At 65.2% G+C, this 56,335-nt stretch carries 53 protein-coding genes and 1 tRNA gene (2 of these 54 cut by a window edge); 29 read left to right on the plus strand and 25 right to left on the minus strand.

Annotated elements, in window-relative coordinates; all coding sequences use genetic code 11:
• The 4 genes from BM031_RS00780 to BM031_RS00795 form a co-directional block, all read left to right on the plus strand.
• Nucleotides 1–1,031: the 3' portion of a UbiA family prenyltransferase gene (locus BM031_RS00780; protein WP_091869761.1), read on the plus strand. It extends 439 nt beyond the left edge of the window; 1,031 of the gene's 1,470 nt are visible here — the last part of the coding sequence; its start codon lies beyond the left edge, outside the window; its stop codon occupies nucleotides 1,029–1,031.
• The gene (locus BM031_RS00785; protein ID WP_091869764.1) at nucleotides 1,028–1,222 is read left to right on the plus strand and encodes a DUF1289 domain-containing protein; all 195 of its coding nucleotides are present in this window, start codon (nucleotides 1,028–1,030) and stop codon (nucleotides 1,220–1,222) included. Before BM031_RS00780 ends, BM031_RS00785 begins: the two co-directional genes overlap by 4 nt.
• 1 nt (nucleotide 1,223) lies before the next feature.
• Nucleotides 1,224–2,135 (plus strand): MBL fold metallo-hydrolase, encoded by a 912-nt coding sequence (locus BM031_RS00790; protein WP_091869767.1) that lies wholly within the window; start codon nucleotides 1,224–1,226, stop codon nucleotides 2,133–2,135.
• A gap of 82 nt (nucleotides 2,136–2,217) precedes the next feature.
• The gene (locus BM031_RS00795) at nucleotides 2,218–3,174 is read left to right on the plus strand and encodes an NAD(P)H-dependent flavin oxidoreductase (protein ID WP_091869770.1); all 957 of its coding nucleotides are present in this window, start codon (nucleotides 2,218–2,220) and stop codon (nucleotides 3,172–3,174) included.
• Nucleotides 3,175–3,381: 207 nt separating this feature from the next.
• Here BM031_RS00795 and BM031_RS00800 read toward each other — a convergent pair whose 3' ends face one another.
• Both BM031_RS00800 and BM031_RS00805 read right to left on the minus strand, forming a co-directional pair.
• Nucleotides 3,382–4,008, minus strand: a complete 627-nt coding sequence (locus tag BM031_RS00800) for a hypoxanthine-guanine phosphoribosyltransferase (protein WP_091869773.1) — start codon at nucleotides 4,006–4,008, stop codon at nucleotides 3,382–3,384.
• A gap of 97 nt (nucleotides 4,009–4,105) precedes the next feature.
• Nucleotides 4,106–4,456, minus strand: a complete 351-nt coding sequence (locus tag BM031_RS00805) for an MmcQ/YjbR family DNA-binding protein (RefSeq protein WP_091869776.1) — start codon at nucleotides 4,454–4,456, stop codon at nucleotides 4,106–4,108.
• A 169-nt stretch (nucleotides 4,457–4,625) separates the two neighbouring features.
• On the opposite strand from BM031_RS00805, the gene BM031_RS00810 reads away from it, so the two are divergent.
• The 7 genes from BM031_RS00810 (at nucleotide 4,626) to BM031_RS00840 (ending at nucleotide 9,818) form a co-directional block, all read left to right on the plus strand.
• Complete coding sequence (locus BM031_RS00810) at nucleotides 4,626–6,440, plus strand: aminopeptidase P family protein (protein ID WP_091870356.1); 1,815 nt, start codon at nucleotides 4,626–4,628, stop codon at nucleotides 6,438–6,440.
• Nucleotides 6,440–6,706, plus strand: a complete 267-nt coding sequence (locus tag BM031_RS00815; protein WP_091869779.1) for a hypothetical protein — start codon at nucleotides 6,440–6,442, stop codon at nucleotides 6,704–6,706. Before BM031_RS00810 ends, BM031_RS00815 begins: the two co-directional genes overlap by 1 nt.
• A gap of 9 nt (nucleotides 6,707–6,715) precedes the next feature.
• Entirely contained in the window at nucleotides 6,716–7,459 is a 744-nt protein-coding gene (locus BM031_RS00820; RefSeq protein WP_091869782.1) for an MgtC/SapB family protein, read from the plus strand.
• Nucleotides 7,460–7,500: 41 nt separating this feature from the next.
• The gene (locus BM031_RS00825; RefSeq protein ID WP_091869785.1) at nucleotides 7,501–8,079 is read left to right on the plus strand and encodes a DUF924 family protein; all 579 of its coding nucleotides are present in this window, start codon (nucleotides 7,501–7,503) and stop codon (nucleotides 8,077–8,079) included.
• Nucleotide 8,080: 1 nt separating this feature from the next.
• Complete coding sequence (locus tag BM031_RS00830; RefSeq protein ID WP_091869788.1) at nucleotides 8,081–8,911, plus strand: Rossmann-like and DUF2520 domain-containing protein; 831 nt, start codon at nucleotides 8,081–8,083, stop codon at nucleotides 8,909–8,911.
• A 27-nt stretch (nucleotides 8,912–8,938) separates the two neighbouring features.
• Nucleotides 8,939–9,316 (plus strand): MAPEG family protein, encoded by a 378-nt coding sequence (locus BM031_RS00835; protein ID WP_091869791.1) that lies wholly within the window; start codon nucleotides 8,939–8,941, stop codon nucleotides 9,314–9,316.
• Nucleotides 9,317–9,455: 139 nt separating this feature from the next.
• On the plus strand, nucleotides 9,456–9,818 hold the full coding sequence (locus BM031_RS00840) for a hypothetical protein (protein WP_091869794.1): 363 nt from the start codon (nucleotides 9,456–9,458) through the stop codon (nucleotides 9,816–9,818).
• On the opposite strand, the gene BM031_RS00845 is transcribed toward BM031_RS00840, so the two are convergent.
• Nucleotides 9,809–10,396: a putative pterin-binding protein gene (locus BM031_RS00845; protein WP_091869797.1), complete on the minus strand. Its 588-nt coding sequence runs from the start codon at nucleotides 10,394–10,396 to the stop codon at nucleotides 9,809–9,811. The genes BM031_RS00840 and BM031_RS00845 overlap by 10 nt on opposite strands.
• A gap of 82 nt (nucleotides 10,397–10,478) precedes the next feature.
• Between BM031_RS00845 and BM031_RS00850 the strand changes: the two genes are divergently transcribed.
• Nucleotides 10,479–11,045 (plus strand): alpha-ketoglutarate-dependent dioxygenase AlkB family protein, encoded by a 567-nt coding sequence (locus BM031_RS00850; RefSeq protein WP_307185062.1) that lies wholly within the window; start codon nucleotides 10,479–10,481, stop codon nucleotides 11,043–11,045.
• A gap of 172 nt (nucleotides 11,046–11,217) precedes the next feature.
• Nucleotides 11,218–11,790 (plus strand): outer membrane beta-barrel protein, encoded by a 573-nt coding sequence (locus BM031_RS00855; protein WP_091869802.1) that lies wholly within the window; start codon nucleotides 11,218–11,220, stop codon nucleotides 11,788–11,790.
• Nucleotides 11,791–11,997: 207 nt separating this feature from the next.
• Here BM031_RS00855 and BM031_RS00860 read toward each other — a convergent pair whose 3' ends face one another.
• The 3 genes from BM031_RS00860 to rarD all read right to left on the minus strand — a co-directional run bounded on the left by BM031_RS00860 (nucleotide 11,998) and on the right by rarD (nucleotide 15,299).
• A complete protein-coding gene (locus BM031_RS00860; RefSeq protein ID WP_091869805.1) occupies nucleotides 11,998–12,531 on the minus strand; it encodes an REP-associated tyrosine transposase in 534 nt (177 codons plus the stop codon).
• Nucleotides 12,532–12,687: 156 nt separating this feature from the next.
• The gene (gene ettA / locus BM031_RS00865) at nucleotides 12,688–14,355 is read right to left on the minus strand and encodes an energy-dependent translational throttle protein EttA (RefSeq protein ID WP_091869808.1); all 1,668 of its coding nucleotides are present in this window, start codon (nucleotides 14,353–14,355) and stop codon (nucleotides 12,688–12,690) included.
• 65 nt (nucleotides 14,356–14,420) lie between these two features.
• On the minus strand, nucleotides 14,421–15,299 hold the full coding sequence (gene rarD, locus BM031_RS00870) for an EamA family transporter RarD (protein ID WP_091869811.1): 879 nt from the start codon (nucleotides 15,297–15,299) through the stop codon (nucleotides 14,421–14,423).
• Between the two features lie 179 nt (nucleotides 15,300–15,478).
• Between rarD and BM031_RS00875 the strand changes: the two genes are divergently transcribed.
• From BM031_RS00875 to BM031_RS00885, 3 genes are all read left to right on the plus strand, one after another.
• On the plus strand, nucleotides 15,479–17,356 hold the full coding sequence (locus BM031_RS00875; protein WP_091869814.1) for a potassium transporter Kup: 1,878 nt from the start codon (nucleotides 15,479–15,481) through the stop codon (nucleotides 17,354–17,356).
• 106 nt (nucleotides 17,357–17,462) lie between these two features.
• Complete coding sequence (locus BM031_RS00880; protein ID WP_091869817.1) at nucleotides 17,463–17,903, plus strand: FKBP-type peptidyl-prolyl cis-trans isomerase; 441 nt, start codon at nucleotides 17,463–17,465, stop codon at nucleotides 17,901–17,903.
• Between the two features lie 519 nt (nucleotides 17,904–18,422).
• A complete protein-coding gene (locus BM031_RS00885; protein ID WP_091869820.1) occupies nucleotides 18,423–20,486 on the plus strand; it encodes an HAF repeat/PEP-CTERM domain-containing protein in 2,064 nt (687 codons plus the stop codon).
• 7 nt (nucleotides 20,487–20,493) lie between these two features.
• Here the strand turns inward: BM031_RS00885 and BM031_RS00890 are convergent, their stop codons facing one another.
• From BM031_RS00890 to BM031_RS00930, 9 genes are all read right to left on the minus strand, one after another.
• Nucleotides 20,494–20,946, minus strand: a complete 453-nt coding sequence (locus BM031_RS00890; RefSeq protein ID WP_091869823.1) for a GNAT family N-acetyltransferase — start codon at nucleotides 20,944–20,946, stop codon at nucleotides 20,494–20,496.
• Between the two features lie 21 nt (nucleotides 20,947–20,967).
• Nucleotides 20,968–21,981 (minus strand): arginase family protein, encoded by a 1,014-nt coding sequence (locus BM031_RS00895; protein ID WP_091869826.1) that lies wholly within the window; start codon nucleotides 21,979–21,981, stop codon nucleotides 20,968–20,970.
• 13 nt (nucleotides 21,982–21,994) lie between these two features.
• On the minus strand, nucleotides 21,995–23,590 hold the full coding sequence (gene gshA, locus BM031_RS00900; RefSeq protein WP_091869829.1) for a glutamate--cysteine ligase: 1,596 nt from the start codon (nucleotides 23,588–23,590) through the stop codon (nucleotides 21,995–21,997).
• A gap of 79 nt (nucleotides 23,591–23,669) precedes the next feature.
• Nucleotides 23,670–25,475, minus strand: a complete 1,806-nt coding sequence (locus tag BM031_RS00905) for a DUF885 domain-containing protein (RefSeq protein ID WP_091869832.1) — start codon at nucleotides 25,473–25,475, stop codon at nucleotides 23,670–23,672.
• Nucleotides 25,476–25,547: 72 nt separating this feature from the next.
• A complete protein-coding gene (gene prmC, locus BM031_RS00910) occupies nucleotides 25,548–26,372 on the minus strand; it encodes a peptide chain release factor N(5)-glutamine methyltransferase (RefSeq protein ID WP_091869836.1) in 825 nt (274 codons plus the stop codon).
• Nucleotides 26,369–26,845 (minus strand): disulfide bond formation protein B, encoded by a 477-nt coding sequence (locus tag BM031_RS00915; RefSeq protein WP_091869839.1) that lies wholly within the window; start codon nucleotides 26,843–26,845, stop codon nucleotides 26,369–26,371. The genes prmC and BM031_RS00915 overlap by 4 nt, the downstream gene beginning before the upstream one ends.
• 130 nt (nucleotides 26,846–26,975) lie before the next feature.
• Entirely contained in the window at nucleotides 26,976–28,052 is a 1,077-nt protein-coding gene (prfA, locus tag BM031_RS00920; protein WP_091869842.1) for a peptide chain release factor 1, read from the minus strand.
• Nucleotides 28,053–28,138: 86 nt separating this feature from the next.
• Nucleotides 28,139–29,410, minus strand: coding sequence for a glutamyl-tRNA reductase (gene hemA, locus BM031_RS00925; RefSeq protein ID WP_091869845.1), 1,272 nt, complete (start codon nucleotides 29,408–29,410; stop codon nucleotides 28,139–28,141).
• A 105-nt stretch (nucleotides 29,411–29,515) separates the two neighbouring features.
• Nucleotides 29,516–30,205 carry a response regulator transcription factor gene (locus BM031_RS00930; protein ID WP_091869848.1) on the minus strand — a complete coding sequence of 230 codons (690 nt, stop codon included), beginning with the start codon at nucleotides 30,203–30,205 and terminating at the stop codon, nucleotides 29,516–29,518.
• A gap of 187 nt (nucleotides 30,206–30,392) precedes the next feature.
• Between BM031_RS00930 and BM031_RS00935 the strand changes: the two genes are divergently transcribed.
• Nucleotides 30,393–30,959, plus strand: coding sequence for a hypothetical protein (locus BM031_RS00935; RefSeq protein WP_229408344.1), 567 nt, complete (start codon nucleotides 30,393–30,395; stop codon nucleotides 30,957–30,959).
• Nucleotides 30,960–31,105: 146 nt separating this feature from the next.
• Here the strand turns inward: BM031_RS00935 and minE are convergent, their stop codons facing one another.
• The 3 genes from minE to minC are packed head-to-tail and all read right to left on the minus strand — an operon-like array spanning nucleotide 31,106 to nucleotide 33,003.
• Nucleotides 31,106–31,357: a cell division topological specificity factor MinE gene (minE, locus tag BM031_RS00940; protein ID WP_091869851.1), complete on the minus strand. Its 252-nt coding sequence runs from the start codon at nucleotides 31,355–31,357 to the stop codon at nucleotides 31,106–31,108.
• A gap of 1 nt (nucleotide 31,358) precedes the next feature.
• A complete protein-coding gene (gene minD / locus BM031_RS00945; RefSeq protein ID WP_091869855.1) occupies nucleotides 31,359–32,174 on the minus strand; it encodes a septum site-determining protein MinD in 816 nt (271 codons plus the stop codon).
• Nucleotides 32,175–32,214: 40 nt separating this feature from the next.
• Entirely contained in the window at nucleotides 32,215–33,003 is a 789-nt protein-coding gene (gene minC, locus BM031_RS00950) for a septum site-determining protein MinC (protein ID WP_091869858.1), read from the minus strand.
• A 282-nt stretch (nucleotides 33,004–33,285) separates the two neighbouring features.
• On the opposite strand from minC, the gene BM031_RS00955 reads away from it, so the two are divergent.
• From BM031_RS00955 to BM031_RS00985, 7 genes are all read left to right on the plus strand, one after another.
• On the plus strand, nucleotides 33,286–34,464 hold the full coding sequence (locus BM031_RS00955) for an acetyl-CoA C-acetyltransferase (protein ID WP_091869861.1): 1,179 nt from the start codon (nucleotides 33,286–33,288) through the stop codon (nucleotides 34,462–34,464).
• Between the two features lie 66 nt (nucleotides 34,465–34,530).
• On the plus strand, nucleotides 34,531–35,271 hold the full coding sequence (phbB, locus tag BM031_RS00960) for an acetoacetyl-CoA reductase (RefSeq protein WP_091869864.1): 741 nt from the start codon (nucleotides 34,531–34,533) through the stop codon (nucleotides 35,269–35,271).
• A gap of 281 nt (nucleotides 35,272–35,552) precedes the next feature.
• Nucleotides 35,553–36,872 (plus strand): amino acid deaminase, encoded by a 1,320-nt coding sequence (locus BM031_RS00965; protein ID WP_091869867.1) that lies wholly within the window; start codon nucleotides 35,553–35,555, stop codon nucleotides 36,870–36,872.
• Between the two features lie 50 nt (nucleotides 36,873–36,922).
• Complete coding sequence (pip, locus tag BM031_RS00970; RefSeq protein WP_091869870.1) at nucleotides 36,923–37,879, plus strand: prolyl aminopeptidase; 957 nt, start codon at nucleotides 36,923–36,925, stop codon at nucleotides 37,877–37,879.
• Between the two features lie 80 nt (nucleotides 37,880–37,959).
• Complete coding sequence (locus BM031_RS00975) at nucleotides 37,960–38,406, plus strand: DUF2721 domain-containing protein (protein WP_091869873.1); 447 nt, start codon at nucleotides 37,960–37,962, stop codon at nucleotides 38,404–38,406.
• A gap of 24 nt (nucleotides 38,407–38,430) precedes the next feature.
• Nucleotides 38,431–38,883, plus strand: a complete 453-nt coding sequence (locus BM031_RS00980; RefSeq protein ID WP_091869876.1) for a hypothetical protein — start codon at nucleotides 38,431–38,433, stop codon at nucleotides 38,881–38,883.
• Between the two features lie 43 nt (nucleotides 38,884–38,926).
• Entirely contained in the window at nucleotides 38,927–40,960 is a 2,034-nt protein-coding gene (locus tag BM031_RS00985) for an NADPH-dependent 2,4-dienoyl-CoA reductase (RefSeq protein WP_091869880.1), read from the plus strand.
• A gap of 155 nt (nucleotides 40,961–41,115) precedes the next feature.
• Here BM031_RS00985 and BM031_RS00990 read toward each other — a convergent pair whose 3' ends face one another.
• Nucleotides 41,116–42,237, minus strand: coding sequence for a beta-ketoacyl-ACP synthase III (locus tag BM031_RS00990; RefSeq protein WP_091869883.1), 1,122 nt, complete (start codon nucleotides 42,235–42,237; stop codon nucleotides 41,116–41,118).
• A gap of 104 nt (nucleotides 42,238–42,341) precedes the next feature.
• A complete protein-coding gene (locus tag BM031_RS00995) occupies nucleotides 42,342–43,763 on the minus strand; it encodes a S41 family peptidase (RefSeq protein ID WP_091869886.1) in 1,422 nt (473 codons plus the stop codon).
• Nucleotides 43,764–44,206: 443 nt separating this feature from the next.
• Here BM031_RS00995 and BM031_RS01000 point away from each other — a divergent pair, with 443 nt between their 5' ends.
• From BM031_RS01000 to BM031_RS01015, 4 genes are all read left to right on the plus strand, one after another.
• Nucleotides 44,207–46,438 carry a TonB-dependent receptor plug domain-containing protein gene (locus tag BM031_RS01000; RefSeq protein ID WP_091869890.1) on the plus strand — a complete coding sequence of 744 codons (2,232 nt, stop codon included), beginning with the start codon at nucleotides 44,207–44,209 and terminating at the stop codon, nucleotides 46,436–46,438.
• Nucleotides 46,439–46,510: 72 nt separating this feature from the next.
• The gene (locus BM031_RS01005; protein ID WP_091869893.1) at nucleotides 46,511–48,562 is read left to right on the plus strand and encodes a M13 family metallopeptidase; all 2,052 of its coding nucleotides are present in this window, start codon (nucleotides 46,511–46,513) and stop codon (nucleotides 48,560–48,562) included.
• Between the two features lie 86 nt (nucleotides 48,563–48,648).
• Nucleotides 48,649–50,715, plus strand: coding sequence for a M13 family metallopeptidase (locus BM031_RS01010; protein WP_091869896.1), 2,067 nt, complete (start codon nucleotides 48,649–48,651; stop codon nucleotides 50,713–50,715).
• 87 nt (nucleotides 50,716–50,802) lie between these two features.
• A complete protein-coding gene (locus BM031_RS01015; RefSeq protein ID WP_229408345.1) occupies nucleotides 50,803–52,299 on the plus strand; it encodes a right-handed parallel beta-helix repeat-containing protein in 1,497 nt (498 codons plus the stop codon).
• Between the two features lie 56 nt (nucleotides 52,300–52,355).
• Here BM031_RS01015 and BM031_RS01020 read toward each other — a convergent pair whose 3' ends face one another.
• Nucleotides 52,356–53,228 carry a c-type cytochrome gene (locus BM031_RS01020; protein ID WP_091869902.1) on the minus strand — a complete coding sequence of 291 codons (873 nt, stop codon included), beginning with the start codon at nucleotides 53,226–53,228 and terminating at the stop codon, nucleotides 52,356–52,358.
• A 202-nt stretch (nucleotides 53,229–53,430) separates the two neighbouring features.
• Between BM031_RS01020 and BM031_RS01025 the strand changes: the two genes are divergently transcribed.
• Nucleotides 53,431–53,506, plus strand: a tRNA-Arg gene (locus BM031_RS01025).
• A gap of 112 nt (nucleotides 53,507–53,618) precedes the next feature.
• Here the strand turns inward: BM031_RS01025 and rffA are convergent.
• The 4 genes in view from rffA to BM031_RS01045 are tightly spaced (each overlapping or abutting the next) and all read right to left on the minus strand, a layout consistent with a single transcriptional unit that may run on beyond the window.
• Nucleotides 53,619–54,749: a dTDP-4-amino-4,6-dideoxygalactose transaminase gene (gene rffA, locus BM031_RS01030; RefSeq protein ID WP_091869905.1), complete on the minus strand. Its 1,131-nt coding sequence runs from the start codon at nucleotides 54,747–54,749 to the stop codon at nucleotides 53,619–53,621.
• Nucleotides 54,746–55,153 carry a GtrA family protein gene (locus BM031_RS01035; RefSeq protein ID WP_091869908.1) on the minus strand — a complete coding sequence of 136 codons (408 nt, stop codon included), beginning with the start codon at nucleotides 55,151–55,153 and terminating at the stop codon, nucleotides 54,746–54,748. The genes rffA and BM031_RS01035 overlap by 4 nt, the downstream gene beginning before the upstream one ends.
• Nucleotides 55,150–55,857: a WbqC family protein gene (locus BM031_RS01040; protein ID WP_091869911.1), complete on the minus strand. Its 708-nt coding sequence runs from the start codon at nucleotides 55,855–55,857 to the stop codon at nucleotides 55,150–55,152. The genes BM031_RS01035 and BM031_RS01040 overlap by 4 nt, the downstream gene beginning before the upstream one ends.
• Nucleotides 55,854–56,335 carry the 3' portion of a PglD-related sugar-binding protein gene (locus BM031_RS01045; protein ID WP_091869914.1) on the minus strand. The gene runs 85 nt beyond the window's last position, so 482 of the gene's 567 nt are visible here — the last part of the coding sequence; the start codon falls outside the window, past its right edge; it ends in the stop codon at nucleotides 55,854–55,856. Before BM031_RS01045 ends, BM031_RS01040 begins: the two co-directional genes overlap by 4 nt.

Raw genomic sequence — 56,335 nt, forward strand, 5'->3', positions numbered from 1 at the left:
CCGGCGACAGCGTGGCCGACCTCCCGGTGTGGGAAGGCGCGCGCGCCGCCGTGCTGGTGGGCGCGTCCAGCGCCGTCGCCCGCAGCGTGCGCGGCAAACATACGGTCGAAAAGGAATTCGCCAGACCCGTTGCCGGCCTGGCCACGTGGAGGAAGGCGCTGCGCGTGCACCAGTGGGCCAAGAACCTGCTGCTGTTCGTGCCGCTGCTGACCGCGTTCTCCTTCCTGCCCGCGGACATCGCCACCATGCTGCTGGCCTTCCTGTGCTTCTCGCTGGCCGCATCGGCCACTTATATCGCCAACGACCTGTGGGACCTCGGCAACGACCGCCTGCACCCGCGCAAGCGCCAGCGGCCCTTCGCCAGCGGCGCGCTGCCGATCATCTCGGGCGTGGCGGCGGCGGCCCTGCTGCTCATTGGCGCCTTCGGCCTGGCCTTCATGGTCAACACCGGCTTCGTGGCGATGCTGCTGGCCTACGTCGTCCTGACCACCGCCTACAGCTGGTGGCTCAAGGAAAAGGTGCTGGTCGACGTGCTCGTGCTGGCCATGCTGTACACGATGCGCATCGTCACCGGCTCGGTGGCGGTGGGCATCCACACCACTTCGTGGCTGCTGGCCTTTTCGCTGTTCGTGTTCCTGAGCCTGGCGCTGGTCAAGCGCTGCTCCGAGCTGCAGCTGCTGCAGCAGCGCGGCCATGCCAGCGCCCATGGCCGCGACTACCGGGTAGTGGACCTCGCCGTGCTGTGGCCGATGGGCCTGGCCTCGGCGCTGGCCGCCGTGGTGGTGCTGGGACTGTTCATCAATGCGCCGGACACCGCGCAGCGCTATGCCAGCCCGATGCTGCTGTGGGGCCTGGCCGCGCTGATGATCTACTGGCTCGGCCGCCTGTGGATCAAGACCGCGCGCGGCGAGATGGACGACGACCCGGTGCTGTACGCCCTCAAGGACCGCGGCAGCCGGCTGGTGGTCGCCGCCATGGTGCTGGTCGCCGTCTGCGCCCATTTCATCGACCTTACTGCGCTGCTCTCATGAACCCCGAACTGCAAGACCCCGTCCCTTCGCCCTGCATCAACGTGTGCCAGATGACCATCGAGAACGGCCTGTGCAAGGGCTGCCTGCGCACCATCGACGAGATCATCGCCTGGAGCACGGCGGGCGACGACTACAAGCGCGCCGTGTGGGTCGAGATTCGCCGGCGCGAAGCCGAGATCGACTGGGGCTGACATGGACCTGCGCCTGCCGCCGTCGATGCAGGTGTTCGAGCGCGGCTGGCTGTCGTCCAACAACATCCTGTTCAGCGGCAGCAAAGGCACGGCACTGGTCGACAGCGGCTACGCGACCCACGCACCGCAAACGCTGGCGCTGGTGCGCCAGGCCCTGGCCGGCCGCCCGCTCGAACGCCTGCTCAACACCCACCTGCATTCCGACCACTGCGGCGGCAACGCGCTGCTGCAGCAAGCCTACGGCTGCCACACCGCGATTCCGGCCATGGAAGCGGCCAGGGTCGCCGCGTGGGACGAGGAGGCACTGAGCTACCGCGCCACCGGCCAGCAGTGCGCGCGCTTCGGTTTTGATGCCACGCTGGCGCCGGGCGACCTGCTGGACCTGGGCGAGCTGCGCTGGCAGGTGCTGGCGGCGCCCGGCCACGACCCGCACGCGCTGCTGTTGTTCTGCGAAGCCGAAGGCATCCTCATTTCCGGCGACGCGCTGTGGGAAAACGGCTTCGGCGTGGTGTTCCCGGAACTGGTGGGCGAACCGGGTTTCGACGAGGTGGCCGCGACCCTGGCGCTGATCGCCTCGCTCGATGCGCGCGTGGTGATCCCGGGGCATGGCGCGGTGTTCGGCGACGTGGAACAAGCCCTGGCGCGGGCCCGCACCCGGTTGGCCTGGCTGTCCGCCGACCCGCTGCGCAACGCCGAGAACGCGGTCAAGGTGCTGTTGAAATTCCTGCTGCTGGAGCGGCGCGTGCTGGCGCTGGAAGCCTTGCCCGGCCTGCTGGCAGCCATCCCGCTGGTCGAGCGGATGCGTACCGGCCTGCTCAACCGCAGCCCGGCCGAGCTGGCACAATGGGCGAGCGCCGCCCTGGTGCGCGCCGGCGCCGCCCGCATCGACGGCGCGCTGCTGGCCGACGTTTAGAGGCGAGAATCTAGCACGATCGTTCTTTTTTCACGGCATAATGTCCCGAGCTGTTTGATCAACCGACAACCGAGAGCCTTCCATGACGCTGCCACCCGCGCTGCAACACCTGTCCCTTCCCGTCATCGCCTCGCCGATGTTCATCGCCAGCGGTCCCGCGCTGGTGGCGGCCCAGTGCAAGGCCGGCATCGTCGGCTCCTTCCCCGCGCTCAATGCGCGCCCGGCCGAGCTGCTCGACACCTGGCTGACGGACCTGCAGCGCGAACTGGCCGACTATCAGGCCGCCAACCCGGGCGCCAGGGTCGGCCCGATCGCCGTCAACCAGATCGTGCACCAGTCGAACGACCGCCTGGCGCATGACGTCGAGGTGTGCGTGAAGCACCAGGTCCCGATCATCATCTCCTCGCTGCGCGCACCGCCGAAAGAGATGCTCGACGCCGTGCACGCCTACGGCGGCATCGTGCTGCACGACGTGGTCTCGATCCGCCACGCGCAGAAGGCGCTGGAAGCGGGGGTGGATGGCCTGATTTTGGTGGCGGCCGGCGCCGGCGGCCATGCCGGTGCGCTGTCGCCGTTTGCGCTGGTGGGCGAAGTGCGCAAGTTCTTCAAGGGGCCGCTGGCGCTGTCGGGCGCGATCGCCACTGGCGACGCGATCCTGGCGGCGCAGGCGATGGGGGCGGATTTTGCGTACATCGGCTCGCGCTGGCTGGCCACGAAGGAATCGAACGTCAGCGACGACTACCGCGACGCCATCGTCGAATCGAGCGCGGCGGACGTGGTGTACACCAACCTGTTCACGGGCGTGCACGGCAATTATTTGAAAAAATCGATCGTCGCGGCGGGGCTGGATCCGGAGAATTTGCCGGAATCGGACAAGAGCAAGATGAGTTTTGGCTCGGGCAGCGCGAAGGCGTGGCGCGATATCTGGGGCGCGGGGCAGGGCGTGGGCTTGATGGAGGATGTGCCGACGGTGGCGGAGATGGTGGAGCGCTTGAAGGGGGAGTATGAGGCGGCACGGGCGCGCCTGGCGCTGCGTTAGCCTGAAAACCGTCGTACCGGCGAAGGCCGGGACAATGCCACTGGCATTGCCCCGCCTAATTTTTACGCAAACCGCGAACGCATTCGCGAAGCGCCGCGTGTGCGCAACGAACTTGGGTACCGGCCTTCGCCGGTACGACGTTGGTTTAGTTTGGTGGAAATGCTGGTGGCGCGTGCGTCGTGACGTTCAACCCCGCCCCTTCGCTTCTCACTCCAGCCGCTTCGCATCCGGCGTCGGAAACTCCGGCGCCGGTTCCGCGGCGCTCAGATCCTCCTGGCTGATCGACCACAGCCCCGGCAAATTGCGCCAGTAGTTGTACACGTCCATCCCGAAGCCCACCACGAACTCGTTCGGCAGGGTCAGCCCGATCAGGTCGGCCTTGATCGGCTTGGCGCGCTTGATGTCCTTGTCGGCGAAGACCACGATCACCACTTCGGCCGCGCCCATGTCCAGCAGGCGCTGCTTCACGTGGGCCAGGGTTTCGCCTTCGTCCAGGATGTCGTCCAGGACCACGATGGTGCGGCCGGCGACGTTCTGGCGCGGGATGACCTTCCACACGATTTCGCCGCCCTGGTCGGCGTCGCCGTAGCGGCTGACGTGGATATAGTCGAACTCGAGCGGGAAGTCGAGCTGGGGCAGCAGGTTGCCGGTGAAGACGACGGCACCGCCCATCACGCCCAGCACCAGCGGGAAGGCCTTGTCGGTCGGGTTGCCGAAACGTTCGTTCAGCTGCGCGGCGACGCGCGCCACGGCGGCCTGGACTTCCGCAGGGGTGACGATCTCGGTGGCGTTGGCCAGTAGCGCGCGGGCGCGGTCATGATGGTAGTCTTGCATGTCGCTCAATTGTTCAGGTCTAAAGGAGTCGCAGGCCGATTATGCGCCATACGGGTGCGCAGCCGCGTTCCGGTTGGAATGGGACGAATCGAGTGCGTCATTCGCCGGCGATCTCGCGCTGCAGCTTGCGGGTCAGCTTGGCAAACACCAGCTCGTACGAGCGGCGCAGCAGCGCGGAAAATTCGGCGTCGTCGAGCTCGGCGTCCGGCGTCACGAACACCCACTTGGCGCGCGCCAGGTAGGGCGCCGGAATGATGCCGGGCCGGTCGGTCAGTTCGAGGAAGCGCGCGTCGTCGGCCTTCAGGCTAAAGCCCTTCGACGAGCCGTCCTTGTTGGTCACGGCGAACATCTTGGCGCCGACCGAAAAGACGGTGTCGTGGTCCCATTTGGTGTCCTCGGTGCAGCCGGGGAAGCTGCGGCACAAGGCCTTGGCGGCGTCGAAATCCATGTCTGTCTCCTGTGCCCGGCGTACATTGCGCCGGGATGCTTGTTGATCCTCGTGCGCATTGTATCGCCTTGGCAAGGGTTTGATGTCCTGGCGCAATAATGCGACGCGCCAGACGAGCGCATTGCGGCGTATCATACGTGGCTTGGATAACAACCTGAACGACCAAGCCATGTCCACTGAATTCGAACGTGCCCGCGCCGCGCGCCTGGCCTCCCTGCGCAGCGCGATGGCGCGCGCCGGCATCGATGCCTATGTCCTGCCGTCGAGCGATCCGCACCTGTCGGAATACCTGCCCGGCCACTGGAAGGGCAGGGAGTGGCTGTCCGGCTTCACGGGTTCGGTCGGCACCTTCATTGCCACCGCGGGCTTCGCCGGCGTGTGGACCGATGGCCGTTACTTCACCCAGGCCGAGACCGAACTGGCCGGCAGCGAGATCGCGCTGATGAAGATCCCGGGCGCGGCCAGCCAGATGCACATCGACTGGCTGGCGGCAAACCTGTCGCCCGGCCAGAGCGTCGCGGTGGATGCGCGCGTGCTCGGCCTGGCCGGTGCGCGCATGCTGCAGGACGCGCTGGCGGCGCGCCGCATTACGCTGCGCCTTGATGTCGACCTGCTCGACGAAGTCTGGCAGGAGCGTCCGGCGCTGCCTGGCGACGCCGTGTACGAGCACGTGGCGCCGTACGCCACCGTGAGCCGCCATGACAAGCTGGCCGCGACCCGCGCCGCCATGGAGCATGTCGGCGCAGGCTTTCACTTCATTTCCACGCTCGACGACATCGCTTACCTGTTCAACCTGCGCGGCGCGGACGTGAGCTTCAACCCGGTATTCCTGGCGCACGCACTGATCGGGCGCGCCGACGCCACCCTGTTCGTCGGCGAAGGCAAGGTGCCGCCTGAGGTGCGCGAGCGCCTGGAAGCCGACGGCGTGCACCTGGCGCCGTATGCGAACGCTGCTACCGCGCTGTCGGCGCTGCCCGATGGCGCTACCTTGCTGCTCGACCCGCGCCGCGTCACCGCCGGCATGCGCGCCGCCGTGGCCCAGGGCGTGAACGTGGTCGAAGCGATCAACCCGACCACCTTCGCCAAGTCGCGCAAGGGCGAAGCGGAAGCGGTCAATGTGCGCGCCGCGATGGAGCAGGATGGCGCGGCGCTGTGCGAATTCTTTGCGATGCTCGAACCCCTGCTGCAGGACGCCGCCCGCGCGCCGCTGGATGAAGTGGCGATCGACACCTACATCACGGCGGCGCGTGCGCGGCGCCCGCATTTCGTCAGCCCGAGCTTCTCGACCATCGCCGGCTTCAATGCCAATGGCGCGATCATGCACTACCGCGCAGCCCAGGAAAGCTGCGCCGTCATCGAAGGCGACGGCCTGCTGCTGATCGACTCCGGCGGCCAGTACCTGGGCGGCACCACCGACATCACCCGCGTGATCCCGGTCGGCGCCCCATCGAGCGCGCAGAAGCGCGACTACACGCTGGTGCTCAAGGGCCTGATCAACCTCTCCAGTACCCGCTTCCCGCGCGGCACCCGCGCGCCGATGCTCGACGCGATCGCACGCGCCCCGATCTGGGCCGCCGGCATCGACTACGGCCACGGCACCGGCCACGGCGTCGGCTACTTCCTCAACGTGCACGAAGGCCCGCAGACGATTTCGCCGAGCGTGCCGCCGGACCCGCACACCGCCATGGAGCCGGGCATGATCACCTCGATCGAGCCGGGCATCTACCGCCCCGGGCGCTGGGGCATCCGGATCGAGAACCTGGTGCTGAACCAGCTGGTCGACACCACCGAGTTCGGCGAATACCTGGGCTTCGAAACCCTGACCCTGTGCCCGATCGACACCCGCCCGATCGAACGCGCGCTGCTGCGCGAGGACGAACTGGCCTGGCTCAATGCCTACCATGCGATGGTGCGTGCGCGCCTGGAGCCCTTGGTAAGCGGCGCCGCGCGCGACTGGCTCCTGCAGCGCACGGAGGTGTTCTGATGGCCAGCGCCCGCTCCACCCGCGCCAGCGCGGCAGTCGACCGCCTGAAGCGGCGCACCGGTAACCTCGCCTACTCGATGGCGCGCACCGCCGACGGCCTGTTCTTCCTGTCGGAAGCACCCGGCGCACCGGCGCTCAACCCGCCGCTCGAACTCGATGATTTCGTCGCCTTCGTCAACGGCCTCGGCCCGCAGGAAGTGCGCCGCATCAGCAAGAACGACGAGAAGTTTGAAAAACAGCTGGTTCGCAAGAAGCCGGCGGAGTAACAGGAGCGCATGCTGCCCACCGACCTCGTTAACGCGTACTGGTCCGAACGCGAAATCTACGCCAATGCCCTGATCCTGGCGCACCTGGCCGGCGCGCTGGCGCTCGGCCTGCTGGTGGGCTACGAGCGCGCCTACCATGGCCGCGCGGCCGGCATGCGCACCTATGGCCTGGTGTGCATGGCCTCGGCCGCGCTGACCATCCTGGCCGGCTACCCGGACTTCTGGTACGGCGGCCACAACACCATCCTGGCGCCGGTCGATCCGACCCGCATCATCCAGGGCATCGTCACCGGCATCGGCTTCCTCGGCGCCGGCGTGATCATGCGCGATGGCTTCAATATCAGCGGCCTGACCACGGCAGCGTCGATCTGGGCGTCGTCCGCCATCGGCATCCTGGTCGGCGTCGGCTTCTACCTGGCGGCGATGGGCCTGGCCTTCTTCTCGGCCATGATCATGATCTACCTGAACCGGCTGGAGACCCTGCTGCCCTCGCGCCACGCGGTGGCGGTGCGCATGCGCTTCAAGCCGCAGGTGCTGCCGCGCGAAGAGCTGCTGCGCGCGGCCGCGCTGGAGCGTGGCTATGAGATCGCCGGCAGCTCGCTCACCATCAGCAGCGACGAAGGGCGCCAGGAATGGCGCTTCGTGGCGCTGGCGCTGTCGCGCAAGAGCGGGGTGTCGCTGTCCGAGCTGGCCGACGAGTTGGCCGCATTCGAGGGACTGGAAGCCTTCCAGCTCTCGCATGCACGCAACTGAATAAAAACCAAGAACACATCCAATCCACGACGGGGTTTTCCATGCAAGCACAAGACGTTCTCGATTTCTGGTTCCTGCCCGCTGGCGCCGAGGGCCACGGCCAACAGCGCATCGAATGGTTCCGCAAGGACGAGGCCTTCGACAGCATGCTGCGCGAGCGCTTCGAGGTCCTGATCGCGCAGGCGGTAGCGGGCGGGCTGCGCGAGTGGGACGAGCTAGGGCCCCGCGGCACGCTGGCGCGCCTCATCGTGCTCGACCAGTTCACCCGCAACGCCTATCGCGGCAAGCCGGAATCCTTCGCCGGCGACACGCTGGCCCTGCTCGCCGCGCAGCAGCTGGTGGAATCGGGCGAGCACGTGGCGCTGCTGCCGGTCGAGCGCCAGTTCGTCTACATGCCCTTCGAGCACGCGGAAGACGCGCGCATGCAGGAGCAGGCGGTCACGCTGTTTACCGAACTGGCCAGTGAACACGAAGGCTTCAACGAGGCCCTCGACTATGCGCACCGCCACCGCGGCGTGATCGCCCGTTTCGGCCGTTTCCCGCACCGTAACGTCATCCTCGGCCGCGCCTCCAGCCCGGAAGAACTGGCCTACCTGGCACTGCCCGGCGCCGGCTTCTGACGTGGCCGCGACGCTGAACCTGGTCGGCGCCGGCCATGTGGGCCGGGCGCTGGGACGGGTGTTCGCCGCCAGCGGCGCCTTTGCGCTGCAGGACGTCGGGGCTCGCTCGGCAGCCAGCGCGCAGGCAGCGGTCGATGTCATCGGCGCCGGCCACGCCTGCGCCGGGCTTGCCCACATGCGCCCCGCGCAGGTATGGATGCTGGCTGTGGGCGACGACCAGATCGGCCCGGTGTGCGCCGCGCTGGCCGGCGCGCAGCCGCTGGCTGGCGCCGTGGTGTTCCACTGCAGCGGCGCCAAGGCGTCCAGCGAACTGCAGCCGGCGATCGATGCCGGCGCCCTCGTCGCCAGCGTGCACCCGGTGCGCAGCTTCGCCGACCCGGCCGCGGTGGCCGCGGATTTTGCGGGCACCTTTTGCGGCATCGAAGGCGACCCCGGGGCCCTGGCGCTGCTCGAACCCGCTTTCGAGGCGGCCGGCGCGCGCCTGGTGCGCATCGATCCGGCCGCCAAGACCGTCTACCACGCGGCCGCGGTGTTCGCGTCGAACTACCTGGTGACGGTGGTGGACGCGGCGCTGCGCGCTTACCAGGCCGCCGGGGTGTCGCCGGCTGTGGCCCGCGAACTGGCGCGGCCGCTGGCCACCGAGGCGCTGGCCAATGTGTTCCGCCTCGGTCCAGAAGCGGCGCTCAGCGGCCCGGTGGCGCGCGGCGATGTCGCTACCGTCGCGCGCCAGCACGCCGCGGTCACGGGCTGGGATGCGCCCACCGGGCAGCTGTACGAAGCACTGGTAGCCCCGACCGCGGATCTCGCGCGGCGCAAGCACGGCGCATCCTGAACGTCTTTTTTTTCTCCTGGAGTTCCTATGTTCTTCACCGCCTGGGCCACGCTGGCCGCACTCGGCGTCTATTTCTGGACCGGCGTGAACGCCGGCCGCTCGCGCATCCGCCACAACATCCCGGCGCCTTCGATGGACGGCCCGCCCGCATTCCAGCGCAGCCAGCGGGTGCAGGCCAACACGCTCGAACAGTTGCCGCTGCTGCTGGTGCCGCTGTGGATGTGCGCCTGGTTCCTGGGCGACCTGTGGGCGGCGGCTGGCGGCATGCTGTGGTGCGCGGGCCGCATCGCCTATGCCCTGGGCTATTACCGCGACCCGGCGGCGCGCGAAGTTGGCTTTATTGCAGGGATGCTGGCGTGTGCGTTGTTAATTGGCGGCACTGTTTGGGGCCTGTTACTGCGCTAAAGCGAAAAAAGCGCAGACAAACATCGACAAAGTTCCCAGTCGGCAATAAGCTAGGACGTTGTACACAACCGATCCGCCCGCCGCGCACGCTGACCCAAGCTCGCGCTTGCGCGCGCGGGCAACAGGAGAAGGAGAGAACATGCTGTTCCTGAAGAGCACCAGCGTCACCAAGGCCCCGGGCATCTACGAAGTCGATGTCGCCGCAAAGCCCCCGGGCAAGACTTTCGGTGTCTTCCTCGCGACCGACCCGGACAACCAGCCGCAATCGGTGCTGGCAGGCCTGGCCGAACTTGGTTTCAAGAATACCCACCAGCAGAACTATATCCACAAGGACAAGGGCAAGGTCCTCGACCTGCACTTCCAGAAGGATGGGACCGACCTGTTCAACGGCTGGAAAGCGGAAGAGTGCACGGCCAACCTGGCCGCGATCGAATCGCTGTTCGGCAACGTTGGCATCACCGTGGCGCCACGCGTGATGAGCCTGGCAGAAGCCTACGCCTGATCCCGGCCGATCTCGATGTGATACAGCGCCCACGGGCAAGCCCCGAAGCGCTGATTGACCGGCCGCGCCGCCATGTCCGGCACGCGGTCCGCCTCGTAGATTCCCCACAGTGGTCCAAGCCCGCCCAAGGCCATCGCCTGGCCATCGAGGTGGGTCGCCACGATCAGTTTCCACGCACGCAGCTGGCCCATCGGGACGGCGGCGGCATAGCCATCCACCGCGCGCAATAGCACTGTGGCGCTGTCGGCAGGCCGCGCTCCGGCCAATCCCAGCACCTCGTCCAGCAGCGGACCGCGCAGGGTGTGCGGCTGGCTGTCGTATTCCAGCGTCGGCCGGATGCTGAGCGCCGGCAAGGCTGCGATCGTCGCGAAATCCAGTGCAAACCCGCGCGAAAATGCCAGCTTGTGCTTGAACATCATCTGGTCGCGTACCGGATCGAGGGGGCCGCGGTTGCTGCGCCCGATGGCGCCGGTAATGGTCAGCAGGGCGGGGCCACCTGGTGCGCCGGCAGGCTTTGCCGCGACGGCAGGCAAGCTGCTGGCGGCCAGCGCCGCGCCGAGGAAGTGACGTTTGTCCATGCGAAAATGCCGTGGTGACCGGAAGCCAGCATCATAGCCAGAAAATTGCACAATGGATTTATTTAGCTCAGCCCCAGCGCTCTTGCCGATCCCGATCCGTGACGGCGAGCTGGCATTTTGTGCGCAACTCGCGCTGCCCTGGCCCAACGATGTGGTGCTGTCGCGCTTGCTTAGTGAAACCAGTTGGCGCGCAGAAACCGTCGTCGTCTACGGCAAGCGCCACCTGCAGCCGCGCCTGAGCGCCTGGCATGGCGACAAGGCCTATCGCTACTCGGGCCTGAGCCTGGCGCCACTGCCGTTCACGCCCCTGCTCGATACCATCCGACTTGCCGCAGAAAAAGCCACGGGCCGGCGCTATAACAGCGTGCTCATGAACTATTACCGCGATGGCAGCGACAGCATGGGCATGCACAGCGATAACGAACCCGAGCTGGGCCCAGAACCCGCCATCGCCTCGGTCAGTTTCGGCGCAATGCGGACGTTTATCCTGCGCCACAAGGACAGCAAGGAAACCCTGAAGTTGCCGCTGACCGATGGCAGCCTGCTGTTCATGGGCGGCGCCCTACAGGCCTACTGGATGCATGGGATTAACAAGACGAGCAAGCCGGTCGGTGCGCGCCTTAACCTAACTTTTCGCAACATCGACTAATGCGTTCGCTACTTTCGGTATCTTCCAGGAAAATATCTAACTTTTGAGTCATTAAGTTACAACTGCTTACAGTTCTTACGGGATTTGGACGGTTTTAAAGTTGTGTGAGTGCTATCTTGGACCTATCGCGATTCACCCGGAATCACGAGCCAGACAAGTAAAGGATTCACGCATGAAAAAGCTCATCGTTGCTCTGATCGCATCCGCAGCCGCCATGTCGGCGGCCCAGGCCCAAACCACTGCCCCGCGCGCGTATGTCGGCGTCGGCGTAGCAAGTGCCGACCATGAATTCAAGCGCTCCGGCGCCACCAATATCGACACCGAAGGCTACAAAGCCTCCGGCAAGATCTTCGGCGGCTACGACTTCAACCAGACCTGGGGCGTCGAAGCGGGCTACACCGACTTCCGCAAGGCTGACGTCAACTACACCACCGCCGGCGTGAACACCCGTGGCGAAACCGACGGTCATTCGGTCTACCTGGCAGCCAAGGCCACCATGCCCGTGAACGAACAGTTTTCGGTCTACACCAAGCTGGGCGCCGCGCGTAACAAGAGCGAACTGGTCGCGCTGAATTCGGCCCAAAACATGAGCCACAGCAAAACCGAAGCCTATGGCGCACTCGGCGCCCAGTACAACCTGAACCAGAACGTTTCCCTCATCGCCGAGTACGAACGCTACGGCAAGAGCAAGGACTTCGGCGCAAAAGCCGACGTCTGGACCGTCGGCGCAAAATACGCTTTCTAAGCGCGAGCACCGTACGACCAAAGGCCCTGCGGGGCCTTTTTCAATTTCTATACTTCGGGGTCAGGTCTGACATTTGGACACGGCCTCATCCTTATAATCGACAAACCGCTTGTTTATGCTCGTTTTCACTAGACGTGCGGCATCAATTTGCCGATTACGGCAGAGCTCGTGTCCAAATGTCAGACCTGACCCCGAAGTTGTGTTTGTTTACAGACGGGCGAAGCCCTGCGATTGCGGGCGGTGGACCCAGGGCGGGACGATCAGTTGCGGCACCGGCATGGCGTGGCCGGCGTTGACGAAGCGGTGCAGCGAGGACCAGGGCCAGTCGCGCGGGTGGCTGCAGTAGCCGTGGCGCACGGCGTCGAGGTGGGTATAGTCGACCAGGGCGGCGTATTCGTCGTCGTCGCCGACCCGGTAGTGCTGGTAGTGGCGTTCCCAGATGGCGCCGTCGTTTGCATCCGGCACGGCGGCCTTGCGCAGCGCCTTGGAAAAGGCGATCTTGACGGCGCGCCAGCGGCTCGAGCAGTCATGGTCGCCTGGCGGCAGCGTCCACATGGCGTGGGCATGGTCGGGCATGACCACCCAGGCATCGACGTGGAAGGGTTTGCGGACACGTGCCAGGCGCATGGCTTCGCCGAAGGCGGAGATATGGTCGGTCAGCAAAGTGCCGCCACGTTCGAGCAGGCGCACGGTGAAGAAGAAGGTCCCGCCCGGGACGCGGTTGTTGCGGTAGTCAGTCATAGGCTTCGTCAATCCGTGCCCCGCTGGCGGCAGCGGACATCGGGGCCAGGTGGCCTCGTCGGCGAAGATTTTACGCATGACTTTGATCACACCCCGTTCCGTTTCCGCAAATAAAAAAACCCGGCATTGCCGGGTTTTCCTTTACGAAACAAAAGCTTAGGTCGTGAGCGGCTTGTAGCGGATCCGCTTCGGCTTGGCGCCTTCTTCGCCGAGACGTTTCTTCTTGTCCGCTTCGTATTCCTGGTAGTTACCGTCGAAGAAGGTGACTTGCGAATTGCCTTCGAAGGCCAGGATGTGGGTCGCGATACGGTCCAGGAACCAGCGATCGTGGGAGATCACCATCACGCTGCCGGCGAACTCGAGCAGGGCGTCTTCCAGCGCGCGCAGGGTTTCCACGTCGAGGTCGTTCGACGGTTCATCGAGCAGCAGGACGTTGCCGCCTTGCAGCAGGGTCTTGGCCAGGTGCAGGCGGCCGCGTTCGCCACCGGACAGGTTGCCGACGACCTTGGTCTGGTCCGAGCCCTTGAAGTTGAAGCGGCCGAGGTAGGCGCGCGACGGCATTTCGAAGCGGCCGACGCTGAGCATGTCGGCGCCATTGGTCACGTCCTCGAACACGGTCTTGTTGTTGGCCAGTTCGTCGCGGTGCTGGTCGACCAGCGAAATGCGTGCGGTCTTGCCGATCGCGACTTCGCCGCTGTCCGGCTGTTCCTTGCCCGTGATCATCTTGAACAGGGTCGACTTACCGGCGCCGTTCGGGCCGATGATGCCGACGATCGCGCCTGGCGGCACCGTGAAGGAGACATTGTCGAGCAGCAGGCGGTCGCCGAAGGCCTTCGAGACGTTCTTGAACTCGATGACGTCATTGCCCAGGCGTTCGGCCACGGGGATGAAGATCTCCTGGGTCTCGTTGCGCTTCTGGTATTCGTATTCGCTCAGCTCGTTGAAGCGGGCGAGACGGGCCTTCGACTTGGCCTGGCGCGCCTTCGGATTCTGGCGCGACCATTCCAGCTCGGTCTTCAGCGCCTTCTGGCGTGCCGATTCGGTCGACTCTTCCTGCTTCAGGCGTGCCTGCTTCTGGTCCAGCCAGGACGAGTAATTGCCCTTCCATGGGATGCCTGCACCACGGTCCAGTTCCAGGATCCATTCGGCGGCGTTGTCGAGGAAGTAGCGATCGTGGGTGATGGCGACCACGGTGCCCGGGAAGCGCAGCAGGAATTGCTCCAGCCACTCGACCGATTCGGCGTCCAGGTGGTTGGTCGGCTCGTCGAGCAGCAGCATGTCGGGCTTGCTCAGCAGCAGCTTGCACAGCGCCACACGGCGCTTTTCACCGCCCGACAGCACGCCGATTTTCGCATCCCACGGCGGCAGGCGCAGCGCGTCGGCAGCCATTTCCAGTTGCAGGTTCAGGTTGCCGCCGTCGGACGACGAGATGATCGCTTCCAGCCGTTCCTGCTCCTTGGCGAGGGCGTCGAAGTCGGCGTCTTCCTCGGCATAGGCGGCGTACACGGCTTCCAGCTTGGCTTGCGCTTCAAACGCTTCGCCCAGGCCCGATTCGACCTCCTGGCGCACGTTCTTTTCCGGATCGAGCTGGGGTTCCTGCGGCAGGTAGCCGATGTTCAGGCCCGGCATCGGGCGGGCTTCGCCCTGGATGTCGGTGTCCAGGCCTGCCATGATTTTCAGCAGGGACGACTTGCCCGAGCCGTTCAGGCCCAGCACGCCGATCTTGGCGCCCGGGAAGAAGGACAGGTTGATATCCTTGAGGATCTGGCGTTTTGGTGGGACGATTTTGCCCACGCGGTTCATGGTATAGACGTAATTGGCCATGCTTTACTCTGGTGTTGTTTAAGGTGCACAGGATACAGGTTTTCTCGTATCAGGCGCAGTCACGCTCAGGTCTTTTTGCTTGCCCGGCTGCGCCACAGCCCTTCGCCCGCGAACAGCGCCAGCGCAGCCCAGATCATCAGGAAGCCCACCATGCGGTCGCTGCTGAAGGCTTCGTGGAACAGCCACACGCCCAGCGCGAACTGGATGGTCGGCGACAGGTATTGCAGCAGACCCAGGATCGACAGCGGGATCTTGCGCGCGCCGGTGGCGAACAGCAGCAGCGGGATGGCCGTGATGGGACCGGCCGCGACCAGCAGCAGGCGCGTGGTGTCCGACGGCGAGGTGACGAACACGTTCGCGCCCTGCAGCGTCAGCCAGCCGATGTAGCCGGCGGCGAACGGGAACAGCACCATCGTCTCGAACGACAGGCCTTCGAGCGCGCCGAGCGCCGCAGTCTTGCGCAGCAGGCCATAGCCACCGAAGGAAGCCGCCAGGAACAGCGCGATCCAGGGCACCGAGCCCGACTGCCAGGTGAGCCAGCCGACGCCCAGCGCGGCGATGCCGATCGCGGCCCACTGGGCCGGGCGCATGCGCTCCTTCAGCAGCAGGTAGCCGAACATGATGTTGACCAGTGGATTGATGAAGTAGCCGAGGCTGGCTTCGATGACATGGCCATTGTTCACCGCCCAGATGTACACCAGCCAGTTGGCCGACAACAGGAAGGCGGAGGCAACGAAACTCCAGAACACGCGCGGCTGGCGCACCAGGGCCAGCCAGTTCCACTGGCGCCGCACGGCCAGCACCACCAGCAGGAAGGCAAGCGACCACAGCACCCGGTGCGCCAGGATCTGCATTGGCGGCACCTCGCCGAGGGCGTGGAAATAAATAGGGAACAGGCCCCAGCACAGGAAGGCCAGGGCGGCGGAGAGAATACCGGAACGCATGGGGAAGGAGGGAGGCGATTGCAGAGCTGGCATTATCCCCCAAGCGCCCGGTCCTTGCTGGCGCACGCCAGAGTCAGGAAAGTGCGCATCCGTGGCGTATCATGCAAGACGAATCTTCTTGCAATTTTCTTGTCGTTATTTTATGGTGCGGCGCACCAACACAGAACAATGGTGGAATCTTGAGTTCCGAAAATAAGAAAAGCAGCGTCGCGGCGCTGACCCTGGCCGCGGTCGGCATCGTCTACGGCGATATCGGCACCAGCCCCCTCTATACCCTGCGCGCCGTCTTCGACGAAGAGCATGGCCTCCCGCTCACCACCCCCAACATCCTCGGCATCATCTCGCTGATCTTCTGGAGCCTGACGGTGGTCGTCTCGCTCAAGTACGTCACGCTGGTGCTGCGCGCCGACAACCGCGGCGAGGGCGGGATCATGGCGCTGATGGCGCTGGCCACCAATTCGGTCACCAAGCATTCGCGCTGGCATTTCCCGCTGCTGGTCATCGGCGTGCTGGGCGCCACCATGTTCTACGGCGACAGCGTGATCACCCCGGCGATCTCGGTGCTGGGCGCGATCGAAGGCCTGGAAGTGGCCGCCCCCGGCATGTCGCACTATGTGGTGCCGCTGGCGGTGGTGGTGCTGGTGCTCCTGTACAGCGTGCAAAGCCATGGCACGGCCGGCATCGGGCGCTTCTTCGGGCCCATCATGCTGGTCTGGTTCCTGGCCCTGGCCGTGATGGGCGTGATCAACATCATCGAGTCGCCGGTGATCCTGCATGCCCTGAATCCCTGGCACGCGCTGCACTTCATGCTGGAGAACAAGCTGCTGGCCTTCGTCGCGCTGGGCGCCGTGGTGCTGGCCATGACCGGCGCCGAAGCCCTGTACGCCGACATGGGCCACTTCGGCCCCAAGCCGATCCGACTGGCCTGGTTCTCGATCGCCTTCCCGGCGCTGGCGCTGAACTACCTGGGCCAGGGCGGCCTGCTCATCATGCAGCCGGACGCGGTCGACAACCCCTTCTTCCACCAGCTCGGCACCTGGAGCGTGTTCCCGCTGGTGATCCTGTCGACCATGGCGGCCGTCATCGCCTCGCAGGCCACCATCTCGGGCACCTACTCGATGACCAAGCAAGCCATCGCGCTCGGCCTGCTGCCGCGCATGCGCATCCTGCACACCTCGGAAAGCGAGATCGGCCAGATCTACATCCCGGCGGTGAACTGGGTGCAGCTGGCGGTGGTGCTCATCGCCGTGGTGGGCTTCGGTTCCTCGGACGAGCTGGCCGGCGCCTACGGCATCGCGGTCACCGCCACCATGATGGCCACCACCATCCTCACCTTCTTCGTCACCCGCTACCGCTGGCAGCTGCCCCTGGGCCTGTGCCTGCTGGCGACCGGCTTCTTCCTGGTGATCGACGTCATGCTGTTCTCGTCGACCACGCTGAAACTGCTGCACGGCGGCTGGTTCCCGCTGCTGCTGGGCACCGTGCTGCTGACCCTGATGCTGACCTGGAAGCGCGGCCGCGAACTGGTGTTCGAGAACCTGGAAAAGCACGCGATCCCGCTGGAAGCCTTCATGGAATCGCTGTTCGTGGCGCCGCCGGCGCGGGTGCCGGGCACCGCGCTGTTCCTGCGCGGCGAAAGCGACGGCGTGCCGCACGCCCTGCTGCACAACCTCTCGCACAACAAAGTGTTGCATGAACGCGTCGTTTTCCTGACGGTCCATATCATCGAAGAACCATGGGTAGCGGTGGAAGAACAGGTGGAGATCGCCGAACTGGGCCACAACTGCTACCAGCTCAATGTGCGCTATGGCTTCAAGGACGAACCGGACATCCCGGGCATCCTGCGCCAGTGCGGCGGCCTGGGGCTGCACTTCGAGATGATGGAAACCTCCTTCTTCATCGCGCGCCAGACCGTGATCTCGGCCCCGGGCGGCGGCATGGCGCCGTGGCGCGAGCACCTGTACGTGATGATGTCGCGCAACGCCCGCGCGGCGGCCGACTACTACCAGATCCCGCCGAACCGGGTGATCGAGCTGGGCACGCAGGTGGAAATCTGACGCTTTTACAAAAAAATACAAAGGGTGGACACACAGTGATATTTGCCTGAGGTAAGGTGCGTTGTTTCGTCATATAAACAATTTCGCATCTCCCTTAAGGACCCCCATGAAGCTGAAGTTTCCCCTGATCGCCGCCTTCGTTGCCATCCTGAGCCTCACCGCCTGCGGCGGCGGCAGTGGCGATTCCGGCGGCAGCGCACCGGTGAACGCCAACAACCCGGCCGCCTTGGTCAAGACCGACAACACCCTCGGCACCGGCGCCGAAGCCGTCTCCGGCAAGACCGCCAACGTGACCTACACCCTGTGGCTGTACAGCGCCGCGACCGCCGACCACAAGGGCACCCGCCTGGAATCGAACACCTTCTCGTTCAAGCTCGGCACCAATGCCGTGATCCCTGGCTTCGAGCAGGGCGTCACCGGCATGAAGGTCGGCGGCAAGCGCACCATCGAAGTGCCATCGAGCCTGGGCTACGGTTCGGGCGGCACCAGTGGCGTGCCGGGCAATGCCGGGCTGGTGTTCGAGATCATTCTGAACAAGGTCGAATAAGACGCCGGGCGGCAGCAACGCCGCAGCGCAGTTCCAAGAGTTAAATTCAGAACGTCGTTCCCGCCTTCGCGGAACGACGTTTTTGCGTTAACGAAAAAATTGGTACAGCGAGAGTCGACGGCCATCGAATGGCTGCGCTTTTTTGCGCGCACGCCTGACGTGGCGCACATGCTGGGCGGGCCGCATGACCGAAGCTGCTGGTCCCGACCACCCAGCCCACGCGCCATGCGATCTCTCCATCTACTCCTTCTTCCGCCGTTCGCGTTCTCTTCTCCTGTCCAAGCGGTGAGGCACTGCGAACACGCCTGCCCCGCCCCCATCCCGCACTGCCTCCCCGCACCCCCGGCCCAGGCTGATCCTGACGGTTGGCTGTTGCTCGCCGGACTGGTCATCTGCATGGCAGGCAGGCTCGCCATGCAGCCGCGCAGCTAGTGCTGCGTGCACCGCTGAGCTGGCGCAGCATGCCATCGCCCCGTTTGCGACATCGTTAAGATTCTGCTAACAAGCCAAGGATCGACCATGTCCCTCAGCAAGTTTTTCTCAGCGCTATTGTTGCTGCCGCTGCTGGCGGCGGCACCCTGCGCGCTCGCTGACCCGCTCTACACCCTCACTTTCCTGCCCGGCGACTTCAGCGCCGCGGCCCTGGCCCAGAACGGCCAGGTGGTCGGCAGCGCGCGCGGCGGCGCGGCGGTCTGGTCGACCACGTCCACGACCTATCTTGCGTCGCTGCTGCCGGGCAGCGAAGGCCTGGCCATCAACAGCGCCGGCGCCATCGCCGGGCGCGTCGGCGCCAGCGCTTTCGTGTACGCCGACGGCGGCCTCCAGACCTTCGCGCTGCCCACGCCGCTGGCCACCTGGGCCACCGGCATCAACGATGCGGGCCAGGTCTCCGGCACCGGGCGCCTGGGTTTCGGCGAGCACACGGGCTTTCGCTACAGCGGCGGCGTGTTCACCGAGATGGGCAATTTCGGCGGCGCCCTGAGCGTGGCCAACGCCATCAATGCCGGCGGCGACCTGGCCGGTTTCGCCGGCTTTCCCACGGAGGCCTGGTTCGACCCGGACCGCCATGCCGCCGTCTACCGCGACGGCACGCTGCTCGACCTCGGCACCCTCGGCGGGCGCATCAGCGAAGCGAACGACATCAACGACGCCGGCTTCGTCGCCGGCTGGTCGGAACTGGCCGGCGGGTCCGGCGAGCGGCCCTTCCTGTTCTCACCCGGCCAAGCGCGCATGAGCGACCTCGGTTCGCTGGGCGGCAGCGCCGGCCGCGCCAACGGCATCAATAACGCGGGCACGGTGGTGGGGCTGTCCGACATCGGCGGCCCTGACGGTTTCGACTATCACGCCTTTGTCTACGGCGCCAGCGGCATGGCCGACCTGAACACGCTGGTGGGGCCCACCGCCGGCTGGACCCTGGTGTCGGCACTGGACGTCAACGACGCCGGCCAGATCCTGGCCCAGGCCTGCAACGCGTCGCTGGCGGAATGCCGCGCGGTGCGGCTCGACCTGATTGCGGCGGTGCCCGAACCCGGCGCCTGGGCCATGCTGGCCGGCGGCGTGGTGCTGCTGCTGTGGCGCGCGCGCAAGCGCACCCTGTGGATCGTGGCGCCGGTGCTGGCCGCGCCCCTGCTCGCATCGGCGCAGGCGCTGCCAAGCTATACGCCCAGCTTCCTGCCGGCCGGGTTCACCGCCACTGCCATCAACGCGCGCGGCCAGGTCGCCGGCCTCACCGCCAATGCGGCGGCGCTGTGGGACAGCGGTGTGCTGACCGAATACACGGCCGCAGCCCCGGGTTCCTTCGCGTTCGCCCTCGACAACCGCGGCCAGATGGCGGGCGGATGGGCAGGCGATTCGTATGTGTTCGCGGCGGGCGGGGTGCGCAATGTCGGCCGCCAGGGGCTGTGGCACTCGAGCTTCGCGATCGCGATCAACGACCTGGGGGCCATCGCCGGCCGCAGCTACTGGGGCGTGGGCGAGCGCTCGCGCGGCTACGTGCTGGCGGGTGGCGTGCTGCGCATGATCCCCAGCTTCGGCGGCGACTGGAGCGACGCCACCGCCATCAACCGCAGCGGCCAGGTGGCCGGCACCGCCGCGGTCACGGGCGACGCCATCCCCGAGCCGAACTTCCGCGCCTTTGTCTACAAGGATAAGGCGATGCGCAACCTCGGCACGCTGGGCGGCCGCAACAGCAGCGCCAGCGACATCAACGACGCGGGGCAGGTGGCCGGGTTCTCATGGATTGCAGAAGTCGACGAGTTCGACAATCCGCGGGTTCACGCCTTCCTGTATGCGGGCGGCGTCATGCAGGATATCGGCACCCTCGGCGGCGATTATTCCAGCGCCCTCGGCATCAACAACGCCGGCATCGTCGTGGGCGAATCCACCGTCAGTACGCCCGATGGGATCGAGCAGCGCGCCTTCGGCTATGCCGGCGGCGCCATGCTCGATTTGAATACGCGGGCCACGATGCCGGCCGGCTGGCTGCTGGTGTCGGCGCGCGACGTCAACGATGCGGGGCAGGTGCTGGCGCAAGCCTGCAGCCTGGAAGACTGCCTGTACCTGCGGCTCGACCCGGTGCCTTGAGCCGATATCAGCGCAGCATGTCGATGTGCTGGATGCCGTCTTCGTCGTAAGGCGCGGAGACGGTTTCGAAGCCGAAGCTCTGGTAGAACTTCTCGAGGTATTGCTGGGCGCCGATGCGGATGCGGTGGCCCGGGTACAGGGCCTCGGCGCATGCGATGCCGCGCGCCAGCAGCGCGCGTCCGGCGCCGCTGCCGCGCGCAGCCTGGGTCGTGATGACGCGGCCCAGCGACATCTCGTCGTACTTCACGCCGGGGCCGAGCACGCGCAGGTAGGCGACCAGCTGGCGCTTGCCCTCCAGCGTGCGCCAGCCAAGGAGGTGGTGGGCCACCGGGTCGAGGCCGTCGATGTCCGGATACAGGCAGCTTTGTTCCAGGATGAAGACCTGCTGGCGCTGGGCCAGGACTTCGTACAGGTCGGCGGGAGTGAGCGCGTCAAACGGGGAGAACTGCCAGTCGATCATGGTGGTTTTAGCGGTAAGAGTTCATGCGGCGGTCTCGAAGCCTTCGAGGACGTTGACCGTGCTGGTGCCGGATTCCGGTGAGCCGTTGCCGCCCTCGTAGACGAAGACGGTGGGCAGGCCCAGGTGCGCGATGCGCTCGCCGATGCGCAGGAAGTCGCCGCCCTGCAGGCCGAAGCCGGGGTTCACGTCGCCGCCGAGCGAGACCACCAGCGCTTCCGGGCGGAACATCGCCAGCTTGACGCAGGCGGTTTCCAGTGCGGCGAACCACTGCGCGCCGCCGCAGTCCGGCGCCAGCGGCAGGTTCATGGTGGCGCCCAGTCCCGCGCCCGCGCCCTGTTCGCCGGCATGGCCTGCGTAGAACGGGTAGGCAGCACGCGGGTCGAGGTGGATCGACAGGAACAGCACCTCATTGCGGGCGTAGAAGATGTCCTGGGTGCCGTGGCCGTGGTGGCGCGCGATATCGAGGATGGCGATGCGCGCCATGCCGTCGTCGAGCAGGTGCTGGGCCGCCAGCGCCGCATTGTTCAGGAAGGCGCCGCCGCCGAAGCGCTCGAGGCTCGCGTGGTGGCCGGGCGGACGGGTGAGGGCAAAGGTGGCGCGCTGGCCCATGCGCAGCGCGTGCGCCGCGTTCACCGCGCAGTCGGCGCCGGTCTTGGCGGCGATCCAGGTGCCGCTGGTGACGGGCGTGCGGCTGTCGGAGGCGAACAGGCCGACGCGCGCGAAAAAATCGTCCGGCTCGGCGCCGACCTGCATGCCGTGCGGCGGCCAGATGGATGGCAGCAGGTCCTTGTTCGCGTTGACGGGATCCTGCGCGCACCAGCTGCTCCAGGCGGTGCGCAGGAAGTGCAGGTAGCGCGGCGTGTGCACGCGCTCGAGCGAGACCAGCGGCACGCCATGCGGCGTCACCACCTGCCCCAGGCCGCGCCGCTCGAACTCCGCCAGCGTCAGGGCGACTGCGTCGGGACGCTCGTCCCAGGGCCCCGGCTCGCCACGGCCCGTTTGCAAGGCATGGTGTTCGTTGTAAAAGGTGAGCAACGCAGCCCCGCGGCTAGTGGTTGCCGCACAGGGTACTGCTGTTGTAGGCGGCAACGAAATCGTCGAAGCTGACGCTGTCCTGGCCTTCGATGTCGGCCTGGTCGGCCAGCGACTTGCGGACCATCTCTTCGAACAGCGCTTCCTCGGCCGGCATCAGGGGGCTGTCGCGGAAAGCAGCCGCATGCAGCTCGCTCTGGCGCAGGCCGAAAGCGGTCGCCGAACCGAGCGCGCGGATCTCTTCCAGCACGCGCGCCGACGGGGTCAGGGCCGGGTTGTCGACCTTGGCCTTCTGCAGGCCGAGCGAGGATGCGTGCACGCCGCCTTCGTTGTGCTGGTCGTCGAGCAGCCGGGCCACCGGGCCGATGCGCTCGATGAGTTCCAGCGCCCAGTCCTTGAGCAGGACTTCCTGCCCGTCGCGGGTGAGCTGCAAGCCCGGCTTGCGGCCTTCCTTCACGGTGCGCCCGAAGTTGCGCGCGTGGACCTGGCCTTCGTGGGCACTGATCAGGGGGCTTTCTTCCAGCGCGCAGAACAGCAGGAAGGCGTCGAGGAAGCGGCCGGTTTCCAGGCTGATGCCGACCGGTTCGAACGGGTCGACGTCGAGGCAGCGCACCTCGATGTACTGCACGCCGCGGTTGCACAGCGCCTGCACCGGGCGCTCGCCGGTGCGGATCACGCGTTTCGGGCGGATCGTCGAGTAGTACTCGTTCTCGATCTGCAGCACGTTGGTGGAGAGCTGGATCCACTCGCCGTCCTTCTTGGTGCCGAGCGCCTGGTAGGGCTCGTAGGGACGGTTGACCGCGTCCATCAGGCTGGTGACGTAGCTCTCCAGGCTGTTCTCGTGCGGGCGCAGGCCGGCCTGGGCGTCGTTCTGGTAACCGAGGTCGCTCATGCGCAGGCTGGTCGCGTGCGGCAGGTACAGCGTGTCGTCGGACAGGGTGTCGAGGCCGTGGGCGCCGCCGCGCAGGAAGCTGGTGCTCAGCGCCGGGGTGGCGCCGAACAGGTACATCAGCAGCCAGCTGTAGCGGCGGAAGTTGCGGATGGTCGCGATATAGCTTTCGGACTGGAAGTCGCGCAGCGCATGGCGGCGTTCTTCCACGATGCCTTCGCTGGCGGCCACCACTTGCCACAGCTTTTCCGGCAGCGAGTAGTTGTAGTGGATGCCCGAAATGCACTGCATCGCCTTCCCGTAGCGCAGCGCCAGGCCGCGCCGGTACACATGCTTGAGCATGCCGAGGTTCGACTTGCCGTACCAGGCGATCTCGATGCCTTCTTCCGGCGGCAGTTCGCCCGGCATCGACACGCTCCACAGCATCTCCTCGCCCAGGCGGGCATGGGCGAAGCGGTGGATCGCGTCGAGGTGGTTCAGCACGGTCGAGATGTCGTGCTCGGCCGGGGTGATGAACTCCAGCAGGGCTTCGGCGTAGTCGGTGGTGATCTGCGGATGGGTCAGTGCCGAACCGAGTTGCGCCGGGTGCGGGGTGCGCGCCAGGTGGCCGTGCCGGTCCACGCGCAGGGTTTCACGTTCGATGCCACGCAGGCCCTGGCCGAGCAGGGCGCGGTGGTCGTCGTCGTCGAGAAGTGCCAGGCGGCGGGTGAGTTGGTTCGACACGGATGTTTCCTTTCTTATACTGCCAATGCGGATTGGAGCAGAGAGTAACCGAAAAACGGCAAGTGCGCCGGGAGGCCCCTCATTCCGGTTTGGGCAGGCTTTTCGGCGCCGCGGCGGGCGGCGCGGGCGGCGCCGGGGCGGCCGGCTTGCCTGCCTCTTTTTCGTTCAGGATCCAGCGTTCGACCTGCTGTTGCAGCTGGTCCAGTGGCAGCGCGCCGCCTTTCAGCACGGCGTCGTGGAAGCGGCGCAGGTCGAAACGCTCGCCCAGCGCCTGCCTGGCGCGCTCGCGCAGGGCCTTGATGCGCAGCTGGCCGATCTTGTAGGCCAGCGCCTGGGCCGGCCGCGCGATGTAGCGGTCCACTTCCGCTTCGTTGTCCGCCAGCGGGTTGGCGGTATGCGCGTTCAGGTAGTCGATCGCCTGCTTGCGCGACCAGCCCATGCCGTGGATGCCGGTATCGACCACCAGCCGCGCGGCGCGCAGCATCTCTTCGTTCAGGTGGCCGAAGCGGGTGAACGGATCGTCGAAGAAGCCCAGCGCCGGTCCCAGGCTTTCGGCATAGGTGGCCCAGCCTTCGCCGAAGGCCTCGTACCAGGCGTGGCGGCGAAACGCCGGCAGGTCGAGCAGCTGGGCGCGCGCCACCTGCAGGTGGTGGCCGGGCACCCCTTCGTGCAGCGCCACGCTGTCAACCTGCCACACCGGGCGCGACGCCAGTTGCGCGGTGTTGACCACCAGCGCGGCGCTGCGGTCCTTGCTGCCGGCTTCGTAGTAGGCGACCGGCTGGCCCGCACCATCCTGGTTCATGGGCTTGACGGCGATGCCGGCGTCGGCAATGGTGGCCACTACCTTCGGCAGCCTGGCCTGCGCCCGCGCCAGCGCCTTGCGGTAGCGCGCCAGCAGGGCCTCGGGCTGCGTGAAAAACAGGCGCTGGTCCGAGCGCGCGAACACGATGAATTTGTCGAAGCCGCCGCGAAAGCCGGTGCGCGGGATCACGGTGTCGATCTCGGCGCGGATCCGGGCCACTTCCTTCAGGCCGAGCGCGTGCACCTCGGCCGGCGTGAGCGCGGTGGTGGTGGCGCTGCGCACCAGGAAGGCATACCAGGCCGCCCCGCCCGGCAGCGCCGAGGCGCCGATGGTCTCGCGCGCACTGGGGAGGTATTCCAGGCGCAGGAAGGTTTCCAGCATGTCGAGGGCGGCGGCGGCATCGGCCAGCGCCGAGATGCTGTCGCTGACGAGGTCTTCGCGCGCGCTGGCGTCGATCGAGGCCGGGATGCGCTGGAAGGGCGCGTTCAGCGGCCCGTCGGCGATGGTCTCGCGCAGCTGGCGCAGCGCGTCCGGCACCGGCGCCATGGCTACCTTCGGCACGCTCCAGCCGGCGCGCATCCCCGCGCGCAGTTGCTCGACCAGGCCGTCGACGTGGACCGGCAGCGCGTCGAGGCGCCACAGGTAGTTGCGGTAGTCCTGCTCGGTGGTAAAGGGCATTTGCGCGACCAGGCGCGGCAGGCGCAAGTGCAGGCCGTCCCAGGCGCTGAGCGGTTGCGGGTCGAAGGCGGTGAAGGCGGCGGCGGCCAGCGCCTGCTCGCGCGCGGCCACGAACAGCTCGTAGGAGACCAGGCTTTTCCCGTCGAGCTGGGCGCGGTCGAGCTGACGCGCTTCATTCAAGACCTGGCGCGCGTGCTCGGCGGCGGCGCTGCGCGCGGCCAGCGAGGTGTCGGTGAGCAGGGCGTCGTGGCGGTGCTCGCCGATGCCGGTCGCGTATTCCGGCTGCTGGCGCAACTGCCACTGCCATTCTCGCTCGAACAGCCGGCGCGCGGTCTCGGCCGCCGTGTCGGCGGCGCCGCAGGCGAGGGGAACGAGCAGGAAGATCGAGGCGAAGAAGGTGCGCATGCGTTGCCCGGGCGCTGGGCTGGCAGTCAGGGACTGGTCATTGTAACAAGACCCCGGGCGGGGCCGCGCGGGCTAGAGGCGGCCGCCGCTGACCCGTTCGATGCCGGCCAGGTCGCGCCAGCTTTGCACCTCGCCGTAGCCGCGCGCCGCCAGCAGGGAACGCACCGCGTCCGCCTGGTCGTAGCCGTGCTCGAGCAGCAGCCAGCCGCCCACTTCCAGGTGGCTGGGCGCGCCGTCGATGATGATGCGCAGGGCCGACAGGCCGTCGGCATGGTCGGTGAGGGCGCCGGCCGGCTCGAAGCGCAGGTCGCCCTGCGACAGGTGTTCGTCGCCGGCGGCGATGTACGGCGGATTGGAGGCGATCAGGTCGAAGCGCTCGCCGCCGATGGCCGCGAACCAGTCGCTGCGCAGGAAGCGCACCGCGGCGCCGTTGGCGGTCGCGTTGGCGCGCGCAATGGCCAGGGCGTCGTCGCTGACGTCGAGCGCCGTCACGCTGGCGTCGCGCCGTGAGTGAGCGCACGCTACCGCGATCGCGCCGCTGCCGGTGCCCATGTCGAGCAGGCGGCCGCGCGGCGGCAGGCGCTCGAGCGCCAGTTCCACCAGCAGTTCGGTGTCGGGGCGGGGGATCAGCACGCCGGGTGCGACCTTGAAGGGCAGGCCGAAGAATTCGCGTTCGCCGACGATGTAGGCGATCGGCTCGCCATCCTGGCGGCGCCGCACCAGCGCGGCCAGGCGCGCCGCTTCCTCACTGGTGATGGCGCGTTCGGACTGGGTGATCAGCTGGACCCGCGCCAGCCCGAGCGCATGGCACAGCAGGATGCGGTTTTCCAGCGCGTCGAGCGGCAGCGACCCCTGCAGCTGCTTGACCGTCGCGCCGGCCTGCACCAGGTGGGTCATGGGCGCGGCTTGCGGACCAGGACGAAGGTCAGCAGCGCGGTCAGCACCACGAACCAGACCGCCGACCATTGCGGGATCGCCAGGCCCATCAGCGAATCGGTCGCGCCTTCGCACAGGCCGTCGGCGCGGAACAGCCAGGGCAGGTATTCGGCGGTGGGGATCTTGTTGAGGAAGGTCTCCATCGGGTCGATACCGCAGCTGAAGCCCGGGTTGGCGATCACGTACAGATGCTTCCCAACCGCGTACAGCCCGCCCAGCGCCGCCAGCAGCGCCAGGATCGTGCCTTCGCGGACCTTGCCGCTGATGGCCGACACCAGCGTGGCCACGCCGATGGCCAGGAACATGTAGCGCTGGATCACGCACAGCGGGCAGGGCTGCATCTGCTGGATGTGCTGCAGGTAGAGCGCGACCGCGATCAGCGCGAAGCAGATCGACGAAATGGCGAACAGGATCTGGCGGGTAGTGGGCAGCATTGTAGGGTCTTGTAGGTGGTATTCGGGACGCGTCATTCTCGCATGAAGGTCATGCGACTACTTAAACTTTGCTTAACGTAGGGTGGTCGGCTCTGCCGACCGCGCGGTCGGCGAAGCCGACCACCCTACCTCAATCGCCCAGCGCCGCCAGCAGCTCGGCCTGGTGCTCCGACGCCAGCGCATTGACCAGGTCCGTCAAGTCGCCATCCATGATGAAGTCGAGCTTGTACAGCGTCAGGTTGATGCGGTGGTCGGTGAGGCGCCCCTGAGGGAAGTTGTAGGTGCGGATCCGCTCGCTGCGGTCGCCCGAGCCGATCAGGCTCTTGCGGGTGGCCGCCTCTTTCGATTGCTGCTCGCGCAGCTGCACGTCCTTGATGCGCGCGGCCAGCACCTTCAGCGCCTGCGCCTTGTTCTTGTGCTGGCTGCGGTCGTCCTGGCATTCCACCACGATGCCGGTCGGCAGGTGGGTCAGGCGCACCGCCGAATCGGTCTTGTTGATGTGCTGTCCGCCGGCGCCCGAGGCCCGGTAGGTGTCGATGCGCAGGTCGGCCGGGTTGATGTTCACGTCCTCGACTTCGTCGGCTTCCGGCATCACCGCCACCGTACAGGCCGAGGTATGGATGCGGCCTTGCGTTTCGGTGGCGGGAACGCGCTGCACGCGGTGCCCGCCGGACTCGAACTTGAGTTTCGAGTACACGCCATTGCCGATGATGCGCACGATGACTTCGCGGTAGCCGCCCAGGTCGGATACCGATTCCGACACCACCTCGACCTGCCAGCGCTGGCGTTCCGCAAAACGCGTATACATGCGCAGCAGGTCGCCGGCGAACAGGGCCGATTCGTCGCCGCCGGTGCCGGCGCGGATCTCGAGGAAGATGTTGCGCTCGTCGTTGACGTCCTTCGGCAGCAGCATTTTCTGCAGGTCGAGTTCGAGCGCGGCCAGGCGCGCCTTGGCGGCCTCGGTCTCTTCCTGCGCGAACTCCTTCATCTCCGGGTCCTGCGCCATCTCCTGGGCCGCATCGATGTCGCCCTGGGCTGCGCCGTACTGGTGGTACAGCGCAACCAGCGGCGAGAGCTCGGCGTGCTCGCGGGTCATCTTGCGGTAGCTGTCCATATTGGTGGTGGCGCCTTCGGACATCAGCAGTTCGTCCAGTTCGACGAGTCGGTTGGCCAGCTGGTCCAGCTTGAAGAGCATGGATGGTTTCATGGGAATTCGGGTCGGTTCAGGGCGCCGCGGATGCGGCCGGGACGCGCCTGTCTTGAAACAGGCGCACGACGAAAGGGGAAGGGCCGCTAACGGCGGCCGCGGAACAGCTGCGGCAGCAGCGCCGCCAGGCGGGCGCGCTCGTCGCCCTGGGCATGGTGCAGCACCTGCTGCGGGCCATGCAGGAACTTGGCGGTCAGGCCCCTGGACAGGGCTTCGAGCACGGCTTCGGGATCGTCGCCGCGCGCCAGCAGCTTGCGCGCGCGTTCGAGTTCGGCCAGGCGCAGCGCCTCGCTCGACTCGTGCAGCTCGCGGATCACCGGCACCACGGCGCGGTCGCCGACCCAGGTCATGAAGGACTGGACCCGCAGGTCGATGATGGCTTCGGCCTGGGCGACCGCGGCCTGGCGGCTTTCCATGCCGGTTTGTACCACCTGCGCCAGGTCGTCCACGGTGTACAGGAACACGTCGTCCAGGCGCGCGACTTCGGGTTCGATATCGCGCGGCACGGCCAGGTCGACCATGAACACCGGGCGGTGGCGGCGCGCCTTGACCGCGCGTTCCACCATGCCCAGGCCGATCAGCGGCAGGGTCGACGCGGTGCACGAGATGACGATATCAAAATTGTGCAGGCTCTCGGGCAGCTCGGCCAGGCGCATCGCGGTGCCGTTGTAGCGGCTGGCCAGCGCTTCGCCGCGCTCCATGCTGCGATTGGCGATGGTGACCGATTTGGGATTGTGGGCCGCGAAGTGGGCGGCGCACAGTTCGATCATTTCGCCGGCGCCGATGAACAGCACGTTCTGGTCGGCGATGCGGTCGAAAATGCGGTGCGACAGGCGCACCGCGGCTGCGGCCATCGACACGCTGTGGGCGCCGATCTCGGTGGTGCTGCGCACTTCCTTGGCCACCGCGAAGCTGCGCTGGAACAGCTGGTGCAGGTAGGTGCCCAGGCCGCCGGCTTCTTCGGCGCTGCGCACCGCGTCCTTCATTTGCCCCAGGATCTGCGGCTCGCCCAGCACCATGGAATCGAGCCCGGAGGCGACCCGGAAAGCGTGGCGCACCGCGCTGTCGTGCGGCAGCATGTACAAGTGGGGGCGCAGCTCGGCGAAATTGAGTGCGTGGTAGTGGGCCAGGAACTGGGCCGAGGCGTCGAGCGGGTTGGCGATGTCGCTGGCCGCGTACATCTCGGTGCGGTTGCAGGTGGACAGGATGGCCGCCTCGTCGCCCCCGGCGCCCTGGCGCGCGAACCAGCCGCGCGCCGCGTGCACCGCCTTGCCCAGCTGGTCGGGCGCGAGCGCCAGCTGCTCGCGCAGCGAGACCGGGGCAGTCGTGTGGTTCAGGCCAACGGCGAGCAGTTGCATGTGGGGCGGGGATGGGCTGGATGCAGGTATGCACCCATTATACCCTTACGCGAGCAGGGTTTCAGCGGCCGGCCGGGGCCGGCCGCCGGACGGGCTTGGGGTGGCTCAGGCGCCCAGCTTTTCCAGGCGGTAGCCGTAGCTGTAGACCGGCACCAGGCGGAAGCCGTTTTCCGGACGCAGGCTCAGCTTGTTGCGTACGCGCGAGACGTGGGTGTCCATGGTGCGCGACGGCACATCGGTATCGCGGACCCACACCGATTCATGGATGTAGGCGCGCGACAGCGGGCGGCCGATATTGCGGAAGAACAGCAGCGCCAGCGAGAATTCCTTCTGGGTGACGTCGATGATCGAGCCATCCTTGAGCAGGCGGCCCGGGCGGGTCTCGAAGGTGAACGGACCGAACTGCAACTGCTCGGCGCTGTTTTGCGACGGGTAGGCGCGGCGCAGCAAAGCCGATACGCGCGCCACAAGTTCGCCGCGGCGCAGCGGTTTCACCAGGTAGTCGTCGGCGCCGGCGGTGACGCCGGCAATGATATCGTCTTCTGCGTTATTGCCAACCAGGAAGATCGTCGGTGCATTCGCAGCCATTTTTTCCTTGGCGCGGCGCAGCACTTCCGGGCCGTCCATGTCCGGCACGTTCCAATCCATCACCAGCATGTCTGCGTTTTCCTTGCGCAGTTGCGCAAGGAATTCCCGTGCATTATCAAAGGCTTGGCAGCTATGGCCCGCTGCGGTCAGCACCTGGCAAATGAGCTCAGCCTGGCTGCGGTCTTGTTCAAGAACGGCGATCTTCATAGGACATCTACTGGTAAGGTTGCATTTGTAGGAAGACTCCTACAAGAGTTAAACCGAATATATCAGACTTTCACAAAATAGTGCTACAGCAAAAGAAGTTATTTACAACGGGAACGTTTGTTCTGTTGTGTTAAAGCGAACACGGGCTCCGCGTTACACTTATTGCCACGAATAAGCGGGAGACGATATGTTGTTTAAGCGCAAAAGAAAAGACGTGATCCCCACCGGGCCGGCGCTGGAACCGGTCAGCGGCGCCGGCATCGACCTGGCGCGCGAGCGCTGCCGCGAGATGGTGCGCAAGCGCGCCCTGGTATCGGCCGGCGTGGCGGCGATCCCGCTGCCGGGTGTGGATATCCTGTCGGACCTGACCACCTTCACGGTGCTGGTCGAGGAGGTGAACAAGGAGTTCGGGCTGAGCCAGCAGCAGATCGAACGACTCCATCCGCGCTTGCGGGTGCTGGCGTACCAGGCGGCGGCGTCGGTGGGCGGGATGCTGGTCGGTAAGCTCGTGACCCGGACCCTGGTCATGGAACTGTTCAAGCGCGCCGGGGTGAAGATCGCCGCCAAGACCGTGGCCAAGGTGGTGCCGATCGCGGGCCAGGTGGCGTCGGCGGCGATCGGCTTCGCGCTGTTTCGCCGGATGGGCTACCAGCATGTGGAGGCGTGCGCGAAGGTGGCGCGGGAGCTGGCGAGTTTAAGGGTGATTGATGCAGGGGTGGGGGTGGGGGTAGGGTCGCCGGTGCCGCCGATGTAGGAGTTCTGCATACGACGGTTTTTAGGCCAACACAAGCAGATACGTCGTTCCGGCGAAGGCCGGAACCCAAGTTCGTCGCGTAACAAACAACGCCCCAATAAACAAATGCCCGCATCAGCGGGCATTTGTTTATATAACGCTAACAATCAAGCATCCGGCAACACCACATTCACATCGAGCACTTCCAGGTTGCCCTGGCGGTCGAGCGAGATCTTGATGTCGTCGGCATTAACCTTGGTGTATTTCGAAATCACCTCGATCAGCTCGCGATGCAGCGCCGGCAGGAAGTCGGGGCCGGTGCGGTTGGTGCGTTCGCGCGCGATGATGATCTGCAGGCGCTCCTTGGCGGCCGATGCGCTCTTCTTTTTCTCGGGGAACAGGAAATTTAACAGTGCCATATCACTTTGCTCCAAAGATGCGCTGGAACAGGCCCGGCTTTTCGTAGCTGGTAAAGCGCAGCGGGCGGTCTTCGCCCAGGAAACGGGCGATCACGTCCTCGTAGGCCTCGGCCACGTCGGTGCCCTTGAAATGGATCGCCGGGTTGCCCTGGTTCGAGGCGTGCAGCACCGATTCCGATTCCGGGATGATGCCGATCAGCGGGATGCGCAGGATTTCCTGCACGTCCTGGTAGGACAGCATTTCGTCGGCGTCGACGCGCTTCGGCGAGTAGCGGGTGATCAACAGGTGTTCCTTGACCGGCTCCGAACCGCTCTGGGCGCGGCGCGACTTGGCCTGGATGATGCCGAGGATGCGGTCCGAATCGCGCACCGACGACACTTCCGGGTTGGTGACGATCACGGCTTCGTCGGCGAAGGTCAGGGCCATCAGCGCGCCGTGCTCGATACCGGCCGGCGAATCGCAGATGATGAATTCGAAGCCCATCTGCACCAGGTCGTTGAGCACGCGCTCGACGCCTTCCTCGCTCAGCGCATCCTTGTCGCGCGTTTGCGAGGCCGGCAGGATGAACAGGTTGTCGGTGTGCTTGTCCTTGATCAGCGCCTGGTTCAGGGTCGCTTCGCCATTGATCACGTTGATCAGGTCATACACGACGCGGCGTTCGCAACCCATGATCAGGTCCAGGTTACGCAGGCCGACGTCGAAGTCGATGACGGCGGTCTTGTGGCCGCGCAGGGCCAGGCCGCTGGAGAAGCTTGCGCTCGAGGTGGTTTTGCCCACACCGCCCTTGCCGGACGTTACAACAATAATTCGTGCCACAAAAATGTCCTTTTCAGTAACTTGTCAGGTCGCGCTGCAATCAGGCGCGGGAGACCGGAGCCAGCGATGATATATCGAGCCGGTCGCCGACCAGCCGGATTTGTGCGGGCTGGCGCGTCAGGTCGGTGGGGAAGCCGTCGTCGAAAGTGCGGTACACGCCCGCGATCGACACCAGTTCCGGCTGCATCGAGAGCGCGAAGATGCGCGCTTCCGGGTTGCCGGACGCGCCCGCCAGGGCCCGGCCATTCAATGGTGCATAGACGTGGATGCTGCCGTCGGCAATGATTTCCGCACCATTGTTGACGACCGCAGTGATGATCAGGTCGCTGCCGCGCGCATAGACGCGCTGGCCGGCGCGCACCGGGGTATCGATGATCATGGCCGACACCGGGGTGGGCGCAGGCGCAGCCGCCACCGGTTCCGGCACGGGTTCCGGCGCCGGCGCGGCGGCTGGCGCCGGGGCGGCAGCGACCGGCATTGCGCTGGTGTCGAGCGCACGCACGCCGCTCGAGCCGTCGTCCAGCGCCAGGCCGTGGGCGCGGATCGCGTCCGCCATCCCGGCGCTGGCGCCGCGCACGGCGACCGCATTGAGGCGGTATTTCTTCAGCAGCGCCACCAGGGCCGGCCAGTCGATGACCGGGGCCTCATGGGCAATGGCCGCGATATCGATCACCGCGAACTCGTCTTCGAAGAAGTCCGAGACCCCGCCGGTCATCTGGTACAGCGCGCCATCGATCGTGGCCGGGTCGGCCGAATGCAGGATCGTCGAGATGGCGACGACTGTGGAGATCTTGATTTCGATGGGCAGCGTGGTCGGGGTTTTCGTCATAAAGCAGTCTGGTTGGCGTTGCGCTCGTGCATTCTACTGTGAAAATTGAGCGAAGGGACAGTTACGTAAGCATCATTCTCATAGGAAACTAGGTACCGTCCCTAGGTTCAAAATTGGCTTGTCAACACGGTGATTGCCTCCCTGCAAGCGGTTGTATTTGGTGGATAAGCTGATAAGATTGATTTTGCTCAAACGTCGGTACAAGGTGGCCCGTAACATGCATGGTTCGGAGCGCTTGCCGTCTTAACATTCACCGGCGCAGCCGGAACTAGGGAGAACAATATGGAAGAAGTCGTCATCGTGGCCGCCGGCCGCACAGCGGTCGGCAAGTTTGGCGGCACCCTGGCCAAGGTCCCTGCCGCGGAGCTCGGCGCACAGGTGATCCGCCACCTGCTGACCAAGACCGGCATCGATCCGGCTTCGGTCAGCGAAGTCATCATGGGCCAGGTCCTCACCGCCGGCGCCGGCCAGAACCCGGCGCGCCAGGCCGTCATCAAGGCCGGCCTGCCAGACGCGGTGCCGGGCTACACCATCAACAAAGTGTGCGGCAGCGGCCTCAAGGCCACCCACTTGGCGGCCCAGGCCATCAAGTGCGGCGACGCGCAAATCGTCATCGCCGGCGGCCAGGAAAACATGAGCGCCTCGCCGCACGTGCTCAACGGCTCGCGCGACGGTTTCCGCATGGGCGACGCCAAGCTGGTGGACACCATGATCGTCGACGGCCTGTGGGACGTGTACAACCAGTACCACATGGGCGTCACCGCCGAGAACGTCGCACGCAAGTACGAGGTCTCGCGCGCCGAGCAGGACGAATTCGCGCTGCAGTCGCAGCTCAAGGCCGAAGCTGCCCAAAAAGCAGGCAAATTCAAGGACGAAATCATCCCGGTCGAGATCCCGTCCAAGAAGGGCCCCAGCATCTTCGACACCGACGAATACCCAAAGCACGGCTCGACCATCGAAGCCCTGGCCGGCCTGCGCCCGGCTTTCAACAAGGAAGGCAGCGTCACCGCCGGTAACGCTTCCGGCCTGAACGACGGCGCCGCCGCCGTCATCATGATGAGCGCCTCGAAAGCGAAAGAACTCGGCCTCACCCCGATCGCCCGCATCAAGGCCTATTCGTCGGCCGGCCTGGATCCGTCGATCATGGGCATGGGCCCGGTCTCGGCCACCCGCCTGTGCCTGCAGAAGGCCGGCTGGACCCACGAAGACGTGGACCTGATGGAAATTAACGAGGCGTTCGCCGCCCAGGCCATCGCGGTCAACAAGGAAATGGGCTGGGACACTTCCAAGATCAACGTGAATGGCGGCGCCATCGCGCTGGGTCACCCGATCGGCGCCTCCGGCGCCCGCGTGCTGGTTACCTTGTTGCACGAAATGGTGCGCCGCGACGCCAAGCGCGGTCTGGCCAGCCTGTGCATCGGCGGCGGCATGGGCGTGGCGCTGGCGGTGGAACGCGACTGAGCGGCCGCAGCGGCACGGCAGGTTTTTAGCAGGACGAAGTGACTGACAATAAAACTGGAGAAGACAATGGCACGAGTAGCATTAGTGACGGGCGGCATGGGCGGTCTGGGCGAAGCGGTGTGCATCAAGCTGGCCGCTTTGGGATACAAGGTTGTCACCACTTTTTCGCCGGGCAGCAAGAAGGCCGACACCTGGCTGGGCAGCATGCGCGAGCAGGGCTTTGACTTCAAGGCCTATGCCTGCGACGTGTCCGACTACGATTCGGCCCAGGAGTGCGTGCGCCAGGTCGAGCAGGACGTCGGCCCGATCGACGTGCTGGTGAACAACGCCGGCATCACCCGCGACATGACCTTCAAGAAGATGGACAAGCCGAACTGGGATGCGGTGATGAAGACCAACCTGGATTCCGTGTTCAACATGACCAAGCCGGTCTGCGACGGCATGGTCGAGCGCGGCTGGGGCCGGATCATCAACATCTCGTCGGTCAACGGCCAGAAGGGCGCCTTCGGCCAGACCAACTACTCGGCCGCCAAGGCCGGCATGCACGGCTTCACCAAGGCCCTGGCCTATGAAGTCGCGCGCAAGGGCGTCACCGTCAACACCATCTCGCCAGGCTACATCGGCACCAAGATGGTGATGGACATCCCGAGCGAAGTGCTGGAAACCAAGATCATCCCGCAAATCCCGATGGGCCGCCTGGGCAAGCCGGAAGAAGTCGCCGGCCTGGTGGCTTACCTGTCTTCGGATGAAGCGGCGTTTGTCACCGGTGCGAATATCGCCATCAATGGCGGTCAGCACATGCAGTAAGCGCGGCTTTACGCCACGAAGAGCACCGCTGCGGCGGTAATGCTGTTCAGTTAGTTGCAATTTGCACGTCGTTCCGGCGCAGGCCGGAACCTAATTTTGCAAGCGTTTCCGCAGCGCGAGCACAAATTGGGTTCCGGCCTCCGCCGGAACGACGTTTTTACGTTAACGAAGGAATAGGTTCAGCCTGACTGAACGGCATTACCGCTGCGGCGGTGCTTTTTTTTCGACCGTCGCCACACCGCTAAAATAGGCGTGACGATATTCACTTCACGGGATTTTCCATGCACACCCTGCCCCGCGACGGCCTCGCCCTGTCCAGCCTCGACGAACAACTGCTCCCGCCCGGCACCAAGGGCCTGCCCCTGATAGAACCCCTGCGCCAGGGCGCCATCGGCGTGCAGGGCTGGAATGTGCTGCGCGGCGACACTTCCTTCCCGGTGGCAGTGCTCAAGGAAACTGCACTCGTCCACAACCTGCACTGGATGCGCGACTTCTGCGCGCGCCACGGGGCCACCCTCGCTCCGCACGGCAAGACCACCATGAGCCCGCAGCTATTCGCGGCCCAGCTGGCCAATGGCGCCTGGGGCATCACCTTGGCCAGCGCCACCCAGGTGCAGGTGGCGCACCGCTTCAATGTGCGCCGGGTGCTGCTGGCCAACCAGCTGGTGGCGCGCGCCGACATCGAGGCCGTGCTGGCGCTGCTGCATGACGATCCCGATTTCGAATGCTTCGTGCTGGCCGACTCGCTGGAAGGCGTGGCGCGCCTGTCGCAGGCGGTTACCACCCGCAAGCTTGCGCGCCCGCTGCCGGTACTGGTCGAACTGGGCCTGGCCGGCAAGCGCGCTGGCTGCCGCACGGACGAGGAAGCGCTCGCCGTCGCGCGCGCCATCGCCAATGCCGACGGCCTGGCGCTGGCCGGCTTCGAAGGCTACGAAGGCTTGCTGGTCACCGACGATGTCGATGCGGACGTGCGCGCCGTGAACGCTTTCCTGGCCCAGCTGGTGGAACTGGTGAAGACGGCCGACATTGAAGACCTGTTCGGCTGCGCCGAGATCCTGCTGTCGGCCGGCGGCTCGGCCTATTTCGACCTGGTCGCGCGTGGCTTCGCCGGGGTGGAAGGGCTGTCGCGCCCGGTGCGTCCAGTGCTGCGCAGTGGCTGCTATCTCACCAGCGACCACGGCTCGTACAAGCGCCTGCTAGCCAAGCTGGACGCGCGCGAAGCGCAGGCCGAGGGCTTGCGGCCGGCGCTGGAAGTCTGGAGCATGGTGCAGTCGCGCCCGGAGCCGGGCCTGGCCATCCTCACGATGGGCAAGCGCGACGCTTCCTACGACATCGACCTGCCGGTGCCGCTGTTCATGCACCGTCCGGGCAGCGATGCCACCCAGCCAGGCGCGCTGCCGCCCGGCTGCAGCATCGTCAAGATGAACGACCAGCATGCCTACCTGGCGCTGCCGGACGGCGAGATACGAAACCAGCTCGGGGTTGGCGACCTGGTTGGCTGCGGCATCTCCCACCCCTGCACCACCTTCGACAAGTGGCAGGTCCTGCTGGCGGTGGACGACGCCTACACGGTGACCCAGGCGCTGAACACCTTCTTTTGAAAGGGCGGGGCGTACGCTACAATCGGCTCTCACCTGCCGAGAGAGCCGTCATGCCCGCTACGCCGCCGTCCCTGTTCCCCCCGATCCAGCCCATCCGCCACGGCATGCTCGCCGTCGACGCGCTGCACACGATCTACTGGGAAGAAGTCGGCAACCCGAACGGCATCCCGGTCCTGTTCCTGCATGGCGGCCCTGGCGCCGGCCTGTCGCCGCAGCACCGCCGCTTCTTCGACCCGAATGCCTACCGCGTGATCCTGTTCGACCAGCGCGGCGCCGGCAAGTCGACCCCGCTGGGCGAGTGGCGCGCCAACACGACCCAGCTGCTGATCGACGACATCGAGCGCCTGCGCGCCATGTTTGGCGTCCAGCAGTGGCTGGTCTTCGGCGGATCCTGGGGTTCGACCCTGGCGCTGGCCTACGGCCAAGCCCACCCGGAACGCTGCCTCGGCTTCGTGCTGCGCGGGATCTTCCTGTGCACCAAGGCGGAAGTGGAGTGGTTCCTGAACGGCGTCCAGTGGTTCTACCCGGAGCTGTACGAAGAATTCGTCGCGCCCATCCCGCTGGACGAGCGGGGCGACCTGCTGAAGGCGTATACGAAGCGCCTGCTGTGCAGCGACCCGGACGTCTACTGGCCGGCCGCGCGCGCCTGGAGCCGCTTCGAAGGCCGCCGCGTGTTCCTGCTGCCGCAGCCCGAAGAAGCCGCGTCCGATGCGCTCGACCTGGGCGTGGGCCGCCTCGAATCGCACTATATGCTGCACGGCGCCTTCCTGGACGAAGACCAGCTGGTGCGCGATGTCCAACGTATCGCCCACCTGCCGGCGGTGATCGTGCAGGGCCGCTACGACGTGATCTGCCCGCCGCTGTCGGCTTACCGCCTGCACCAGGCCTGGCCCGGCGCAAAATTGCACATGATTCCGGACGGCGGCCACGGGGCGCTGGAGACCGGCATCGCGCGCGCGCTGGTGGGCGCCACCGAGCAGTTCAAGCGCCACCGGCGCTTCGATTAAGCCCTACCCGGTGCCGGGGCCGCGTGGCGGCTGCTACACTACTGTCCAAACCTACAACAAAGCCGCGTGTTCCCATGCCCATGAATATCCAGATCAGCGACATCGGCCACGTCATCCAGCTGGCGATCGCGCCGGTGTTCCTGCTGACCGGGGTGGCGACCAAGCTCACCGTGCTGACCAATCGGCTGGCGCGCATCATCGACCGAACCCGCGTGCTGGATGACGTGCTCAAGCAGGGCCCGGATGAAGAATTCTTCTCCGAGCGCGAAACCCTGTACGTGCGCGCCCACCTGATCAATACCGCGATCACGTCCAGCACCGCCTGCGGCCTCATGGTCTGCCTTGTCATTGCCCTGCTGTTCCTGGGCGACACCACCAACCTGCCGCTGGACCAGTACATCGCCGGGCTGTTCGTGATCGCGATGCTGGGCCTGATCAGCAGCTTCGTCTTTTTCCTGCGCGAGATCTTCATCGCCTCGCGCTTCATGCGCGAGCAGCATACGCTGTCCCTCAAGCGGTCCCGCTAGCGCTTTTTACTGATTGATTGAATCATGCACGACTACCAACGCCCCCCGACCCTCTACCGCTACGCGCCGCAAGACGAACTCGAAGCCGCGCTGCGCGGCCAGTTCCGCCTCTTGCCCGATGGCGGCTTCCTGGCCCTGTCGTTCTCCACCGCCTGGGACAAGCAGCTGTTCGACGTGTTCAGTCCCGCCGACCGCTGCCTGGTGATCCACAACACCGAATTGTTCGGCGAACGCCTGCACCGCGCGGTACAGCGCACCTTGCCCAACTGGGCCGGCATCGATGGCCAGGTCGAGTACGGCGTGCGCTCGCCGCTGGGCGCGGCCTTTTCGAAAAGCCTGGGCCAGGCCCAGGAAAAGGAATGGCAGTTCGCCTGGCGTTCGATGTCGCCGGGCGCGAGCCTGAATCCGGTGGTCATCAACATCGGCAGCATCGAACAGTTCGCCGAGCTGCGCGACCGCGACACCCTGCTGTCCTGATCTTTAGTACCAACCCTCCACGAAATCACGGTGTAATGCCGTGATGACGCATACCACTTACCCCAATCTCCTCGCGCCGCTCGACCTGGGTTTCACGACCCTGAAGAACCGCGTGATCATGGGCTCGATGCACACCGGGCTCGAAGACCGTTTCTACAACTATGGCAAGCTGGCCGCCTTCTACCGCGAACGCGCGCGCGGCGGCGCCGGCCTGATCGTCACCGGCGGCATCTCGCCCAACCGCCAGGGTTGGCTGCTGCCCTTCGGCGGTACCCTCAACTTCGTCGGCGACGTGCCCAACCACCGGCGCGTCACGCGCGCGGTGCACGAAGAAGGCGGGAAGATCGTGCTGCAGATCCTGCACGCGGGCCGCTACGGCTACCAGCCCTTCGTCGTGTCGGCGTCGGCCCTGAAGTCGCCGATCTCGAAATTCAAGCCCAAGGCGCTCGACGCCGCCGGCATCGAGTCCACCATCGCCGCGTATGCGCGCTGCGCGAAGCTGGCCCGGATGGCCGGCTACGACGGCGTCGAGGTGATGGGCAGCGAAGGCTATTTGCTCAACCAGTTCCTGTGCACCCGCACCAACCAGCGCACTGACGAATGGGGTGGCTCGATCGAGAACCGCATGCGCCTCCCGCTCGAAGTGGTGCGCCGCATCCGCGCAGCAGTCGGTCCCGACTTCATCCTTATGTACCGCCACTCGGTGCTCGACCTGGTCGAAGGCGGCAACACCTGGGAAGAAGTGGTGGCGGTGGCCAAGGCCCTGGAGGCGGCCGGCGTCACCATCCTGAACACCGGCTACGGCTGGCACGAGGCCCGCATTCCCACCATCGTCACCTCGGTGCCGCGCGCGGCCTTCGCCCAGGTGGCGGGGCGCCTGCGCGCCGAAGTGGGCATCCCCGTGGTGGCCTCGAACCGCATCAACATGCCGGCCGACGCCGAAGCGCTGCTGGCGCAGGGCAGCGCCGACCTGGTGTCGATGGCGCGGCCCTTCCTGGCCGATGCCGACTGGGTCGCGAAAGCGGCGAGTGGCCGCAGCGACGAGATCAACACCTGCATCGCCTGCAACCAGGCCTGCCTCGATCATACCTTCTCGAACAAGCGCGCCAGCTGCCTGGTGAACCCGCGCGCCTGCCACGAGACCGAACTGGTGTTCAGGAAGAGCGCGCGGCCGCGCCGCGTGGCGGTGGTGGGCGCCGGGCCGGCCGGCCTGTCGGCAGCCACCGTGGCAGCCGAATGCGGCCACCAGGTGACGCTGTTCGATGGGCTGGACCGCATCGGCGGCCAGTTCAACGTCGCCATGCAGGTGCCCGGCAAGGAAGAATTCGCCGAGACCATCCGCTACTTCGGCCGCAAGCTCGCACTCACCGGCGTCGATGTGCGCCTGAACCAGCGCGTGACGCGCGAAGAACTGCTGGCCGGCGGTTATGACGACGTGATCGTCGCCACCGGCATCACCACCCGCAAGCCGAAGATCGCGGGCATCGACCATCCCAAGGTGCTGAGCTACCTGGAGGTGCTGCGCGAGAAGAAGCCGGTGGGGCGGCGCGTGGCCATCATTGGCGCGGGCGGCATCGGTTTCGACATGGGCGAGTTCCTGGTGCACGACCCGGCCGTGCCGCTGCCGGTGCCGACACCGCACTGGATGGCGGAGTGGGGCGTCGACCCATCATCGAGCGCTGCGGGCGGCCTGGCCGCTCCCGTGCCGCCGCACCCGCCGCGCGAAGTCTGGCTCCTGCAGCGCAAGACCACCCGTCCCGGCGCGGGCCTGGGCAAGACCTCGGGCTGGGTGCACCGCGCCACCCTGGTGAGGAATGGCGTGCAGATGCTGGCGGGCGTGCAGTACGACCGCATCGACGACGCGGGCCTGCACATCACCGTCGGCGGCGAGCAGCGCCTGCTGGCGGTGGACAACGTGGTGGTGTGCGCGGGGCAGGAGAGCCTGGCGGAGCTGATGCCGGCGGAAGGGGTTACTGGCGGGCCGCGCTTCCACAAGATCGGTGGGGCGGCGCTGGCGGCAGAGCTGGATGCGAAGCGGGCGATTCGGGAGGGGGCGGTGGTGGGGGCGGGGCTTTAACAGCGCTGTTTGTTACGCGAGCAAAATTGGGTCCCGGCCTGCGCCGGGACGACGTTGATTTAGTGTGCGGTCAGGCGAAGGTTCCTGTATTAGTTAGTCTTGGAACCGTCGTTCCGGCGCAGGCCGGAACCCAAGTTTGCATGCGCACCACTACCTCATTTTTTGCGCACCACCACACACCCAATCGAATACCCCGCCCCAAACGAACAAATCACCCCGTTCGCCCCGCTCGGCAAATCATCCTGGTACTTGTGGAACGCAATGATCGACCCCGCCGACGAGGTATTGGCGTAGGTGTCGAGGATCACCGGCGCCTCGTTCGGCTCCGCGTCGCGTCCCAGCAGGGTGCGGGCGATGAGCAGGTTCATGTTCAGGTTGGCCTGGTGCAGCCAGTAGCGCGAGACGTCGGCGATCTGGAGGCCTGAGTTCTGCACCGTGTCGGCGATCATCTCGGCGGCCATCGGGCACACTTCCTTGAACACCTTGCGCCCCTGCTGGCGGAACAGCTTGTCCGGCGCGCCGACGCCGGCTTCGTCGAAGCGGTTCATGAAGCCGAAGTTGTTGCGGATGTTGTTCGAGAATTTGGTCTTCAGCTTGCTGTCCAGGATTTCCCACTGGTGTGCGGACGTCGCGGTGTCCGCCGCTTCCACGATCACGGCGGTGCAGGCGTCGCCGAAGATGAAGTGGCTGTCGCGGTCGCGGAAGTTCAGGTGGCCGCTGGTGATTTCCGGGTTCAGCATCAGCACGGCGCGCGCGCGGCCGCTCCGTACCGCGTCGACCGCGGTCTGGATGCCGAAGGTGGCCGAAGAGCAGGCCACGTTCATGTCGAAGCCGAAGCCGTCGATGCCCAGCGCGTCCTGCACTTCGACCGCCATGGCCGGATAGGCGCGCTGCATGTTGGAGCAGGCCACCAGCACCATGTCGATATCGGTGGCCTGCTTGCCGGCGCGCTCCAGCGCTTCGCGCGCCGCGGCCACGCACATCTCGGCCTGCAGCGACAGCTCATCGTCGCGCCGTTCCGGGATGCGCGCGGTCATGCGGCGCGGGTCCAGGATGCCTTCCTTTTCCATCACGTAGCGCGACTTGATGCCCGAGGCTTTTTCGATGAAGCCGCTGCTCGAGGCTTCCAGCGCAGTGGTTTCGCCGGCGGCGATGGCCGCGGCATTGTCCTGGTTGAACAGCTCGACGTAGGCGTTATAGGCCGTCACCAGCTCGTCGTTGGAGATGGAATACTGGGGCGTAAACAGGCCGGTGCCGCTGATGACGACAGGTTTCATGTTGGGACTTTCAAAGGAAATAACGGGAGTTGCCCGTGAGATGCAGGAATTCTACACGCTCGTGCTTATCGTGGGAATTGTCGGATTTGACAGGCCCGAGGAGCTCAGCGCGCGTGCTGCGCCAGGGTGGCCCCGCCGGCGCGGCGCGAGAGCTGCACCTTTTCGCCCTTGAGGTGGCGCAGGGCCTGGGCCAGCTGGAAGTCCTCGCTGCTGCCATAGTCCACCGGTTTGCGCAGGCGCGCTTCGGCCAGCAGGCGCATTTGTTCTTCGAGGTCGTCGGCGCGGGTGGCTTCTTCCTTGTCGCGGTCGTTCGACAGGTGGCGCTCGAGGTCGGCTTCGCGCATGCGCAGCGCGTTCAGGCCGTCGCCGTCCGCGGTTTCGTCGACCGGGAAATCGGGGACGATGCCGCGCGCCTGGATCGAGCGCCCGGCCGGGGTGTAGTAGCGCGCAGTGGTGAGCTTGACGGCGGCGTCGCGGCCGATCGGGCGGATGGTCTGCACCGAGCCCTTGCCGAAGGTCTGGCTGCCAAGGATGATGGCGCGCTTGTAGTCCTGCAGCGCGCCGGCCACGATTTCGGAGGCCGAGGCCGAGCCGGTATTCACCAGCACCACCATCGGCAGTTTCTTGAAGGCCGGCGGCAGCTTGGACAAGGGGTCGCCGCCGCTGCGCAGCATGTAGAACTCGGGGCGGCCGTAGAAGCGCTGGCGCGAATCGGCCAGCTGGCCATTGGTCGAGACGATCTCGGCGTCTTTCGGTAAAAAGGCGGCGGCGACGCCGATCGCGCCCTGCAGCAGGCCGCCGGGATCGTTGCGCAGGTCGAGCACCAGGCCTTTCAGGTCCGGGTCCTGGCGGTACAGGGCCTGCAGCTTGGCCGCCATGTCGTCCACGGTGGGCTCCTGGAACTGCGAGATGCGCAGCCAGGCGTAGCCCGGCTCGACCATTTTCGCCTTGACGCTTTTCTGGATGATCTCGCCGCGCTCGATGGTAAAGCGCAGCAGGGCAGGGCTGTCCTTGCGCGCGATGGTCAGCACCACCCTGGTGCCCGGCTCGCCGCGCATGCGCTTGATCGCTTCGTCGATCGGCACGCCCTGCACCGGATGGCCGTCGATCTGGGTGATCAGGTCGCCTTCCTTGATGCCGGCATGCCAGGCCGGCGAATCCTCGATGGGAGCGACGATCTCGACGTAGCCGTCGTCGCTTTCGGAGATTTCGATGCCGAGGCCGACGAAGCGGCCCTCGGTGCCTTCGCGCAGCTCGCGGTAGGCGCGCGGGTCAAGATAGGCGGAATGCGGGTCGAGCGAGGCGACCATGCCGGTGATGGCCTGCGACAGCAGGGCCTTGTCTTCGACCGGTTCGACATAGGTGGACTTGATAACGCCGTAGACGTCGGCCAGCTGGCGCAGCTCGGCCATCGGCATGCCGGCTTCGACCGGTTTCTGGGCCAGGGCGGAAAACTGCATGGTCACCGCGACGCCGGCAATGGCGCCGAGGCCGACGAGACAGGAATTCTTGAAAGTGGAGCCCATGGTTTTTCCGGTTGACCGCCACAGCTGCGAAGCATGAGATAGCGCAAGCCTAGTATACGCCCGATCGCTAAACACCTGTTACGTGGCGGTCAGCTTGGTAAGCAAATGTAAGAGTCCAAGCGAGCGCAACAGCACAAACCTATAGTCAATCTCAGTTTTTCTCTCTCTCCACTGTTTGAAGTGGTCTTTGCCCGCGGCCCCCTCCGCGGGCTTTTTTCTTTCCGATTCTACAGTTCCCACGCAAGCGCTCCCTGCGTCACCGCACGGTGTTGTGACGTACCAACACATGCATATGCGATATCACCCGGATTGCATGTATCGAAAAGTAAAAAAGCCCCTGGGGCCGTTGCTGCCCCATGTGCAGCCGCTAGAATGCCTGAAGCCCCCTACCGTCGTGGACGGTGGGCGCGCATTCGGGATGTTCACGGTATAAAACAATAAAGATGAAGAAAATCGTATCGATCGCCTGCGTGGCGATGCTCGGCTCGGCCGCAGCGCACGCCGGCGGCCAGTCGGCGGCGCCGGAAACGCCCCCGGCGCCACTGCAGGCGACGGAAACGCCGGCAGTACCAGTCAAGAAAGCCCCGGCCAGCGGCGACATGCAGCAGGTGACCATCAGCGGCAGCCGCGCCAACGATACCGACCAGCGCCGCCTGTCTACCGCCGGCAAGATGGTGTTCGGCCGCGAGGAACTCGACCGCAACGGCGACAGCAATGTGGGCGACATCCTCAAGCGCCTGCCCGGCGTGACCATGGGCGGCGCCCCGGGCGGCCGTGGCGGCGGTGGCGTGCGCATGCGCGGCATGGGCAACGGCTACACCCAGATGCTGGTCAATGGCGAGCGTCCGCCTCCGGGGTTCTCGCTGGAGTCGCTGCCGCCCGACCAGGTCGAACGCATCGAGGTGATGCGCGGCCCGGTCGCCGAGCACAGCACCCAGGCCATTGCCGGCACCATCAACATCATCCTGCGCGAAGGCTACCAGCAGAAGGACAGGCAGGTGCGCCTGAGCGACAGCGTGACCCGCGGCCAGCACTCGCCCAACGTCTCGGTGGCGATTCCCGGCAAGTCGGGCAAGCTGTCCTGGCTGACCAACGTCATGGTGAGCCAGAACCGCAACGAGAGCGACAGCACCACCTACGACCGGGTCGAGCGCCGCGACGGCAGCCTCGATAGCAAGCAGTTGCTGGAAGGCCGCAGCGACAGCCGTTCCACCGGCCTGCACGCGACCCCGCGCTTCACCTACACCTTCGACAACAAGGACACGCTGACGCTGCAGCCCTTCATCGGCATCAACCGCAGCAGCAGCCGCCTGGCCAACCAGGTCGAGCGCCTGGGTGGCACGCCGGTGTACGCGCGCCTGGCCCAGCAGTCCGAATCGGACATGGCCTTCTATCGTGTGATGAGCAACTGGCTGCACCGCATGGAAGGCGGCGCCAAGCTGGACTTCAAACTCAGCGGCGGCGGCATGAACAACGACAGCAGCAGCCAGCGCCGCACCTTCGGCTTCGGCGGCGAGCCGCTGCGCGTGTTCAACGACGAAGGCGACACCCGCTACCGCGGCCTGCAGAACTCCGGCAAGTACACCCGCCCGATCGGCAAGGGCCACCTGCTGGCGGCCGGCTGGGACCTGGAAGGCTCGCGCCTGGAGCAGACCCAGGTCTCGGAAGACGACGGCGGCCCGCTGTACGAGGAATCGGGCGCCAACCTGTCGGCCGAACAGCGCCGCGTGGCGTTTTTCGTGCAGGACGAATGGGACATCACCGAACGCTGGTCGGCCTACCTGGGCCTGCGCTGGGAAGGCATCCGCACCACCAGCGACGGCCGCGCGGTGGACGTCAAGAACACCAGCCGCGTCTGGAGCCCGGTGCTGCACACCGTCTGGCGCCTGCCCGGCACCGAGAAGGACCAGGTCCGCGCCAGCCTCACGCGCAGCTACCGCGGCGCCCCGCTGCAGGACATGATCGCCGCGCCGACCATCTCGGCCGACAACTCCTTCGTGCGTCCGGACCGCAGCGGCAACCCGGCCCTGAAACCCGAGCTGGCGACCGGCATCGACCTGGCCTACGAGCACTACATCAGCAAGACCGGCATCGTCTCGGCCAGCGCCTTCGTGCGCAATGTCGATGACCTGATCCGCCGCGTGGTCGAGGAAGTGCCGACCAGCCAGGGCCTGCGCTGGATCTCGCGCCCCATCAACGTCGGCAAGGCCAGGACCAGCGGCATCGAACTGGAAGCGAAGTTCACGCTGGCCGACGTCATGCAGGACGCGCCGAACGTCGACGTGCGCGCCAATTACAGCCGCTTCTGGTCGAACGTCGACGGCATTCGCGGGCCGTACAACCGCATCGAGGGCCAGGCCAAGCAGACCGCCAACCTGGGCGCCGACTGGCGCCTGAAGAGCAAGCCGCTGACCCTGGGCGCGAGCCTGAACTGGACGCCGGAACTGCTGGTGCAGCTGAGCGACGAAGAGCTGTCGCGCCAGGGGTCCAAGCGCCAGCTCGACCTGTATGGCCTGTGGCGTTATTCCGCCAATACGCAGCTGCGCGTGTTCGGCAATAACCTGCTGGCGAAGAACTACGACACGGCGCGTTTCGTGACCGTGCCCGAGGTATTTACTTCGACCCAGGCGCGCACTTACGCGACCGTGGGCGTGCGCCTGGAGCTCAAGCTCTGATGCGCAACCTTACCCGGGCGGCCACAAGCCGTCCGTTTTCCAGCAACCTTCCCAGCAACTGAGGACTACCCCGTGAAGCGACTCCTTTTGAGCACCCTGACCCTGTCCATGATGGCGGCTTTCGCCAACGCGGCGGATAACGCACCTGCCAAGCCGGCCGGCGCCCCGATCTCGGGCATCGACACGCAATTCATCGACACCAGCGTGCGTCCGCAGGACGATTTCTTCACCCACCTGAACGGCAAGTGGCTCAAGACCACCGAGATCCCGGGCGACAAGGCTAGCTGGGGCACCTTCATGAAGCTGCGCGACGACGTCACGCCGCAGATCAAGGCCATCATCGAGGCGGCGCAGGCGGACAAGTCGGCCAAGCTTGGCTCCGAGACCCAGAAGATCGGCGACCTGTACGCCAGCTACATGGATGAAGCGCGCCGCGAAGCGCTGGGCACCAAACCCCTGAACGGCGAACTGCAGAAGATCCGCTCGCTCAAGGACAAGAAGGGCCTGCCGACCCTGGTGGCCCACCTCGCCAGGATCGGCGTGTCGTCCCCATATGGCATCTACGTCAGCCAGGACATGCGCAAGTCGACCGAGCATGTGGTGTACATCTCGCAGGGCGGCCTCGGTATGCCGGACCGCGATTACTACCTGAAGCAGGACGACGCAAAATTAGCCGAAGTGCGCGCCAAGTACCTGAAGCACGTCGAGCAGACCCTGGCGCTCGCCGGCGTGAAGGATGCCGCGGCCCAGGCCAAGGCCATCGTCGATTTCGAGACCGAGCTGGCCAAGGTGCAGTGGACCCGCGTCGAGAACCGCGACCCGGTCAAGCGCTACAACAAGATGACGGTCGCCGAGCTGGGCAAGCTGGCGCCGGGCTACGACTGGAACGCGGCGCTGGCCGCGGCCGGCGTCGGCAACAAGCTCGACACCATCATCGTCAACCAGCCAAGCTATTTCACCGGCCTGAACGACGTGCTGGCCAAGACCGACCTGGCCACCCTGAAGTCCTACTTCGAATGGCAGCTGCTGCGCGAATTCTCGCCGCAGCTGACCAAGGCCTTCGTGGCCCAGAGCTTCTCGTTCTATGGCACCGCGCTGTCGGGCGTGAGCGAGCAGGCGCCGTTGTGGAAGCGCGGCGTCGGCACGGTGGAAGGCGCGCTGGGTGAAGCGGTGGGCAAGCTGTACGTGAAAGACCACTTCCCGGCCGAGCGCAAGGCGCGCATGGAAGAGCTGGTGAAGAACCTGATCATCGCCTACGGCCAGTCGATCGACAACCTGGAGTGGATGAGCCCTGACACCAAGAAGGAAGCCCGCGCCAAGCTGGCCAAGTTCACGCCGAAGATCGGTTACCCGGACAAGTGGCGCGATTACTCGAAGCTCACGATCAAGCGCGACGACCTGGTCGGCAACGCGATGCGCACCGCGACCTTCCGCTACAACTACCAGCTCAATAAACTGGGCAAGCCGGTCGACCGCACCGAATGGGGCATGACGCCGCAGACCGTGAACGCCTACTACCGCAGCACCACCAACGAGATCGTGTTCCCGGCCGCGATCCTGCAACCGCCGTTCTTCGACATGCGTGCCGACGACGCGGTGAACTATGGCGGTATCGGCGCCGTCATCGGCCACGAGATCGGCCACGGTTTCGACGACAAGGGCAGCCAGTCCGATGGCGACGGCAACCTGCGCGACTGGTGGACCGAGTCGGACCGCACCGCCTTCAAGGCCCGCACCGACAAGCTGGTCAAGCAGTTCAACGGCTTCTCGCCGCTGCCAGGCTATAACGTGAACGGCGAACTGACCCTGGGCGAGAACATCGGCGACAACGCCGGCCTGTCGATCGCCTACAAGGCCTACAAGCTGTCGCTGCACGGCAAGCCGGCCCCGGTCATCGACGGCCTCACCGGCGACCAGCGCTTCTTCATGGGCTTCGGCCAGGTGTGGCGCTCGAAAATGCGCGAAGCCCAGCAGATCAACCAGGTCAAGACCGACCCGCACTCGCCGGGCCAGTTCCGCGCCAACGGCACCGTGATGAACATGCCGGAGTTCTACCAGGCCTTCGACGTGAAACCGGGCGACAAGATGTACCTGGCGCCGCAGGACCGCGTGATCATCTGGTAAGCAGGCAGTAAAACAGACGGGCCGGTGGCGCAAGCCCCGGCCCGTTTTCCTATAACGACAACAACAAGCACAACACGGAGAGACCCATGAAACGACATCTGCTGAGCGCTGCGGCGCTGATCCTGGTGGCATCGGTGGCACACGCCGAATCCGCCAAAACCACCCCCGCCACCAAGGCCAAGGCCGCGGCGGTGCTGTCCCCCGGCATCGCTTTAGAGTACGTCGAACCGGGCGTGCGCGCCCAGGACGACTTCTTTGAACACCTGAACGGCAAGTGGCTCAAGACCGTCGAGATCCCGGCCGACAAATCGAGCTGGGGCGCCTTCCACAAGCTGCACGACGACACCCAGCCGCAGCTGCGCGCCATCATCGAGAAATCGGCCGCCACCCAGGGCGCCCGCGCCGGCTCGGAAGAGCAGCTGATCGGCGACTTCTTCGCCAGCTACATGGACGAAGCGCGCCTCGAGCAGCTGGGCATCAGCCCCCTGAACGGCGAGCTGGCCCGGATCGCCGCCATCAAGGACAAGGCCGAACTGCCGGCCACCTTCGCGCGCCTGGGCCGCCTGGGCGTCACCACGCCCTACGACTTCTACATCCACCAGGATGCCAAGGACTCCACCAAGTACGTGGCCGACCTGGTGCAGACCGGCCTGGGCATGCCCGACCGCGACTACTACCTGAAGCTGGACGACGCCAAGCTGGCCGACACCCGCGCCAAGTACCAGCAGCACGTGGAAAAAATGCTGGCGCTAACCGGCGACAAGAACGCCGCCGCCAACGCGAAAGCGGTCGTCGAGCTGGAAACCGAACTGGCGAAGATCCAGTGGACCAAGGTCGAGAACCGCGACCCGGTCAAGACCTATAACAAGGTCGATACCGCGAAGCTGGCCGAACTGGCCCCTGGCTTCGACTGGAACGCGTGGCTGGCGGAATCGGGTATCGGCGCCAAGGCCAATTATGTGATCGTCAGCCAGCCAAGCTACTTGAAGGGCATGGCCGAAGTCGTGAACCGCGTGCCGCTCGAGACCTGGAAGGTCTACCTGCAGCTGCACCTGGTGAACGGCTACGCCAGCTACCTGTCCAAGGCCTTCGTCGACCAGCGCTTCGCCTTCCACGGCACCACGCTGTCGGGCGCACCGCAGCTGGAACCGCGCTGGAAGCGCGGCGTCACCACCATCGAAGGCTCGCTCGGCGACGCGGTGGGCAAGCTGTACGTGAAAGAGCACTTCCCGGCCGAGCGCAAGGCGCGCATGGAAGTCCTGGTGAAGAACCTGCTGGCGGCCTATAAATCGTCGATCGACACCATCGACTGGATGAGCCCGGCAACCAAGAAGGAAGCCCAGGCCAAGCTGGCCAAGTTCACCCCGAAGATCGGCTACCCGAACAAGTGGAAGGATTACTCGGCCCTGAGCGTCAAGCGCGACGACCTGGTGGGCAACGTGATGCGCTCGCGCGTGGTGGAATCGAACCGCGAAGTGAACAAGCTGGGCAAACCGATCGACCGCGACGAATGGGGCATGACGCCGCAGACCATCAACGCCTACTACAACCCGGAACTCAATGAAATCGTGTTCCCGGCCGCGATCCTGCAGCCGCCGTTCTTCGACGCCGGCGCCGACGACGCGGTGAACTACGGCGGCATCGGCGCCGTGATCGGCCACGAGATCAGCCACGGCTTCGACGACCAGGGTTCGCAGTACGACGGCGACGGCAATATGCGCAACTGGTGGACCGAGGCGGACGGCAAGCGCTTCGCCGAGAAGACCAAGGTGCTGGTCAGCCAGTACAACGCCTACAGCCCGCTGCCTGGCTACAACGTCAACGGCGAACTGACCCTGGGCGAGAACATCGGCGACAACTCGGGCCTGGCGATCGCGTACAAAGCCTACAAGCTGTCGCTGAAGGGCAAGAAGGCGCCGGTGATCAATGGCCTCACGGGCGACCAGCGCTTCTACATGGGCTGGGGCCAGGTGTGGCGCTCGAAAATGCGCGAGCCGGCCCAGATCGCCCAGGTGAAGACCGACCCGCACTCGCCGGGCCAGTACCGCGCCAACGGCACCCTGAAGAACCAGCCGGGCTTCTATGAAGCCTTTGGCGTCAAGCCGGGCGACAAGATGTACCTGGCGCCGAAGGATCGCGTGATCATCTGGTAAATTTGTATTGACCCAAGACGAAGAAGGCCACGATCATGTCGTGGCCTTCTTTTATTTCACGCCAACACTCTGCCTCGACCCGAGACCATGCGCACTCCTTCCTCTCACTCCGGCACCATCCACCGTTCGCGCCGCGGCCGGCCCAGGACCATGCGCCGCGTCTTCCTGCTCGGGGGGCTGGGCCTGGCGCTGGCGGCGGCTGCCGGCGCCACCACGCTGTACTACCTCGACGATGCCGGCATTACGCCACGTTCGCTCGGGCCGTATGTCGAACGCCGCAGCGAGGGCCACAACTCGGTGTTCGAAAGCATCGGCCAGGCCACCAGCCGATGGCTGGTCGGCGCGGACCGCGGCAACCAGCCATTACGCGCGCAGGGGTGGAGCGGCAGGGTAGGGATGCAGGCTTCCAGCTATGCTGCCGGCGTCCCGGACGGCCAGGTGGTGCTGGTCTCCGACGGCGACGGCCTGCTGCGTGCGATTGCGGCGGCCCAGCCAGGCCAGGTCATTACCCTCATGCCCGGCAGCTACCAGGTCAACCGTACCGTCGAGGTGGCGCGGCCTGGCCATGCCGGCGCGCCGATCGTGGTGCGGGCGGACAAGGCCGGTAGTGTCCACCTGGCCTTGAATACGATCGAAGGGTTCAAGGTATCGGCACCGTATTGGCGTTTCGAAAACCTGTCGCTGCAGGGCGTCTGCAGTGACGGCTGCGAGCACGCCTTCCATGTGGTGGGCAATGCCCACCATTTCGCGGCGGTGAACAACCTGATGGTCGACTTCAACGCACACGTCAAGGTCAATGCCGAACAGGGGCGCTTCCCCGATCATGGGCTGCTCGAATCGAATACGCTGCGCAACACCAGCATTCGCGTGACCACCAGTTCGGTCACGCCGGTCGACGTGGTTGCAGCCAGCCATTGGGTCATCCGCCGCAACCTGATCAGCGATTTCATCAAGGGCGCCAGCGACGGCGTCAGTTATGGCGCCTTCGTCAAGGGCGCCGGCAGCAATAACCTGCTCGAGCAAAATGTGGTGCTGTGCGAAGACCGCCTGCGCGGGGCGCCAGGCCAGCGCGTCGGCCTGTCGCTGGGGGGCGGTGGTACCGGGAGGGAGTTCTGCCGCGACGGCAGGTGCATCACCGAGCAGGAAGACAGTACTTTACGTGCCAACCTGGTTGCCTCATGCTCGGACGACGGCATCTACCTGAACGCGGCTGCGCGCAGCAAGTTGATCCACAATACGCTGGTCGACACTGGCGGCATCACCGTGCGCTTCGCCACCAGCAGCGCCAAGATCGACGGCAACCTGGTCGATGGCATCATCCGCAGCCGCGACAACGGGATCGTCCACATGGGGGACAACCGGTATTCGTCGGCGGCGCGGCTGTATGCCGGCAGCCATCCCCAGCGCGCACTGTTCCGCGACCCGCTCGACTTCGACTTCCGCTGGCGCGAGCCGGTGGAACGCCGCATGGCTGCCAGTGACGCAGTGCCCGACCTGTGCGGGCCGGCACGAGCGGACAAGCCGCGCTACGGGGCATTCGACGACTTCGGCGGCTGCCTGGCGGCGTCCCCGTCTTCACCCTGAAGGCGAAAAAAACCCCGGATCCGGTCCGGGGTGTTTGATCGGCCCTGCCGCCACGCTTATTTCGATGCCGCGACCATGTAATCCACGGCAGCCTTGATGTCCGCATCGGGCGCCGTCGATCCGCCTTTTGGCGGCATCATGCCGGCCTTGCCCTGAAAGCCCTTGATGGCGTGCTCGTAGAGTGTCGGTGCGCCCTGCGCGATGCGTGCGGTCCATGCCGCCTTGTCGCCCAGCTTCGGCGCGCCGGCGATACCAGCGCCATGGCAGGCCACGCAGGCCGCGTTGTAGACGCCCTGGCCGGACGCCTGGGCCACCGCGGGCGCCGCAGCGGGGGCAGCCGCTGCTGCTGCCGGCGCAGCAACCGCTGCAGCTGGCGCCGGCATTGCCGCGGCTTCCGCCGCCACCGCCGAAGGGGCCGGAGCCGGCGCGGCCGGTTCCTTGAAGCTGGCTCCGCTCTTGTTCGTCATGAACACAACGGCACGCGCCACTTCCACGTTGTCCAGGTCGGGATTGCCGCCCTTGGCGGGCATGGCGCGGATGCCTTCGATCGCATGCTTGACCAGGGTGTCGTAACCCTGGCCCAGGCGCGCACCCCACGACGCGGTATCGCCCGTCTTGGGCGCACCCGCGGCGCCACTGTCGTGGCAGGCCGCGCACACCGCCGCATAGACGGCACTGCCTGCCTGCAGGACGCGCGGCGCGTTGGCATCGACCAAGGTGAAGTCCTGTTCAGCCAGCGGACGGATTCGATCGGCAACTGCTTCAGTGCTTTGGGAGGTGGTCCCAGCGCCCGTCAGCTTGTCGCTGGTGGCAAAGACGACCAGCAGGATGATGCCGATAACAATGACCAGGAAGAAACCGGCGACAGCGACGATGAGCTGCTTCGGAGTGCGGATGACTGATTCGTGTTCGTGGTGTGCGTCGCTCATGATTTCCTTAATACCATTAAAAAAACCTGCTACCTTCCCGGCGCCTGCACCCATGCGTGCTTTTTTGGAAACGCCGCCAAACGGCCGATTATAGACGTAAAGTAATTCACTGTGGCACGCAAATTGTGTGGACGCCACCCTTTCCATGGACGGCACGCCCGAATTTCTGTATCCTTCGGCATCACTTCTGTTTCCCTCCCGTGCGGCTGTAGCTCAATGGATAGAGTATTGGCCTCCGAAGCCAAGGGTTGTGGGTTCGATCCCCGCCAGCCGCACCAATCATTTTCCTCCGCAGTATCCGACGCTCGCCGCCTTCTCGCACGGGTGAGATGTAGCAGCCTCGTCGACTGAAGTTGTAAATTGGAAATTAACGGTAGAGTAGCCTAGGTCCTACCGGTGCAGTTGTGCCCCAATAGCGCGTATGACCTGATCCTGCACCGTTTCCAATCCAACCCAGAGGGGCAGACGAACCAGCCGGTCACTAAGCTCATCGGTATTACTCATATCACCATGGCTTCTTCCCACGACTTTGCCGTGTGGGGAAGAGTGCAGCGGAACGTAATGGAATACTGTCGAGACGCCCGATTCCTTCATTCCGGCAATGAACTTTGTGCGGCTGTCCAAACTGGGCAGGAGCACGTAATACATATGAGCGTTGTGCATCGTGTTGGACGGCAAAGCTGGTCGACGCAGCCTTCCGGCCGCTTCGAACGACTCTAACTCAGCATGATACCGGTTCCAGATTGCCAGGCGCCTGTCGGTGATACCGGTCGCTTCTTCCATCTGAGCCCATAGGAATGCAGATATCAACTCACCCGGCAGGTAAGACGATCCACAATCTGCCCACGTATATTTGTCAACCTGCCCCCGGAAAAACTGGCTTCGATTCGTTCCCTTTTCCCTGATGATTTCGGCACGCTCGATGAAGCGCGAGTCATTAACCAATAATGCCCCGCCCTCCCCGGAAATGATGTTTTTTGTTTCGTGGAAGGAAAAAGTGGCCATATGTCCAATACTGCCGAGTGCGCGCCCCTTATAAGTCGCCATCACGCCTTGCGCAGCATCTTCAATCACCAGCAGCTCGTGCCGACGAGCGATCTCCATGATCACGTCCATTTCGCAACCAACGCCGGCATAATGTACGGGGACAATTGCTTTAGTGCGTGTAGTAATGGCCGCTTCGATCTTGGTCTCGTCAATGTTGAGAGTGTCTGACCGAATATCGACAAATACAGGGGTGGCGCCCCTCAAGACGAAAGCGTTAGCTGTCGATACGAAGGTGTAGGACGGCATGATGACCTCATCGCCAGGCCGTATATCGGCGAGAATAGCGGCCATTTCAAGCGCAGCGGTGCACGAATGTGTCAACAACACGCGCGCTGCGCCTGTACGGTTCTCAAGCCAGCCTGAGCACTGTTTGGTAAAAATGCCGTCGCCCGCAAGATGACCGTTTGCATGTGCTTGCGCTATGAACCAAAGTTCCTTGCCGGTCATGTAAGGTTTATTGAATGGAATAGTCATTGCGAGACCTTGGCTGAGTGGGTTGAGCTTGGACCGAATACCCAAAATTTTTGAAGCAGAAACATCAGAACGGCCACCGTAGCGATCATGATTGCCTGAACCGGTGCATGTGGGTAGTGCGCATAATCCACAAGGAGAATGAGCATGGTCAGATTAAACAGGTAACCAACGCCGTAGGCCAGCAAGTAACGCGGCAGCACAAGGCGGTCCGGCCCATCGTGCTGAAAAGACCAGCGCTTATTGAAAAAAAACGTCTGCAGCGTTCCGATCAGAAAAAGCAGACTCATTGCGGACTTTGGTCCAAGCCCTAGCCATGTGAGTAACAGATACCAGAGAAATCCCAGAGCATTTGAAGCGACGCCGACTATTGCGAAACGCAGAAATTGGGAAAGCGTCGTCCTCATACTTCAACTTTCGCACCGCGCCATCCCCAGATCATGTCTGCAGCGTTTGGACCTGTATTAAATAGCAGATCAATGATAGATACGCCGTGGTCAAACGGTGGTGGAGTTTGCGGATAAGTCGGATATCCTGAATAATCTTTCCATACAAGTTGGACGCCGATATCGCGGAATCGCTCCTCCTCTATATAGCTTTTTGCCGCCGGCCCAGAAATGTAGTGCGTGGCTCCCGTTTGCCGAACCAGATCGATCAACCGATCCAGGCGCTGCCCGGTGAGCGCGTAATGGCGCGAGTCGTCGAACTTGACGTCGATGCCGAGCAGCTCAGAGGAAATACTCTTAATAACGTGCTGATTCAGCTCGGAAAGTGACTGCCAGCGGCGAGCCAGATAGACATCTTCAAAAAACCGACGATACAGTTTGAAAAACGGGCTGCCGCGGTAGTTCTGCTTTATGCTTTCCCAGTGCGAAGCCTGCCAATTGGTATCGGTGAGTTCCACTTCGCAAATTAGGCGATTTGCGTTGGTGCCGGTTGGGATGGTGAGCCACTTGGGGCCGCCAGCCATCATAATTTTGTTGCGGTTTCGCCAGTCATTCTTTGTGTATTGCACATCATCGTAGAAAATGAACACATCAGCGTCGTGGATGAGATCGAAGTAGCCCTTCCACGGGATGTAGTTCGACTGCAGTACTACAACCTTCTTCATGCTGGCGCCTTCAAAAAACTTGATAACATCTTGATTCTTGTCGACGGTGGGACATCGCAATGATCGACAATTGCAGCTCCTGCGCCGACAAAACTGTGCGCGCCGAGGTTAACATAGCCACATAACGTCGCGTTAGGAGAAATAAAGCAATTAGCGCCGACCACGCAATCATGGTTGACGCACGATCCTGGCCAAGCAACGACAATCTCGCCAATTCTCGCGCGAACATCGACTACGCTGCCTGCCATGAGCATGGCTCCGTCCTCAACCGTGGCAGATCCCGCTACATAGGCGCGTGGGTGCACCAGGGCAGGGGCCGCGTAGCCGGCAGCGCGTATTTGTTGCCAAGCTTCCCAACGTGCTGGCATATTGTTATATCCCACTGCCAGTGCAACGCCATATTCACCGGGTGGATGGCTTAGTCGTACCTCTTCGAGTGAACCTACGATTTGCGCGCCCTGCGTGAAATCATCAATAA

Source organism: Massilia yuzhufengensis (assembly GCF_900112225.1).
GTDB classification, from domain to species: Bacteria; Pseudomonadota; Gammaproteobacteria; order Burkholderiales; family Burkholderiaceae_D; genus Telluria; species Telluria yuzhufengensis.

Bases quoted from the DNA above. Each gene is read 5' to 3' on its own strand.
- BM031_RS00785 (WP_091869764.1), top strand. From the start codon at position 1,028: ATGAACCCCGAACTGCAAGACCCCGTCCCTTCGCCCTGCATCAACGTG.
- BM031_RS00790 (WP_091869767.1), top strand. From the start codon at position 1,224: ATGGACCTGCGCCTGCCGCCGTCGATGCAGGTGTTCGAGCGCGGCTGG.
- BM031_RS00795 (WP_091869770.1), top strand. From the start codon at position 2,218: ATGACGCTGCCACCCGCGCTGCAACACCTGTCCCTTCCCGTCATCGCC.
- BM031_RS00800 (WP_091869773.1), bottom strand. From the start codon at position 4,008: ATGCAAGACTACCATCATGACCGCGCCCGCGCGCTACTGGCCAACGCC.
- BM031_RS00805 (WP_091869776.1), bottom strand. From the start codon at position 4,456: ATGGATTTCGACGCCGCCAAGGCCTTGTGCCGCAGCTTCCCCGGCTGC.
- BM031_RS00810 (WP_091870356.1), top strand. From the start codon at position 4,626: ATGTCCACTGAATTCGAACGTGCCCGCGCCGCGCGCCTGGCCTCCCTG.
- BM031_RS00815 (WP_091869779.1), top strand. From the start codon at position 6,440: ATGGCCAGCGCCCGCTCCACCCGCGCCAGCGCGGCAGTCGACCGCCTG.
- BM031_RS00820 (WP_091869782.1), top strand. From the start codon at position 6,716: ATGCTGCCCACCGACCTCGTTAACGCGTACTGGTCCGAACGCGAAATC.
- BM031_RS00825 (WP_091869785.1), top strand. From the start codon at position 7,501: ATGCAAGCACAAGACGTTCTCGATTTCTGGTTCCTGCCCGCTGGCGCC.
- BM031_RS00835 (WP_091869791.1), top strand. From the start codon at position 8,939: ATGTTCTTCACCGCCTGGGCCACGCTGGCCGCACTCGGCGTCTATTTC.
- BM031_RS00840 (WP_091869794.1), top strand. From the start codon at position 9,456: ATGCTGTTCCTGAAGAGCACCAGCGTCACCAAGGCCCCGGGCATCTAC.
- BM031_RS00845 (WP_091869797.1), bottom strand. From the start codon at position 10,396: ATGGACAAACGTCACTTCCTCGGCGCGGCGCTGGCCGCCAGCAGCTTG.
- BM031_RS00855 (WP_091869802.1), top strand. From the start codon at position 11,218: ATGAAAAAGCTCATCGTTGCTCTGATCGCATCCGCAGCCGCCATGTCG.
- BM031_RS00860 (WP_091869805.1), bottom strand. From the start codon at position 12,531: ATGACTGACTACCGCAACAACCGCGTCCCGGGCGGGACCTTCTTCTTC.
- ettA (WP_091869808.1), bottom strand. From the start codon at position 14,355: ATGGCCAATTACGTCTATACCATGAACCGCGTGGGCAAAATCGTCCCA.
- rarD (WP_091869811.1), bottom strand. From the start codon at position 15,299: ATGCGTTCCGGTATTCTCTCCGCCGCCCTGGCCTTCCTGTGCTGGGGC.
- BM031_RS00880 (WP_091869817.1), top strand. From the start codon at position 17,463: ATGAAGCTGAAGTTTCCCCTGATCGCCGCCTTCGTTGCCATCCTGAGC.
- BM031_RS00885 (WP_091869820.1), top strand. From the start codon at position 18,423: ATGTCCCTCAGCAAGTTTTTCTCAGCGCTATTGTTGCTGCCGCTGCTG.
- BM031_RS00890 (WP_091869823.1), bottom strand. From the start codon at position 20,946: ATGATCGACTGGCAGTTCTCCCCGTTTGACGCGCTCACTCCCGCCGAC.
- BM031_RS00905 (WP_091869832.1), bottom strand. From the start codon at position 25,475: ATGCGCACCTTCTTCGCCTCGATCTTCCTGCTCGTTCCCCTCGCCTGC.
- prmC (WP_091869836.1), bottom strand. From the start codon at position 26,372: ATGACCCACCTGGTGCAGGCCGGCGCGACGGTCAAGCAGCTGCAGGGG.
- BM031_RS00915 (WP_091869839.1), bottom strand. From the start codon at position 26,845: ATGCTGCCCACTACCCGCCAGATCCTGTTCGCCATTTCGTCGATCTGC.
- prfA (WP_091869842.1), bottom strand. From the start codon at position 28,052: ATGAAACCATCCATGCTCTTCAAGCTGGACCAGCTGGCCAACCGACTC.
- hemA (WP_091869845.1), bottom strand. From the start codon at position 29,410: ATGCAACTGCTCGCCGTTGGCCTGAACCACACGACTGCCCCGGTCTCG.
- BM031_RS00930 (WP_091869848.1), bottom strand. From the start codon at position 30,205: ATGAAGATCGCCGTTCTTGAACAAGACCGCAGCCAGGCTGAGCTCATT.
- BM031_RS00935 (WP_229408344.1), top strand. From the start codon at position 30,393: ATGTTGTTTAAGCGCAAAAGAAAAGACGTGATCCCCACCGGGCCGGCG.
- minE (WP_091869851.1), bottom strand. From the start codon at position 31,357: ATGGCACTGTTAAATTTCCTGTTCCCCGAGAAAAAGAAGAGCGCATCG.
- minC (WP_091869858.1), bottom strand. From the start codon at position 33,003: ATGACGAAAACCCCGACCACGCTGCCCATCGAAATCAAGATCTCCACA.
- BM031_RS00955 (WP_091869861.1), top strand. From the start codon at position 33,286: ATGGAAGAAGTCGTCATCGTGGCCGCCGGCCGCACAGCGGTCGGCAAG.
- phbB (WP_091869864.1), top strand. From the start codon at position 34,531: ATGGCACGAGTAGCATTAGTGACGGGCGGCATGGGCGGTCTGGGCGAA.
- BM031_RS00965 (WP_091869867.1), top strand. From the start codon at position 35,553: ATGCACACCCTGCCCCGCGACGGCCTCGCCCTGTCCAGCCTCGACGAA.
- pip (WP_091869870.1), top strand. From the start codon at position 36,923: ATGCCCGCTACGCCGCCGTCCCTGTTCCCCCCGATCCAGCCCATCCGC.
- BM031_RS00975 (WP_091869873.1), top strand. From the start codon at position 37,960: ATGAATATCCAGATCAGCGACATCGGCCACGTCATCCAGCTGGCGATC.
- BM031_RS00980 (WP_091869876.1), top strand. From the start codon at position 38,431: ATGCACGACTACCAACGCCCCCCGACCCTCTACCGCTACGCGCCGCAA.
- BM031_RS00985 (WP_091869880.1), top strand. From the start codon at position 38,927: ATGACGCATACCACTTACCCCAATCTCCTCGCGCCGCTCGACCTGGGT.
- BM031_RS00990 (WP_091869883.1), bottom strand. From the start codon at position 42,237: ATGAAACCTGTCGTCATCAGCGGCACCGGCCTGTTTACGCCCCAGTAT.
- BM031_RS00995 (WP_091869886.1), bottom strand. From the start codon at position 43,763: ATGGGCTCCACTTTCAAGAATTCCTGTCTCGTCGGCCTCGGCGCCATT.
- BM031_RS01000 (WP_091869890.1), top strand. From the start codon at position 44,207: ATGAAGAAAATCGTATCGATCGCCTGCGTGGCGATGCTCGGCTCGGCC.
- BM031_RS01010 (WP_091869896.1), top strand. From the start codon at position 48,649: ATGAAACGACATCTGCTGAGCGCTGCGGCGCTGATCCTGGTGGCATCG.
- BM031_RS01015 (WP_229408345.1), top strand. From the start codon at position 50,803: ATGCGCACTCCTTCCTCTCACTCCGGCACCATCCACCGTTCGCGCCGC.
- BM031_RS01020 (WP_091869902.1), bottom strand. From the start codon at position 53,228: ATGAGCGACGCACACCACGAACACGAATCAGTCATCCGCACTCCGAAG.
- rffA (WP_091869905.1), bottom strand. From the start codon at position 54,749: ATGACTATTCCATTCAATAAACCTTACATGACCGGCAAGGAACTTTGG.
- BM031_RS01035 (WP_091869908.1), bottom strand. From the start codon at position 55,153: ATGAGGACGACGCTTTCCCAATTTCTGCGTTTCGCAATAGTCGGCGTC.
- BM031_RS01040 (WP_091869911.1), bottom strand. From the start codon at position 55,857: ATGAAGAAGGTTGTAGTACTGCAGTCGAACTACATCCCGTGGAAGGGC.